The organism is Nitrosomonas cryotolerans ATCC 49181 (assembly GCF_900143275.1).
Classification (GTDB): Bacteria; Pseudomonadota; Gammaproteobacteria; order Burkholderiales; family Nitrosomonadaceae; genus Nitrosomonas; species Nitrosomonas cryotolerans.
Genome location: NZ_FSRO01000001.1, coordinates 865,071 through 922,741, shown reverse-complemented (window position 1 = coordinate 922,741; position 57,671 = coordinate 865,071). Strand labels below are relative to the sequence as shown.

General features: G+C 44.7%; 56 protein-coding genes (2 of these 56 cut by a window edge). 16 read left to right on the top strand and 40 right to left on the bottom strand.

Going from position 1 to position 57,671, the window contains the following annotated elements:
• Positions 1 to 793, top strand: partial view of a tRNA uridine-5-carboxymethylaminomethyl(34) synthesis GTPase MnmE gene (mnmE, locus tag BUQ89_RS04095; RefSeq protein ID WP_051537480.1) — the 3' portion only. Its footprint begins 584 nt before the window's first position; only the last 793 of its 1,377 coding nucleotides appear in the window; its start codon lies off the left edge, out of view; its stop codon occupies positions 791 to 793.
• Positions 794 to 1,019: 226 nt separating this feature from the next.
• Here mnmE and BUQ89_RS04090 read toward each other — a convergent pair whose 3' ends face one another.
• The 6 genes from BUQ89_RS04090 to BUQ89_RS04065 form a co-directional block, all read right to left on the bottom strand.
• On the bottom strand, positions 1,020 to 2,534 hold the full coding sequence (locus tag BUQ89_RS04090) for a tyrosinase family protein (RefSeq protein ID WP_051537479.1): 1,515 nt from the start codon (positions 2,532 to 2,534) through the stop codon (positions 1,020 to 1,022).
• Positions 2,535 to 2,671: 137 nt separating this feature from the next.
• Positions 2,672 to 4,738: a multicopper oxidase family protein gene (locus BUQ89_RS04085; RefSeq protein ID WP_051537478.1), complete on the bottom strand. Its 2,067-nt coding sequence runs from the start codon at positions 4,736 to 4,738 to the stop codon at positions 2,672 to 2,674.
• Between the two features lie 271 nt (positions 4,739 to 5,009).
• Entirely contained in the window at positions 5,010 to 8,168 is a 3,159-nt protein-coding gene (locus BUQ89_RS04080; protein WP_218146718.1) for a type I restriction endonuclease subunit R, read from the bottom strand.
• Between the two features lie 16 nt (positions 8,169 to 8,184).
• Entirely contained in the window at positions 8,185 to 8,502 is a 318-nt protein-coding gene (locus BUQ89_RS13185; protein WP_051537477.1) for a hypothetical protein, read from the bottom strand.
• On the bottom strand, positions 8,499 to 9,863 hold the full coding sequence (locus BUQ89_RS04070; protein ID WP_036572418.1) for a restriction endonuclease subunit S: 1,365 nt from the start codon (positions 9,861 to 9,863) through the stop codon (positions 8,499 to 8,501). Before BUQ89_RS04070 ends, BUQ89_RS13185 begins: the two co-directional genes overlap by 4 nt.
• Positions 9,853 to 11,571, bottom strand: a complete 1,719-nt coding sequence (locus tag BUQ89_RS04065; RefSeq protein WP_028460674.1) for a class I SAM-dependent DNA methyltransferase — start codon at positions 11,569 to 11,571, stop codon at positions 9,853 to 9,855. The genes BUQ89_RS04070 and BUQ89_RS04065 overlap by 11 nt, the downstream gene beginning before the upstream one ends.
• 1 nt (position 11,572) lies before the next feature.
• Between BUQ89_RS04065 and BUQ89_RS13685 the strand changes: the two genes are divergently transcribed.
• A complete protein-coding gene (locus BUQ89_RS13685) occupies positions 11,573 to 11,725 on the top strand; it encodes a hypothetical protein (protein ID WP_178377640.1) in 153 nt (50 codons plus the stop codon).
• Here BUQ89_RS13685 and BUQ89_RS04060 read toward each other — a convergent pair.
• From BUQ89_RS04060 to BUQ89_RS04030, 8 genes are all read right to left on the bottom strand, one after another.
• The gene (locus BUQ89_RS04060; RefSeq protein WP_028460673.1) at positions 11,722 to 12,600 is read right to left on the bottom strand and encodes a WYL domain-containing transcriptional regulator; all 879 of its coding nucleotides are present in this window, start codon (positions 12,598 to 12,600) and stop codon (positions 11,722 to 11,724) included. The genes BUQ89_RS13685 and BUQ89_RS04060 overlap by 4 nt on opposite strands.
• A 594-nt stretch (positions 12,601 to 13,194) precedes the next feature.
• Positions 13,195 to 13,422, bottom strand: coding sequence for a hypothetical protein (locus BUQ89_RS13470; protein ID WP_143071199.1), 228 nt, complete (start codon positions 13,420 to 13,422; stop codon positions 13,195 to 13,197).
• On the bottom strand, positions 13,412 to 14,143 hold the full coding sequence (gene cas5e, locus BUQ89_RS04055; RefSeq protein ID WP_028460672.1) for a type I-E CRISPR-associated protein Cas5/CasD: 732 nt from the start codon (positions 14,141 to 14,143) through the stop codon (positions 13,412 to 13,414). Before cas5e ends, BUQ89_RS13470 begins: the two co-directional genes overlap by 11 nt.
• Entirely contained in the window at positions 14,136 to 15,314 is a 1,179-nt protein-coding gene (gene cas7e, locus BUQ89_RS04050; protein WP_051537476.1) for a type I-E CRISPR-associated protein Cas7/Cse4/CasC, read from the bottom strand. The genes cas5e and cas7e overlap by 8 nt, the downstream gene beginning before the upstream one ends.
• 34 nt (positions 15,315 to 15,348) lie before the next feature.
• On the bottom strand, positions 15,349 to 15,999 hold the full coding sequence (cas6e, locus tag BUQ89_RS04045; protein WP_028460671.1) for a type I-E CRISPR-associated protein Cas6/Cse3/CasE: 651 nt from the start codon (positions 15,997 to 15,999) through the stop codon (positions 15,349 to 15,351).
• Positions 15,992 to 16,549 (bottom strand): type I-E CRISPR-associated protein Cse2/CasB, encoded by a 558-nt coding sequence (gene casB / locus BUQ89_RS04040; protein WP_036572415.1) that lies wholly within the window; start codon positions 16,547 to 16,549, stop codon positions 15,992 to 15,994. The genes cas6e and casB overlap by 8 nt, the downstream gene beginning before the upstream one ends.
• The gene (gene casA, locus BUQ89_RS04035; protein WP_028460669.1) at positions 16,546 to 18,078 is read right to left on the bottom strand and encodes a type I-E CRISPR-associated protein Cse1/CasA; all 1,533 of its coding nucleotides are present in this window, start codon (positions 18,076 to 18,078) and stop codon (positions 16,546 to 16,548) included. Before casA ends, casB begins: the two co-directional genes overlap by 4 nt.
• Complete coding sequence (locus BUQ89_RS04030) at positions 18,069 to 18,311, bottom strand: hypothetical protein (protein ID WP_028460668.1); 243 nt, start codon at positions 18,309 to 18,311, stop codon at positions 18,069 to 18,071. Before BUQ89_RS04030 ends, casA begins: the two co-directional genes overlap by 10 nt.
• A gap of 80 nt (positions 18,312 to 18,391) precedes the next feature.
• On the opposite strand from BUQ89_RS04030, the gene BUQ89_RS13680 reads away from it, so the two are divergent.
• Both BUQ89_RS13680 and BUQ89_RS04020 read left to right on the top strand, forming a co-directional pair.
• Positions 18,392 to 18,547, top strand: a complete 156-nt coding sequence (locus BUQ89_RS13680; RefSeq protein ID WP_177183563.1) for a hypothetical protein — start codon at positions 18,392 to 18,394, stop codon at positions 18,545 to 18,547.
• Between the two features lie 313 nt (positions 18,548 to 18,860).
• Positions 18,861 to 19,799: a mechanosensitive ion channel domain-containing protein gene (locus BUQ89_RS04020; RefSeq protein WP_143071198.1), complete on the top strand. Its 939-nt coding sequence runs from the start codon at positions 18,861 to 18,863 to the stop codon at positions 19,797 to 19,799.
• 43 nt (positions 19,800 to 19,842) lie between these two features.
• Here the strand turns inward: BUQ89_RS04020 and corA are convergent, their stop codons facing one another.
• Positions 19,843 to 20,955 carry a magnesium/cobalt transporter CorA gene (corA, locus tag BUQ89_RS04015; protein WP_051537475.1) on the bottom strand — a complete coding sequence of 371 codons (1,113 nt, stop codon included), beginning with the start codon at positions 20,953 to 20,955 and terminating at the stop codon, positions 19,843 to 19,845.
• A gap of 121 nt (positions 20,956 to 21,076) precedes the next feature.
• Between corA and BUQ89_RS04010 the strand changes: the two genes are divergently transcribed.
• Positions 21,077 to 24,514 carry a mechanosensitive ion channel domain-containing protein gene (locus BUQ89_RS04010; RefSeq protein ID WP_028460665.1) on the top strand — a complete coding sequence of 1,146 codons (3,438 nt, stop codon included), beginning with the start codon at positions 21,077 to 21,079 and terminating at the stop codon, positions 24,512 to 24,514.
• Positions 24,515 to 24,783: 269 nt separating this feature from the next.
• On the opposite strand, the gene rnk is transcribed toward BUQ89_RS04010, so the two are convergent.
• The 4 genes from rnk to cysK all read right to left on the bottom strand — a co-directional run bounded on the left by rnk (position 24,784) and on the right by cysK (position 28,223).
• Positions 24,784 to 25,191: a nucleoside diphosphate kinase regulator gene (gene rnk, locus BUQ89_RS04005; RefSeq protein WP_036572411.1), complete on the bottom strand. Its 408-nt coding sequence runs from the start codon at positions 25,189 to 25,191 to the stop codon at positions 24,784 to 24,786.
• Positions 25,192 to 25,776: 585 nt separating this feature from the next.
• Positions 25,777 to 26,190 carry a GlcG/HbpS family heme-binding protein gene (locus BUQ89_RS04000; RefSeq protein ID WP_028460663.1) on the bottom strand — a complete coding sequence of 138 codons (414 nt, stop codon included), beginning with the start codon at positions 26,188 to 26,190 and terminating at the stop codon, positions 25,777 to 25,779.
• Between the two features lie 102 nt (positions 26,191 to 26,292).
• The gene (gene epsC, locus BUQ89_RS03995; protein WP_245812891.1) at positions 26,293 to 27,189 is read right to left on the bottom strand and encodes a serine O-acetyltransferase EpsC; all 897 of its coding nucleotides are present in this window, start codon (positions 27,187 to 27,189) and stop codon (positions 26,293 to 26,295) included.
• A gap of 56 nt (positions 27,190 to 27,245) precedes the next feature.
• Positions 27,246 to 28,223 (bottom strand): cysteine synthase A, encoded by a 978-nt coding sequence (gene cysK / locus BUQ89_RS03990; protein ID WP_028460661.1) that lies wholly within the window; start codon positions 28,221 to 28,223, stop codon positions 27,246 to 27,248.
• Positions 28,224 to 28,834: 611 nt separating this feature from the next.
• On the opposite strand from cysK, the gene glk reads away from it, so the two are divergent.
• Complete coding sequence (gene glk, locus BUQ89_RS03985) at positions 28,835 to 29,842, top strand: glucokinase (RefSeq protein WP_028460660.1); 1,008 nt, start codon at positions 28,835 to 28,837, stop codon at positions 29,840 to 29,842.
• A 40-nt stretch (positions 29,843 to 29,882) separates the two neighbouring features.
• Here the strand turns inward: glk and BUQ89_RS03980 are convergent, their stop codons facing one another.
• Complete coding sequence (locus tag BUQ89_RS03980) at positions 29,883 to 31,121, bottom strand: NnrS family protein (RefSeq protein ID WP_028460659.1); 1,239 nt, start codon at positions 31,119 to 31,121, stop codon at positions 29,883 to 29,885.
• Positions 31,122 to 31,318: 197 nt separating this feature from the next.
• Here BUQ89_RS03980 and BUQ89_RS03975 point away from each other — a divergent pair, with 197 nt between their 5' ends.
• From BUQ89_RS03975 to scpB, 6 genes are all read left to right on the top strand, one after another.
• Positions 31,319 to 32,161 (top strand): 3',5'-nucleoside bisphosphate phosphatase, encoded by an 843-nt coding sequence (locus BUQ89_RS03975; protein ID WP_028460658.1) that lies wholly within the window; start codon positions 31,319 to 31,321, stop codon positions 32,159 to 32,161.
• Between the two features lie 69 nt (positions 32,162 to 32,230).
• On the top strand, positions 32,231 to 32,863 hold the full coding sequence (locus BUQ89_RS03970) for an L-threonylcarbamoyladenylate synthase (RefSeq protein ID WP_028460657.1): 633 nt from the start codon (positions 32,231 to 32,233) through the stop codon (positions 32,861 to 32,863).
• Positions 32,856 to 33,521 (top strand): site-2 protease family protein, encoded by a 666-nt coding sequence (locus tag BUQ89_RS03965; RefSeq protein ID WP_028460656.1) that lies wholly within the window; start codon positions 32,856 to 32,858, stop codon positions 33,519 to 33,521. The genes BUQ89_RS03970 and BUQ89_RS03965 overlap by 8 nt, the downstream gene beginning before the upstream one ends.
• Before the next feature lie 26 nt (positions 33,522 to 33,547).
• Positions 33,548 to 34,750 (top strand): tryptophan--tRNA ligase, encoded by a 1,203-nt coding sequence (locus BUQ89_RS03960; protein ID WP_028460655.1) that lies wholly within the window; start codon positions 33,548 to 33,550, stop codon positions 34,748 to 34,750.
• 59 nt (positions 34,751 to 34,809) lie between these two features.
• Entirely contained in the window at positions 34,810 to 35,622 is an 813-nt protein-coding gene (locus tag BUQ89_RS03955) for a segregation and condensation protein A (RefSeq protein ID WP_028460654.1), read from the top strand.
• Positions 35,588 to 36,208: an SMC-Scp complex subunit ScpB gene (gene scpB, locus BUQ89_RS03950; RefSeq protein WP_028460653.1), complete on the top strand. Its 621-nt coding sequence runs from the start codon at positions 35,588 to 35,590 to the stop codon at positions 36,206 to 36,208. The genes BUQ89_RS03955 and scpB overlap by 35 nt, the downstream gene beginning before the upstream one ends.
• A 24-nt stretch (positions 36,209 to 36,232) precedes the next feature.
• On the opposite strand, the gene BUQ89_RS03945 is transcribed toward scpB, so the two are convergent.
• Complete coding sequence (locus BUQ89_RS03945) at positions 36,233 to 37,060, bottom strand: inositol monophosphatase family protein (RefSeq protein ID WP_028460652.1); 828 nt, start codon at positions 37,058 to 37,060, stop codon at positions 36,233 to 36,235.
• 44 nt (positions 37,061 to 37,104) lie between these two features.
• On the opposite strand from BUQ89_RS03945, the gene BUQ89_RS03940 reads away from it, so the two are divergent.
• A complete protein-coding gene (locus tag BUQ89_RS03940) occupies positions 37,105 to 37,830 on the top strand; it encodes an RNA methyltransferase (RefSeq protein ID WP_028460651.1) in 726 nt (241 codons plus the stop codon).
• Between the two features lie 53 nt (positions 37,831 to 37,883).
• Here the strand turns inward: BUQ89_RS03940 and argB are convergent, their stop codons facing one another.
• The 3 genes from argB to BUQ89_RS03925 all read right to left on the bottom strand — a co-directional run bounded on the left by argB (position 37,884) and on the right by BUQ89_RS03925 (position 39,751).
• Positions 37,884 to 38,771 carry an acetylglutamate kinase gene (gene argB / locus BUQ89_RS03935; RefSeq protein WP_028460650.1) on the bottom strand — a complete coding sequence of 296 codons (888 nt, stop codon included), beginning with the start codon at positions 38,769 to 38,771 and terminating at the stop codon, positions 37,884 to 37,886.
• Between the two features lie 95 nt (positions 38,772 to 38,866).
• Positions 38,867 to 39,364 carry a chemotaxis protein CheW gene (locus BUQ89_RS03930; RefSeq protein WP_245812889.1) on the bottom strand — a complete coding sequence of 166 codons (498 nt, stop codon included), beginning with the start codon at positions 39,362 to 39,364 and terminating at the stop codon, positions 38,867 to 38,869.
• 21 nt (positions 39,365 to 39,385) lie between these two features.
• The gene (locus tag BUQ89_RS03925; protein WP_028460648.1) at positions 39,386 to 39,751 is read right to left on the bottom strand and encodes a response regulator; all 366 of its coding nucleotides are present in this window, start codon (positions 39,749 to 39,751) and stop codon (positions 39,386 to 39,388) included.
• 165 nt (positions 39,752 to 39,916) lie between these two features.
• On the opposite strand from BUQ89_RS03925, the gene BUQ89_RS03920 reads away from it, so the two are divergent.
• Together BUQ89_RS03920 and BUQ89_RS03915 are read left to right on the top strand one after the other, a co-directional pair.
• Positions 39,917 to 40,504, top strand: coding sequence for a BON domain-containing protein (locus tag BUQ89_RS03920; protein WP_028460647.1), 588 nt, complete (start codon positions 39,917 to 39,919; stop codon positions 40,502 to 40,504).
• A gap of 72 nt (positions 40,505 to 40,576) precedes the next feature.
• Positions 40,577 to 41,944 (top strand): FAD-binding oxidoreductase, encoded by a 1,368-nt coding sequence (locus tag BUQ89_RS03915; protein WP_028460646.1) that lies wholly within the window; start codon positions 40,577 to 40,579, stop codon positions 41,942 to 41,944.
• A 74-nt stretch (positions 41,945 to 42,018) separates the two neighbouring features.
• On the opposite strand, the gene BUQ89_RS14115 is transcribed toward BUQ89_RS03915, so the two are convergent.
• From BUQ89_RS14115 to coxB, 9 genes are all read right to left on the bottom strand, one after another.
• Entirely contained in the window at positions 42,019 to 42,204 is a 186-nt protein-coding gene (locus BUQ89_RS14115) for a zinc ribbon domain-containing protein (RefSeq protein WP_281250619.1), read from the bottom strand.
• 92 nt (positions 42,205 to 42,296) lie between these two features.
• Entirely contained in the window at positions 42,297 to 43,190 is an 894-nt protein-coding gene (gene cyoE, locus BUQ89_RS03905) for a heme o synthase (protein ID WP_028460645.1), read from the bottom strand.
• 194 nt (positions 43,191 to 43,384) lie between these two features.
• Positions 43,385 to 43,966 carry an SCO family protein gene (locus tag BUQ89_RS03900; protein WP_028460644.1) on the bottom strand — a complete coding sequence of 194 codons (582 nt, stop codon included), beginning with the start codon at positions 43,964 to 43,966 and terminating at the stop codon, positions 43,385 to 43,387.
• Positions 43,929 to 44,657, bottom strand: a complete 729-nt coding sequence (locus BUQ89_RS03895) for an SURF1 family protein (protein WP_028460643.1) — start codon at positions 44,655 to 44,657, stop codon at positions 43,929 to 43,931. The genes BUQ89_RS03900 and BUQ89_RS03895 overlap by 38 nt, the downstream gene beginning before the upstream one ends.
• 230 nt (positions 44,658 to 44,887) lie before the next feature.
• The gene (locus tag BUQ89_RS03890; protein WP_028460642.1) at positions 44,888 to 45,742 is read right to left on the bottom strand and encodes a cytochrome c oxidase subunit 3; all 855 of its coding nucleotides are present in this window, start codon (positions 45,740 to 45,742) and stop codon (positions 44,888 to 44,890) included.
• A 32-nt stretch (positions 45,743 to 45,774) separates the two neighbouring features.
• Positions 45,775 to 45,987, bottom strand: a complete 213-nt coding sequence (locus BUQ89_RS03885) for a DUF2970 domain-containing protein (protein WP_028460641.1) — start codon at positions 45,985 to 45,987, stop codon at positions 45,775 to 45,777.
• Positions 45,988 to 45,997: 10 nt separating this feature from the next.
• Positions 45,998 to 46,546 (bottom strand): cytochrome c oxidase assembly protein, encoded by a 549-nt coding sequence (locus BUQ89_RS03880; RefSeq protein WP_028460640.1) that lies wholly within the window; start codon positions 46,544 to 46,546, stop codon positions 45,998 to 46,000.
• A gap of 119 nt (positions 46,547 to 46,665) precedes the next feature.
• On the bottom strand, positions 46,666 to 48,252 hold the full coding sequence (ctaD, locus tag BUQ89_RS03875; protein WP_028460639.1) for a cytochrome c oxidase subunit I: 1,587 nt from the start codon (positions 48,250 to 48,252) through the stop codon (positions 46,666 to 46,668).
• Between the two features lie 106 nt (positions 48,253 to 48,358).
• A complete protein-coding gene (gene coxB / locus BUQ89_RS03870; RefSeq protein ID WP_051537473.1) occupies positions 48,359 to 49,192 on the bottom strand; it encodes a cytochrome c oxidase subunit II in 834 nt (277 codons plus the stop codon).
• A 964-nt stretch (positions 49,193 to 50,156) separates the two neighbouring features.
• Here coxB and BUQ89_RS03860 point away from each other — a divergent pair.
• Positions 50,157 to 50,855 carry a Bax inhibitor-1/YccA family protein gene (locus BUQ89_RS03860; RefSeq protein ID WP_028460637.1) on the top strand — a complete coding sequence of 233 codons (699 nt, stop codon included), beginning with the start codon at positions 50,157 to 50,159 and terminating at the stop codon, positions 50,853 to 50,855.
• Positions 50,856 to 51,052: 197 nt separating this feature from the next.
• Here the strand turns inward: BUQ89_RS03860 and BUQ89_RS03855 are convergent, their stop codons facing one another.
• The 7 genes from BUQ89_RS03855 to BUQ89_RS03825 form a co-directional block, all read right to left on the bottom strand.
• The gene (locus tag BUQ89_RS03855) at positions 51,053 to 51,481 is read right to left on the bottom strand and encodes a YdbL family probable chaperone protein (protein WP_028460636.1); all 429 of its coding nucleotides are present in this window, start codon (positions 51,479 to 51,481) and stop codon (positions 51,053 to 51,055) included.
• A 39-nt stretch (positions 51,482 to 51,520) separates the two neighbouring features.
• The gene (locus BUQ89_RS13460) at positions 51,521 to 51,706 is read right to left on the bottom strand and encodes a hypothetical protein (RefSeq protein WP_028460635.1); all 186 of its coding nucleotides are present in this window, start codon (positions 51,704 to 51,706) and stop codon (positions 51,521 to 51,523) included.
• Between the two features lie 8 nt (positions 51,707 to 51,714).
• Positions 51,715 to 53,772: a hypothetical protein gene (locus BUQ89_RS03845; RefSeq protein WP_051537472.1), complete on the bottom strand. Its 2,058-nt coding sequence runs from the start codon at positions 53,770 to 53,772 to the stop codon at positions 51,715 to 51,717.
• Between the two features lie 39 nt (positions 53,773 to 53,811).
• Positions 53,812 to 54,699 carry a cysteine synthase CysM gene (cysM, locus tag BUQ89_RS03840; RefSeq protein WP_028460633.1) on the bottom strand — a complete coding sequence of 296 codons (888 nt, stop codon included), beginning with the start codon at positions 54,697 to 54,699 and terminating at the stop codon, positions 53,812 to 53,814.
• A gap of 409 nt (positions 54,700 to 55,108) precedes the next feature.
• Positions 55,109 to 55,402, bottom strand: a complete 294-nt coding sequence (locus BUQ89_RS03835; protein ID WP_028460632.1) for a ComEA family DNA-binding protein — start codon at positions 55,400 to 55,402, stop codon at positions 55,109 to 55,111.
• Positions 55,403 to 55,589: 187 nt separating this feature from the next.
• Positions 55,590 to 57,242 carry an MFS transporter gene (locus tag BUQ89_RS03830; RefSeq protein ID WP_028460631.1) on the bottom strand — a complete coding sequence of 551 codons (1,653 nt, stop codon included), beginning with the start codon at positions 57,240 to 57,242 and terminating at the stop codon, positions 55,590 to 55,592.
• A 169-nt stretch (positions 57,243 to 57,411) separates the two neighbouring features.
• Positions 57,412 to 57,671: the 3' end of a Do family serine endopeptidase gene (locus BUQ89_RS03825; RefSeq protein WP_028460630.1), read on the bottom strand. The gene runs 880 nt beyond the window's last position; only the last 260 of its 1,140 coding nucleotides appear in the window; its start codon lies beyond the right edge, outside the window; its stop codon occupies positions 57,412 to 57,414.

The following is a 57,671-nucleotide window of genomic DNA, read 5'->3' as shown; positions in this document are numbered from 1 at the left end:
GGGTCATCAGCTTGCAGTCATTCAGGACCAACTGGAACAGGTGCTGATAGCCTCACGTCAGGGTAGCCTGCTACAAGAAGGGATTAAAGTCGTACTGGTCGGCCAGCCCAACGTTGGCAAATCCAGCCTGATGAATCAACTGGCCGAAGAGGAAATCGCTATCGTCACCGAAATCCCCGGCACAACGCGCGATACGATTCAACAAACCATCAAGATAGAAGGCGTACCCATACATATCATCGATACAGCCGGACTAAGAAAAACCGATGATATTGTAGAAAAAAAAGGCATCGAACGAACACAAGCTGCGATTCAAAAAGCGGACATGCTGCTACTGTTACTTGACAGTAACGCGACGGACAACAGCAGTAATCATGAAATCCTGAATAACCTGCCGGCTTCTTTGCCACGGCTCATCATTTATAACAAAATAGATTTGCTCAATATCGATCCCGGTATTGAAAACAAAGCGGACCAGGTGATTATTCATCTATCCGCTAAAACCGGCGCGGGCATCACACTGTTGCGCCAGAAGTTATTAGAAATGGCGGGCTGGCAATCCAATAATGCGGGCGAAGGTTTATTCATGGCTCGCCAGCGGCACTTACAAGCACTCATGGCGGCAAAAACACATCTAGAAAACGCCCGGCTTCTGATGGAAAATAATTATCAGCTGGAGCTGCTGGCAGAAGAACTCCGCTGTTCACAAACAGCGCTCGCCACTATCATGGGAGAATTCACCGCAGATGATTTATTAGGTGAAATATTCTCCCATTTCTGCATCGGGAAATAAAAACATCAAACGCCGCAAGAAAGCCAAACGAAATCAGGTAACCACGATCCGGTTTCAATCTCAACTTGTGCAAAGAAGGTTTCGACATATTCTTGCGCCAGTTAATACAGGGGCTGTCTCTTGCGGTTGGTGTCGAAGTGTTTCCCCTCCTTCGTCCGTTATAAAACGGAGTAGAAAAAGGGGGCTTTTTCGTGCATTCGAGTATGTGCTATTTACGTCGGGCGGCTTATTCAAACATTTGAAGGCTGACGCTTATACGCGGTTCGCCTGCCTGGCTTAAAGGGAAGGCGGAGCGATTGCCAGAGCGATCGATCATTTCAATCCGTGCGGCAAGACGGCGACCCGTGATTTCCTTTCGGTCAATTTCAAAGACACCCACGAAAATATTGGCCTTGCGGCATGTGTCGCAATGCTGGGGCGTGCTTGACTGGAAAACTGCCAGGTGACGAATAGGCTCGTCATTTGCGGTTAGCACCAGGTCAAAACTGCCAGGTATTTTGAGGCGATCCACACCGCAAACCTTGACCAGCAAGGCGTCCGTATCGGGGACAGATACTCCGAGCTTTGCGATTGCCCCGGCTACAAGAGGTGCCTTTGCTTCCGGTAAGACTTCATTTGCAGGATGCATATAGTCAACATCCAGCGCGCGAAGGTCGATAGTTTCGTTAGCACCGGCCTTAAAGGGCTTAAGTTCGTTGGCGACCGGATCAGTCAACCAGAAAGCATCACCAAGCAACGTGGTTTTGAAATCCTCCAGCGTTGTTGCATTGTACAACTGCTGCCAGCGCCACCAGAGTCGTTCCCAATTACTGTGGAAAAACCAGAAAATCGGATCAAATGATGCAATGTCCTGATCGGTCATTGTTGGGCCGCATGAATTATGCCCCGCATCGTGTGCTGCGATAATTCCAGAATGTCGTGGCTGTCCGTCAACCCATGGATTGTCTGCATTCCAGCCATTAAAATCTTCCCAACGGGACGATCCCAATGCCTTTCTAATCGTCCCTGACACATCGTATCTATTAAGGTTATCAATAATTACTTCGGGGGAGTATCGCCTGGTGTCAGTATCCGCCTCCACAGCTGTACGTCCATCCAGCGCAACCAGTTTGCGTGGAATGGTGTATTTATCAAAAGGTGCCTGGCTCAAGACCTCGGGCAAGGTGTCATCGGTAATATCCCAATAAGGGAGTGTCACATCCTCACATCCCGCAACGGAACGAAGGGCATCCTCGAATTGGATCATATAAATCCGATGCCAGGGGTTGTAGGCATTTTCGTGATGACGGCAATAGACGTTCGGCATCGGAAGCCAGTGCAAGCCAGCTATGGCAAAATAACTTTGTGGGTGATCCGGGTCCCTGTCCATAATGCCTTGGAATGCCTTGCGAAGCTGGGTAATTTCCGGACCATTCGGGTCCATTTCCGCAAGATTGCGACGTATGCGCTTTGCAGGTGATGCGGCCTTTAACAGCCTGCTCTGTAGTGCTACGCCACGCGGATAGCCATCGCGCATCCAGTTATAGAATGTATCGACCTGTTCTGCTGGCCACCGGCGCCCCTGTGATGGCGGTGGCATTGTGCCTTCACGGACATGAAAATAAATTCGCTGGGCATTAAGCCTGACGCCGTCATAGGTGCGAAGATCAATCCCCCGCGCTTCCATACAGCCTTGATCCTGGGGCGTGAAAAGAAAGCGAATATCGCCAAGATAGGTTGGATGCTCGATCGGGTGAGTCATAGTTGGAAGTTCCTTAATATTTTATATTTATCTTGTGTATGTTACGGTCAATGTCGGACATGTACCCGGCAGAACAGGCAAGTTGGCGCATAAGCGAAACTCGCGACCGAAGCCCGGTTAAGTCGCCTCTTCCCGGATTAATGATGTCCGTAAAGTGGCTTGCCCTGGACGCTGATCGGCACAATCCGCACATTTTGCATCATGCCTTGATCTTCATGATCGAGGATATGGCAGTGCAGTACGAATTCACCAACATAACGCTGATATTTGGTCCGGATGCGGATTCGATATGGCGTTTGGTCTGGATCGGCTTGTTTTGCAACAAAAAGCGTATCTTTCCAGGCGCCTTTCAGACCGGCATACATAGACGTGTTGCCAGGGGCATTTGTGCTGACGTCATTGCCATCCCGATCAAGAATTTCAATGACCTGGAAGGGATTCACGTGGATATGAAACGGATGGTCTGCCAGAAATGTCTTGAGTTCCCAATCCTGTACAGTGCCAAGGGGCAGGTTGCGATCTATCCGGTCTGGATCATAAGGCGCGGCATTAATGAGCTTTCCATTTTCATCCAGATTTCCGACCTGAAAAATGGCAGGCGACGATTGGGTGGCAATATTAAAACCCAAGGTCTGAGTGCCGTCAGGCTGGGTTGTTTCGAGCGATGGATGCGGTTCAAAAGACTCCAGGCCAAGATGGGATTGAAGATCTGCTACGACTCTGTCCTTCACATCATCAGGCATATGCACTCGAGCGGCCTCAATGAGCGTGTGACGCACATAGTTGGTGATGGTGTTGGCATTTATGTCCAGCCCTTTCGCGACAGTCACGAAACCCAGCAATGCTCTGCTTTTATCTTCATCAGCAACCGTTTCGTTTTCGGGTGCTTCGGCATCGACAAGGCAATAGATGCCAGGTTCGGGAAAGACAACGAGAAGATCTTCGCGATAGCCTGGATGCAGTTCAGACGTAGTCTGCTCTCTCAAGGCACCACGGGTAAGCCCGTCTGTGGCCATGGAAAACTGTTCCAGCGGGGCCCCAGAACAGATATTTCTGACAAGCGCTTCCCGTTTCTTCGCACTACCTGCGGTATAAGCGGCGGCACTTGCAAGTTTGGCATTGTCGCCTGTAAATTTATAAAACCGGAATTTGATCGAGTCCCGAATGCCCGCATGAATCAGACGCCAACGCTCGAGTTGTCCGGATCTTGATCCGTCAAAAAGCGGAAGGACACGGCCATTAATCGTGGTATGGCGCCCTGAGCGCTCCCAAGTGCCAGGACCAAATTGATCGTAATTGGAAATGGTGCCGACATCGTCTGTGTCGCAGATCCAATAGCCGTTGAGGGCCACTTTGATAGCGCCATTTTCATCGCGGCAGGCATAGGGCGTTTGTTGCAACAGAACGACACGTTCACGAAAGGGTTTGCCGCTCCTGTCGCGCAACAGGGTATCCACATCGCCGGTCCGATCCTGTTGTGGCAGACGATCGCCATGAATGATCAGAGCGCCTGCCATGCCGCTTCCGACCTGCAATGCAGTCGAACCATGTAAATGGGGATGGTACCAAAAGGTCCCGGCGGGATGGTCCTGAGGCAGATTGAATTCGTAATTGAAGCTTGTCTCAGGCGGGACCCGTAACAGCACATTATCGGAATTGCCCGAAGGGCTGATCCATAATCCATGCGTGTGCATATTAGTGGTGTTGAAGCAATGTGGAATATTGACATCAGTGACATCAGTGACATCAGTGCAGGATGGATCATTAGTTGGTAAATCATTGAATAGATTAAGCCGGAACGTTTCACCCGGTTTCAGATTGATAGTCGGGGCGACAAAAGGAACCGATGGATCGACACCTTCTCCCTGATAGGCGCGCAAATTAACCTTGTTGTATTTACCGCTATAGGGATTAAATATTTTTCCGTTCACCATGCGAATATGAGCCGTCCACTCCACCTCACCCTCACGGGCAAAAATTTCGTCTGGCAAAGCAGCCGTGCCCATTCTTTTTGGACTTTCTTTTGCTCCAAACGCTTTCAGAATTGCTGAAGGCGGGTTATCGATCGGAACATTGGAATAGTCTTCTGCAACGACCATCGGTGCGCACAAAAGCAGAACACCCAATGCACCATAATAGCCAAGCTTCGTTGCCCAGGGCAGGATAGAACGTAAAATTCGGTGTTGCAGATCAACATGCTTCATTTCGACAAGTACCCTATTTTTGATTGTTATCGGTAGATAAGAGAAATAAACGTCTTTTTTATGGCAGTAAAATATACGTTAAGCCATTTATGCAGTCAAACTCGCGGCTGAATGAACAAAAATGTCATGTTTCGTGCTGGGCACCACACTTTTGCGATCATTTCAGCATATCGGTATGCCTGAATTACCATTGGACTTGAGTAATGGAGTTTCCCGCTCGTGGGTCAGTCGGTACAAGCCGTTCTTTCTCAGACCTGTAAATTCGGCACAGTCAGCCACTCCACTGGCTCGATAGCACTTCAGCCTGCTGGAGAATCAGCTCTATGGCTTCCGGGGCCTTGTCCGGCGGATATTTGTACCGTTGCAACGTCCGCCGTACCAGAATCCGCAGTCTGGCGCGCACGCTTTCCCTCACCTGCCAATCTACAGTGGTGGATTTACGCAGTTTTTCGGTAATTTCAACGGCGATTTTCTTCAGGGTCTCGTCGCCCAACTCACGCACAGCGCTTTCATTGTTGGCCAGCGCATCGTAGAAGGCGACTTCATCCGGATTCAAGCCCAGGGCAGTATCGCGCGCCAGTTCGGCCTGAAACTGCTTAGCCATGGCAATCAGTTCCTCGATCACCTGCGCGGTTTCAATGCCGCGGTTGTTGTACTTGCGCAGAGTTTCCTGCAGCCGATCACCGTATTTCTTCTCCTGCACCACGTTGTTACGGGTACGCGCCTTAATGCTGTCTTTCAGCAGCTTCTCCAACAACTCCACCGCGAAGTTCTTGTAGGGCATTTGCCGTACATCTTCCAAAAATTCATCTGACAGCAAGCCAATGTTGGGTTTGTCCAGTCCGCACAAGGCAAACACATCAGTCACGCCTTTGGCTACCACGGCGCTATCCAGAATCTGCTTGAGGACGGCGTCTTTTCCATCCTGGGTCTGCTTCTTGTCCACGCTGGTATGCTTGGTGATCGCGGCTTTCACCGCCGACAAGAACGCCACTTCTTTGTGATAGGCACGCGCTTCATCCAATGTACTACAGAGTGAATACGCCTTATTCATCGCCAACACAGCATCAAGAAAACGCTGCTTGCCATCTGCCAACCCCAGTACATAATTAGCGGTGGGGATCAGCAACCTGGTAGCCCCATGTTCAAAGCGACTGTAGTCAAAGCCCTTGCCTTTGGGCCCAGGCGCAAACATGCCGTGGATGACATCCAGCTTTTCCAACATGACAGCGAAGGCTTCCCCGACGCTGTGGGTCGGCTCACCCCTACCCTTGGCATCGCTGTAGGTTTTCAGGGCCTGCTTCAGCTCGTTGGCGATGCCGATATAGTCCACCACCAGACCGCCGGGCTTGTTCTTGAACACCCGGTTAACGCGGGCAATGGCCTGCATCAAGTTATGGCCCTTCATGGGCTTATCCACATACATGGTATGGCAGCAAGGAGCATCAAAGCCGGTCAGCCACATGTCGCGCACAATCACCAGCTTGAGCGGATCGCTACTGTCTTTGAAGCGCTTTTCCAGCCGCTTCTTGGTCTGCTTGCTGTAGATATGCGGTTGCAACAGCGGCTTGTCAGAGGCCGAGCCGGTTATCACCACCTTGATCACGCCTTTCTCTGGCTCCGGGTCGTCCCATTCCGGGCGCAGGGTGACAATTTCGTTGTACAGCTGCACACAGATATCCCGGCTCATAGCCACAATCATGGCCTTACCATCCATGGATCTGGAGCGGGTTTCAAAATGATCCACCAGATCGGCAGCCACCTGCTTCAAACGCGGACTTGAGCCGACCAACTTCTCCAGCCGGCTCCATTCACCTTTGGTTTTCTCGCGCTGGCTGATGTCTTCTTCGTCCTCAACGACTTCCTCAACTTCATTGGACAACGACTCGATCAGGTCATGATTAAGATCCAGCCTGGCCAGCCGCGATTCATAATAGATAGGCACAGTCGCACCATCGTCCACCGCATCCTGAATGTCGTAAATAGACACATAATCGCCAAACACGGCGCGGGTATCTTTGTCTTCGTTGGCAATCGGCGTACCGGTAAAACCGATAAAGGCGGCATTGGGCAAAGCATCGCGCATATGCCTGGCATAGCCGAATTTATAGCTGCCATCGGTTTTAAGTGTGGCTTTCAAGCCATATTGGCTGCGGTGTGCCTCATCAGAAATCACCACAATATTGTGCCGATCGTTCAGAATCGGGTGGCCGGACTCATCACCTAGCAACGCGAATTTTTGCACGGTGGTAAAAATAATACCGCCGGATTCGCGCTCAGCCAGCAATTGACGTAACTTATCGCGGTCTTCGGCTTGCACCGGCGTTTGTTTTAAAAGCGCTTTGGCTGCGCTGAAGGTCGCGAACAGCTGGCCGTCCAGGTCGTTGCGGTCGGTCACCACGAGCAAAGTCGGGTTGTTCATTTCTGGTTGCTGTAATAATTTACCCGCATAACAGCACATGGAAATACTCTTGCCGGAGCCTTGGGTATGCCAGACCACACCCGCCTTCTTGCTGCCCGGCACCACTTCATCGCCATAGGTAGCGCGCTTTTCCTCAACCCTATTGCCCTCAGGCATCTGAGCGGCGATCACGGTGGCTTTCACCGCCTCGCGCACTGCGTGAAACTGGTGATAACCGGCTATTTTCTTGATCAGATGATCGGCATCGGTTCCGAAAATAACGAAGTAGCGAATGTAATCAAGTAACAATTCCCGGTCAAAGAAGCCCCGCACCATGGTTTCCAACTGCCATTCCAGCAGCGGCTTGTCATCCTCGTGCTTAAGAGTACGCCAGGGCATAAAGCGCTCCTGGTTGGCGGTCAGCGAGCCGATACGGGCATTGAAGCCATCACTAATCACCAGGACTTCGTTATAGACAAACAGATCGGACACTTCGTCTTTGTAGGTCTGAAGCTGGTTGAAGGCATCCCAGATATCGGCGTTCTTGGCGGTAGGGTTTTTCAGCTCTAATACCGCCAATGGCAGACCATTGATAAAACAGATCACATCCGGGCGGCGCGGTTGCTTGCTGCCTTCGATAGTGAACTGGTTGATGACCCGAAAGCGGTTGGCCGCGAGATGTTCAAAATCAATCAGAAAAGCCCGGTCGTGCACCACCTTGTCATCCCGCTTGTATTCAACGGGCACCCCCTCCAGTAATAGCCGATGAAAAGCGCGATTGCTGGTCACGATATCCAAACTCTCCGGCTTGCGCACCAGTGCAACTGCTTGATCAACCGCGCTGGCGGGCAAGTGCGGATTAATGCGGCCGATGGCGGTCTCAAGATCGGCTAATAACAACACCTGACGGTAGTCTTTACGTTCCGGGGTGGGGCCATCATAGGCGATATCCGGCCCATAACCTATCTCCCAGCCATTCTCAGAAAACCACTCCAGACAGAGCTGTTCCAGTCGATCTTCGGTCATCATCTTGCATCAATCCCTTTTATTTATTCCAGGCACTGGCCACTAAACGATCGGTTTGATTGTAGATACTGACCTGATCGATGTAATGATGAAAATCCTTGTTTTCTACTGCGATACGGTTGGCTGACTGCCAGTCAACATTGGGGCGTTCTTTAGCAGGAATAAGAATCTGGCTGATGGCTGGCACGGGGTTGCGCTGCCAATAATAGACCCGAGGCCTGGGTTTATCGCGAGTCGCCACATTCGGACATTGCTTTTTAGCCAACTCACGGGCGGTAAACTTACGCTCAGGATACACTTGCAGCGTTTGGATAATCATTTGTACACGCGTGGTCATGCTTCAGCCTCCTCGGCCTCAGTTACGCTAGAAATAGCCAACTCGCCGGAGAGGAGCTTGGGGAGAAGTGTGTCTCGTATCTGAGAAAGAGATTTGGATTCATCCCCGTGTTTCCTAGCAAGCCTCAAGTACAGCTGTGCAATTCTGTCGAATGCATCTACAACATCTTTTGGATAGATGATCCACGGCAATTCCGCCAAAGCCTTGGCATTAGCTCTTTGGCGCCCACTTGTGCCGGTCATCGACTGAATCGCGTATTGCCTGAAGTTGGCATCACGAGCCACGAAATAGCCAATAGATTCTGGGTAGCCTTTCTGAGGTCTCATTACAATGTATTCCGTAGATCCCCAACCAACTTGACCTTCATACAGAAAATCAACGTAAGCTGTTTTTCCGTTTTCAAGACAGGGGGTAATTCTGGCTAGTAAAGTGTCCCCATTAATAAATTTGGTTCCACTGCTCATCCCTCGATAAACAATCTCTTCCGCGAGATGACCTGAAGTCGGCACATTCTTCATGTCCAGATACGGGGCTAAAGTGCCTTTTTTTAGTATCCGTCGCGGATTGAATTCAATAAGGTCAGCCAATGGCCTAACGCTCCATCCCTCCGGAATCTCGCCCAGTTCGCTGTCCTGCATGGCAGAGGGGAACAACTCAGCGGTAGCTTTCAGCTCGGCATATTGTTCCGGTTGCTCGGCTTGCAGACGACTCAAATGATCCTCATCCTTGCCAGAGATCGCCTGCATAGCAGCTAACAAGGCGTCTTGTTCACTGCCACCGGCTTGCAGTGCCGCCATCTTTGCTTTGACCGGCTCGAAGTCGACAAACCAGCTTTTGAAAATCGTCTGCGCCATTTGTTCGAGGGTTTGGTTGATCTGTGAGTTCAGATAAATCTTATCCTCAAGCGAAACAAGAAATTGATTTATAAGACTGGCTGCGTCTTGATCAACACTTGCTACTTCAAAATTATTTAAGGTGTCTCGGCCTACATTCGGAAATGTGGAACCGGTCACAGCTTGTAGCAGCCGATCTAAATTTTGCTCTATGATTGCACGCAGATATGGAGTTGGGTAGCCGTTTTTCCCTCTGATTGCTCCAATACCTCTGCCAATTGCATATCTCTGATCTGCATAATTCATTCGCCCAGTGGTTGAGCCACGAACGCAAAAGAGAAGATCTCCTTTCTCTGCAAACCTCCTACCATTTTCAGTATATTGAACTGGTTCGGGGTGACGCCGGGTGAACTCAGTTGGTCCGTTTAGAAGTGGACAGCCGCTCCCTGAATTATTTACTTCATCACCTTTGGGTGACTGCCCCATAATTACTTCTGCAATTTCACCTAGGCGAGTATTAAACTTCATACCCAATCCCCCCAAGGTTCCGCTTGATCTCTGCTTCCAGTCGCTTACTCTCGGCAAACTGCTCCTGTAACTGTCCGGTCAATCGCGCCATTTTTTCGACAAAGGGCTCGCCGTCCTCGATCTGCTCCTCTGCACCCACATAGCGCCCGGGGGTCAACACGAAATCGTGTTTCTTGATCTCATCCAGGCTGGCGAATTTGCAGAAGCCGGCGATATCTTTGTAGCCATCACCTTGTTGCCACGCATGGAAAGTGTCAGTCACTTTGGCAATGTCATCAAAGGTGAAGTCGCGCAGCACCCGGTCGCGCATGTAGCCCAGATTGCGGGCATCAATAAACAGGATTTGCCCTTTTCTATCGCTGAAGGCAGCGCCGGTCGCGTTACTTCTTACACCTTTATCCTTGGTTAAAAACCAGATACAAGCCGGAATCTGGGTATTGGTGAATAACTGCCCTGGCAGCGCCACCATGCATTCCACCAGGTCTTCCTCAATCAGGCGCTTGCGGATTTCGCCTTCGTTATTGGTGTTGGAGCTCATGGAGCCGTTGGCCAACAGCAACGCCATGGAGCCGGTCGGGGCTAAGTGGTGCAGCATGTGTTGCATCCAGCCAAAGTTGGCATTGCCTTTGGGCGGAGTGCCGTATTGCCAGCGCACGTCTTCCGCCAGGGACTCGCTCCACCAATCTTTGATGTTGAACGGCGGATTGGCCATGACAAAGTCGGCGCGCAAGTCCGGGTGCTGATCGTCGAGAAAGGTGTCGGCGTTTTTCTTGCCGAAGTTAAAGTCGATGCCGCGAATAGCCATATTCATGGCGGCCAGCTTCCAGGTGGTGGGATTAGATTCTTGTCCGTAGACCGAGATGTGCTTTTTCTGCTCGGCGGCGTCATAGTGTTGTTCGCTGGCGTGTTGCTCGATGAACTTGTCGCTGGAGACGAAGAAACCGCCCGATCCCATGGCCGGGTCATATACCCGACCGGAGTAAGGCTGCAGCATTTCCACAATCAAGGTAACAATGCTTTTCGGCGTGTAGTATTGGCCGCCCTGCTTGCCTTCGGCCAAGGCGAACTGACCGAGGAAATACTCGTATACATGGCCGAGGATGTCTTTGCTGTGCAGGTTGAGTGGCTGGCCTTTATATTCCGGGTTGGAGAAGGAGGTATCGGAAAAAGAGTTGATCAGACCAATCAGTTTGTCGTTGTCCAGCTGGTACTGGCTGATACGGTTCAAAATACCCTTGAGTCTGGCGTTGCTCTTTTCGATTTCTTCCAGCGCGTTATCGATCAGCCATGAGACAGAGCGCAGCTTGACAGCATTACCCTGATCATCCGTCCACAGCACCGAACCGGTTGGTAAGGTGGCCTTTTCCTTTAAGGTACTCCAGCGAGCCGTCTTGGGTACCCAAAACACGTTGGCTTCACGATAATAATCGAGAAGCTCCAGCTCATCGGCCAACGCCTGCTGGTAGTCGCCATCACTGTCGAAATCGTCGCGCGGCAGGTAATAGATGTTGTCGGCCTCTCCAGTCTGGAACATCTTCAGCAGTTGTCGTTGACGTTCTTCAAAGGCATCGGACACATATTTCAGGAAAATCAAACCCAGCACCACATGCTTGTAGTTGGCGGCGTCCAGGTTAGCCCGCAGCTTATCGGCCGCTTTCCAGAGTTTGTCATCCAGTTCCTTGAGGAACGATTGTTCAGTGTTATTCATTATGACCTCGTGCTGTTATCGGCTGGCTGGCTGGCTGGCTGGCTGGCTGGCTGGCTGGCTGGCTGGCTGGCTGGCTGGCTGGCTGGCTGGCAGTATTATTCATGGGCGCTTCGCCTGGGGCAACAAAGCCCGGTGTCAGCGTCATATTCGTTAAAGGGCAAGGGTGTTGTGACAGATTGTGTTGCTATTGCTGAGCCACAGGTGGTATTCATGAGCAGGCAGGTGGTGATCGGGGCTGAGATCCACCTGCCAGTGGTGCAATAGGTAGCCTGCCCGAGCGACGCGGATTTTGAGCCGACGCACAGGCTGGTTGTTTTCTCGGGACATGTTGAAATCAAGCGCGACAGCCTCGGGGTGGCGATGCCCCGGATGCGGAACCAGCTCCAGGGTAAGCCAATGGTTCCACTCCGTGTCAGCAACCTGCTGTTCATGTGCCACCACGGGTGTATCGTTAATATGGCTATTAGTGACGCGGGTACAGACAAAATCCCGGAACTGATTTTGTTTGCGGCAGAAACCACGCACGTGCCAGCGCTGGCCGTTGTTGATGATACTGTGCGGCACGATCACTCGCTCGCTTTGTCCCGAATTCAGAGGTAAGTAAGCCAGCCGCACCGCCTGGCCCTGATTGATAGCCCTGGACAAGGTGGCCAGCACGCCTTGTGATGATGCAATCAGATCGGGTACATCCTCGCAGAAACCGGATTCGACCTGCGGCATCGTTAACCCGTCGTCAAAGCCATGGGCCAGCGTGTTCAGAACCGCTCGGCTGTCGTGATGAAACAAGGGTTGGAAGCAATCTGTGCGGTAGTAGCGCTTGTTTCCGTGGCGCAGCACCAGGTTATTCGGCGCCCGCTCGCGGTACAGGGCAAAATCTCGCGCACCAGAGGCGACCGCCGTGCCGAAGTGCGCCATCAACTCACCTCGCCCCACAGCGCCGTGGTATTGCAGGCAAAAATCAATAAACGCCAGACGTTCACGCTGGGCGTGAGACTGATATTCGAGCGTTAAAGCAGTGTGTTGCGGCACTTTCAGACTTCTTATTACCAAATATGATTGGGCACCTTATTACATATACCGTTATCGCGCAATCATTTTGATCTGTCCTGTTACTCTTTCACAGGTAAACAGTTTTGCCGTATTCCAGATACCGGTGTTGACGCGGAAAAGCCTTGATGAGAAAAGAATCCGCAGAAAAACCAGGCACAAGAAACATCCCCACAAGCGTGGGGAAGACAGTCCATGCGATCAATATAGCGGTTGTGATATAGAAACACCCCCACAGATGTGAGGAAGATCAAGCAAGATTAAGCTATTACAGCCCAATCGGGTGAAACACCCCCACAGACATGGGGAAGGCGCTGCATATTAGATAACGGCAAATATTTCCAAAAAAATACCCACACACGCATGGGGAAAACGAAAATCATTTAGTCGACTGGATGGCCTCTTAAGAAACAACCCCACGGGTGTGAGGAAGACTGATCCCGACAACACCTCCGCAAAATAGAATTAGAAACACCTCCACAGGCGTGGGGAAAACCGAGATGTTGCATCTGAAATTGTACAGCAACAAGACCCTTTCACAAACATGGAGAAGACACTTCAAGACAGAGACGCGGATCAGTAGCCGTAGAAATAACAGTGTATGGAGAAACGCCCCACGGGCGTGGGGAAGACACGGGCAAGTCGTGTTCGTGGAAGCGTCGCCTGGAAACAACCCCACGGGCGTGAGGAAGACAACAGATTGATAAATCGATATTTATCTTTGACCCGTGGCAAGCTATCGCGCGTTACCTTGATCAGCAATCGATTACCGGATACCTTCAATGACGTCGTTTCATCTGGCATTAATCAAACTCACCTGACGATCGCTGTAGCATTTTTCTATTCCAAACTGCAGCGGAACATCGTTGATAGTAAAAACTGCATCCGCTTGATCTTTATCGAGCGCACCCTGCAACACTCGAAAATCCTCGATACGGTTTTTCTCTTTCGCAATCGCATGTCCTTGTTCCAACGCTGCTGTTTCAGCAGCAAAGGTTCCACGATAAATAAAATCAGTTGGAACACAACTTTTACGCCCGAGATAAATATCCCATACGGGATTCTGCAAAGCTTGTGCTATCGCCTCAGCTTGATCAGCCGGCACTTCCAGCGCCACAGCAAAAGCGGCATCCTGTAAATAATAACGATAAGTCATTTTGGCACCGCCTCCCACCGCCTTTTTTCCCTCATAAGTTCTGGGAATCAATAAGCTCGCCCACGGATCCCGATCGTCATAACCACTGCCAACCATGTGGAAGTCGCGCAATAAAGGCTCCCGATCCTGTTTGATAACCCCATTCGCGCGTTGTTTACTGCGTACAAAAGAAACCACCGTGAGTGTGAGTGCGGCGAACCTGGATAGAAACATTCGTTGCTCACCACCTGCACCCAATGCAGCACATACCAGACCCAGCACACCCGATTTAGTCGGAAAAGTCAGTGTATCCCGCCGTCCAAACCTGGAATCAAACCCCCATGACTGTAACGGTGCCTCCAGCCATAATAATAGATAAGAATTATGCATTGACCTGCTCTCTGACAGACTCACCCGCGGCATGCCGTTTGAGTGCTGTAATCAAATCATCAATATTAAAATGATCATCCCGTCCATAGGTATATTCCGCTTGCTTGCCAAACAAGCTGCCATGCAGTTTTTCTTGTTTCGCTAAATAATTCATCATGGTGTCAATGCTGGGTTCGATAAAGCCCTCGTTCTTAGCCTTGATTGCTGTCTCAAATGGAATCTGCAGACGCTGGCCTTTGCGCACCAGCACCTTGGCAAATTCCCAAGGTGAGGCGCCTGACTGCGTGGATTGACGCGCGGCAGGTACGGCAACAAACAGCGCCTTGGTGAATTTTTCGACGACTTCAGGTACATTTTGCCCCGCCAGTGTTTGATAAAGCTGACCCAGATCCAGACTCACATAGCGGTAATAAGTAGCCGAATTAAATTCCAGAATACCCATGTGTGCAGAGCCCGGCTCGGTGGCGAGGTCATCCAGCGCAGTAAAAAACTCAATCTCATTGCTGACTCTGTGAGTGGAAATCGCATGGGAGAATGACGCGGCAGCCTCGATACTCAAGTCAGCCGCCTGAGCAACCATACGTCCAAAAAGCGCAATATCGGCTGCATCAATCGCTTTAGATACGTTCTTAATTAATCCGGAAATTTCTTTCGCCTGTTGTTTCTGCTCTTTTTTGGTGATGACTTCATTCTGGTTAAATCCTTTTTCTGCAAAAGCATTCACAATACTGGCAACCTCATTCGGACTTAAGAAAAGCAAGGTATCCGATTTCTCGGAATCGGCTTCTGTTTTCATTTCTTCTGCTTCGCTTTCAGCAGCACTTTCTTTATCCTTTTTTGGTTTCTTGGGTTCTTTTTTCTTGATAAAAGCGCCTTCAATCTTATCGCCACAGGCCTGTGCTTGTTCAGCTGTTGCACCTTGTGCAACACATGCATCAGAAATGAGTTTACCGATAAACTTGGTCCGAGTACCGTAAGTTCCGCCCAGCTCATGCATTGCCATACGTACAGGGCGTTTCCATGCCTGTGAGCTGACGCGAGCGCGTTGTACCCCACCAATGATGGCAGTTTTAGGTGCACCCACATCATCACGATTGAGGCAAGTAACCGGAAAAGATTGCAAGATGTGAAATTCAATACGCAAATTCTTGAGTGGGTTATCAATGTTCATTTTTATGATTTTTCCAATTAACGAAATTAAAAGATTAAGCCGCAGTTAAAGGGATTATTTGTAATAACCCAAAACCGAATGCCCTGCCACGTCCTATACCCTGGGTAAAACTTCGCATAAAATGACCATGGTCGATGACTGTCAACTGACCTTTGAGCACAGCACTGCCGTGGGTAACGCGCTTTCCTGATTTTTCAAAAGTCTGAACACTGATTCGTTCGGTTTGCAGGCTATCAGGATTGACACTGAACCCCCAGGATTTCAGCGCGTGTTCTTTAAACCATTCCTCAATGCATTCCCGTCCGCGAATTGGCACAACTTTGCCCGTCTTATTGTCACGCTTACTGGGATTCACAGTAATCTGGAAGGCATAGTGTGCATGTGTTAGAAAACCAGAGTAAATAGGTTTGCTCTGTACTTCACCAAACTGCGGTGTCTGATGTGGCCTGCGATTAGACAACAACAGGATTTTCCGTGTATTAAAATCACCGCCTTTATCTGCATAAATAATGCCACTGGGAATGCTGGTTCGCTTTTCAACATCTGAACGCACATCTTCAAACAGACCATATACGACTTTATGCAGGGCGTAAGCATCCTTAACTTTAAGGGTTTTGATGTCAGTACGACTTAATCGCAATACACTGGCATAAGCCAGAATATCGTTTAAGTGATCTTCACTCATCCTGATTTCCTTCGACAGATTTACTGTAAAATCCTTGTGCCCAGGCTGTTTTAATGCCCGCCTGCCTTTCATTCAAGCTAAACAGCAATAAATCATTCAACAAACTGGAATAATCCAGAATAATATTACTCCTAGACTCAATCAGACTAAACAATGCGCGTAAAATACGACAAACTTCAGGTACCGAGTCGCAGGCTAACAAGCGGCGTAATTTGATTTTGGCCTGGGCGCTCGCGTTGCCGTCCTCATAGCACCGCGCAATCGCTTGTCCGATTTTAACGACACCATTCTGATCAATTTTTGCTCGGGCAATCGCAGCTGCAATACTCGCATAAGGTAAACGCTGATTTTCTTTCTCCAGATTAATTTGAAAACCTGCCAGTATTTCCCAACTTTGGTATTCCGTGGCCGGATTGTCAGCGCGTTTGAGTGCAGCGCGCAACCCACTGTCAATCTGACAACAATGGATGATGTAATCAACAAATGCTTCCTGTTTCTTACGAGAAGAATCCATCTTTTCTTTTGTTTCGTGTCCGATATCATTGTTCATGATGGCTTCCTGGTAAGATTTTCATAATAATGACTTAAATTGGGACGATTTTTTACCCAGGCATCCAGCTGACGGGCCGTATCTTTTGCACAATAATTATCGTATGCTTTATAGGCGGATTGCTTAAAAATCCGACGCATACGCCGCGTTTTATTTGCGTTATCGCATGCTTCCAGCAGATCCTGAAAAAATTGTTCGCATAGCTGCCAGAAAAGATTACTCGCCAGCTGCGCCTGCTCCCTGACCTTCGCTTTATTCTCCTGGCCCTGGCTTTTAAAATAATTACAGGTTGTGCCATAAACAGTTTTAGAAAGAAAATCTAACTGACTCATTTCCACTGAAAGATTTCCAAACCAGGCACTCTCTTTGCCCGTGATCAAATCAGGAGCGGGTAAAACAACGTAAGACTCAATGAAATCATCATTCTGTTTTACGGATTGATCTCCACTTGATCCCCTGACCTTTAAGCCGCCTGACCAGATCCCTACCGGTTTTTCCCACCGCTTTATTCTTTCAAAACCTAATCTAATTTGTTGGCAATCAAAGTCTGCCTCATTTCTAACGGCTAAAAATGAAAGTAAAGCAGTCAATTCACGCCAAGGTTTTTTCTCCACATCTAGCCAAAGAACCTTCCGAGTAGCATCATCTTTTTGACTCAAACTAATACTGGGTTCAATCCATCCTTCTTTATGGCTGGGATATTGAATGCCTTCAAGATAAAAAATACCCCCCTCTTTTAAGAATACAAATCTGGACATTGCAAGCAAACATCCCATGTAGGATTTTTTTAACCGCCGAGCAACCTCACAATCTTCTCCAGAAGGCATTTCTTCCCACGGCGGTTGACCTAATTCATTTTCCCAAATTCCGGTCTCTTTAATTTTCTCTAGCGTCATTAAATTCAGCCAGATTGTCTCTTGTACCGAGTCGCCGATGAGATACGAATGCAGATAACCGACATAATTTCCCAGACTAGGCGCAGATTTAGCGGAAATGCTTTTACCCTGATAATTTGGCGTAAGCGGGGGAATATTTTTATGCACACGTTTGCCCCCAAATGCAAAATTCATCATCGTGATAATAAAAATTGCTTTTTCGGCATCACTCAGCTTTCTTTCGATCTGATATTGGGTCAAAACCGTATTGTTATCCGATAACACATCTGGATAAAAACCAGCTCCAAACGATTTAGGTTTCTCGTCTCTGATCAAATGATCCAAAACCGGCATCTGCAAGAATGGTTTTGTGCCGTATAAGTAAAACCGATCATGCCAGCGATCGAGATATTGCAGACAGCTGTCAGCCAAACCTGCCGACTGGATTTGGGTCCAGTCATTATCATCCTCTGGTGTATGCGCTGCCTGGGCAACAGCTAATAGAAATTTAGTCAGCGCAATTTTCTGCACTGAGTTACCCCCCAATGCGCGATATTTTGAATGGCTAAATAATTGTTTTAGGCTCACTCTCCCCGCATCCACAATAGGAATCCAAGGTTCATCAATCAAGTTAAAACGGTTTTCTACGGCCATCTCTTTCGCTCCTCATTTCTTATCAGCTTGTGGTAACCCATCTGCGGATCATAGTTGATATCATAGTGGCCGTTAACCGCGTTATGATTGAGTAATTTAATTACGCCACTTTCGTCAACTAATACCACCCGCAACAAACTACTTTCATCATACCCAGGCTTTCTCAGGTAGAAATAATCAGCCAGCCATTCAATCTGGCTTTTACTAACAACGTCGGGTGCCAGATAATCCACAATCCTTAATGTGAAGTAACACCGCAAAACTGGACAAGTTGTTAAGCTCTGATATGAAATAAATAGAGAGAGACATAATCATGAGCAAGAAACGCATGCAATATTCAACAGAATTCAAAGTCAAAATAGCCTTGGCAGCGATACGTGGAGAGGAAGCGGTACCACTTCACTCGCTTTCAACACCTGCTGATAAAACAAAAACGCAGCAGCATCATGTGCTAATATTACTTTTTTAGTTGACCACCATAAGCTTTATTTTCGCACAAAGATGAATTTCCAGCCTGCGCCCGTAATCATCGCCATATCCATCTATTCCCTGTAAAATATAGCACCTACGTGCAAGATTCAGAATAAGCAGATAGTTCCCGTGTGAGTGCCCCTATTCATGGCATTGTGGTCAATACAGTCAATATAAATAGCGATCGGAACGATTACAACCCAATACGGTATTTCATCGTCCGTATCAGACTTTTCTGCAGCAGCGTCTTTGCCAGCCATCGCATGAAACCGGTTAATTTCAATGGGATTACGTAAACTTTCTGATTTTTCGTGATAGGGCACCATTTAGAACCGCAAGCGGGCCATCTGAATCTTTATATACTTGATCCCAATTTCGTTGCCATCCAAAATAAGCAAGCCATGTATTCTTTACCCATGAGTTTAACGCTCCCCCCATCATTGCTCATTTTTATGGACAGTCAATTATCACAAAGCTGTATATTAATCATACTGTTATTATTTATTCGATTCGTCCTCATTTATCTCATCAAACGTAATAGTGCAATTTTGACTGAGAGACAACGGCAGTGGGTTGCGCGCGCTAAAAATTTCACCTGGTTAATCATCCTCGTCGGATTATTCAGTATCTGGTGGCCCGAATTAAGCAATTTCGCACTCTCAATTGCAGCGGTTGCTGTCGCATTGGTTATCGCAACAAAAGAACTCATACTGTGCTTTAGCGGCGCATTGATGCGTGCGGGTTCGGGCGCCTTTTCTATCGGAGACTGGGTCGAAGTCGGCCCACATAGAGGGGAGGTTATTGATTACAATATATTTTCTACAATACTACAGGAATTGGATAAGACGCCAAATCATTATGAATTTACAGGCAAAACGATTTTGATTCCCAATAGCCTGTTTTTATCAGAATCAGTCAAGAATTTAAATTTCTCTAAACGGTATGTATTTCATCGTTTTGATATTGTTATTGAACCGGGCATACATGTCTTGGATCTACATGACTGGATTGTTGAGGAAATCAATGCATTTTCCGCCGAATTCTATGAAGTCGCCAAACGTTATAATGCTTTTATAGAAAAACGAACCGGCGTGGATATCCCCAGTGCGGAGCCACGCGTCATTATCAGCACCAATGAACTGGCCAAACGCGTCATCACAGTCATCGTTTTTTGCCCTTCTGAGAAGGCGACACCATTAGAACAGCATATCACCCTTGGGGTACTGGAACAGATCTACCGACGATATTGATCAGCAACCAGGATGCCTGTTTTACCCTGCGGATGCCTTATCTTTAAAGCCATTTTTTTCTTTTAAAAACAATCAATAAAGCAATACTGATACAGATAAACAACACCCATAAAAGCGGATAGCTCCAACGCCACTTTAATTCCGGCATATATTCAAAATTCATGCCATAAATACCCGTAATAAAAGTCAGCGGAATAAAAATCGATGCAAATATAGTCAGAATTTTCATGGTTTCATTCATTTTATTACTGATGCTGGAGAGATAAATATCCTGCAGGGCCGCAATTCTTTCCCGATAGGAATCCAGAGAATCCGTGACTCGTAACACATGATCATAAACATCGCCGTAATAACGCAAGGTTTTTTCTTGCAACAATACGGTATCTGTACGCTGGATTATTGCCAGCAGGTCACGCAGCGGAGAAATACTGCGTTTCATGGTAATCAGCTCACGACGAAGCTGCTGAATATCCCGCAATATTCTCGTATTCGCATCGAGTAACAAATCATCTTCTAGTGAATCGATTATTTCATCCAGGCTATCTTCCACCACGAAATATTCATCAACAATCGTGTCGAGTATGACGTAAGCCAGATAATCACTGCCAAATTGTCGTAAACGGGCTTTTCCATTTTGCAGATGAGCGTAAATGGGTTTAAAGGTATCATCCGCCTTTTCCTTAAAGGTCACTACATAATTCGCCAGCAGCAAAATACTAATTTGCTCGTACTGCAAATGAAAGTGTTGCTGACGATCCAGGCTGATCCCCTTGGCCACCAGATAGAGGTAATCTTCGTATTCTTCTAATTTCGGACGCTGATGAGTACTGAGAATATCTTCCAGTACCAAGGGATGAATATTTAATTCCTGACCGATCTCTTCGATGACACTCGTGTCATTTAACCCGTCAACATTAACCCAGGTAATGAGTGCTTTATTTTGTAGCTGCCGGAGTTCTCCTATGGCGCGGATATCGTGTCTTATCAGCTTATCTGTACTATACTGAATGACCGAGATACTGCGTTCGGCAGCGTGTTTTTCGCCGATATGTATTAGTGAACCTGGTGGTAATCCTGATTTATCAGCCGAACGGCTCCGCGTTATTTTATCTGCTCGCTGCTGCAAATCATGTCCTTTCGAAAAGGTAACACTCATAATAGAATTCCTATCGATAACAGATAGATCAGTTATCTTAAATATTGTATTGACCTACTGGCAGATTAATTTAGCAATATCAGTTATTCTGCTCCATTCTAAACTACATGAATTATTTGATATGAATGTTGTAGCACGTTGGGTAGTCGGTTTTCTGTTATTTCTTTTTTTGCCAACCTGCTCATTGTTTGCTCAAGTTGCCAAACCGGCTGTCAAGCCAACTAATCAAACAGCACAAACGGAACATGCGGAACAAACAGAGGCATCCCTGACAATCATTCGCGATAAAATTGAGGTTATTAGTAAAAAGGCCAACCTTGAAGAAACACTAAAACAGCGAATCCTGAATGCCTACCATGCTACTGAAACCAATCTCGAAGAGCAATTAATCCTGGAACAACAGATTCAGATCATACAGAGTCAGTTAAAGAATCTACCAATTGAAACCAAGCAACTGGAAAAACGAATCCACGAAACAGAAAAGCAATTTAAAACTGAGCTAGAAGAAAATTTCTCCCTAGATCCCAGTGGCAACCTGGAACAACGCCTGGTTATTGAAAAATCCAATTTAAATGAGCTCAAGTCTTCTATTAACCGGCTGGAAGTTCAGATCGACGAGCAACTCAAACGGCCCCAGCAAATCAGAGAACAGATCGCCGAAGCTAAAACGACGCAAGCCAATATTCAGCAGGAGCAGGTCGCGCTGAGCAAGCTGGTGCTCAGTAAGCAGGAAATTAATGCACGCCAAGCACAATTGGATAGCCGCGCCAACAAATTGACTGTGACCTTAAACAAGCTCGAGCTGGAAAATATTGCTTATCCACTCAGTCTGGACGCCAAAAAGCTTGAATTACAGCTGCTAAATTTACAAAGTAAACAGCTATCCAATTTGGTCAAACAAATCGATGATTTTCTGATTGAACAACGGCAACGAGAAATTGAAAAAGAACAGGCGATTCTAATCCAAGCACAAAGAGAAACAGCTGGAAAACATCCCGTCATACAGAAAACTGCCCGAAAAAATATTCGTTATAACCAGTTATTACAGGAAATTAATAAGAAACTAGAGCAGTATCTTGATCAGAAAAATAGAATTGATGCCCGTTATAAACAATTGGAAAAAGATTTTCAAAGTGCCGAGCAAAAAATTAATTTAGCCGGGCTCAGCCCGTCCCTGGGTAATCTGTTACGCGAACAGCGCCGTAATCTACCTTTGACTAAAAACAGTCAACATTTATTCGACAATATTCAGGAAGAAATTGCCTTAGCCAGTCTGGAACAGTTCCAACTGGATGAAGAAAAAAGGGTTTTAGTCGATATCGATCAGGCTATTCCGGCCAGAATGGCGTCGTATGTTTCAAATCATCTTGATGCAGCCGAGAAATTAAAAGTGAGTGATGAATTACGCACATTACTCAACAATGAAAGAGAGCTGGTTCTAAAGCTCGTTTCAGTCTATTCAACCTATTCCAGAGCTCTCGACGATGTCAACTATTCCCTGCAGCAACTCGTTGAATTGGGAGAAAAATTCAATCACTATCTTAATGAACGCTTATTATGGGTACCCAGCGCACCCGTCATTGATAAACACTATGTACTGGAAATCATCGAGTCTATCCTATGGCTCAGCAATCCATCACACTGGCATCAACTGGTAACCGATATCAAAGATAGTATCTCTGTCAGCCCGCTACTCGCATTCCTGGGTTTTATTCTCATTTCTTCACAACTATGGTTCAAACAAACAATCAACACCCATTTAAAAAAATTATTGGAAAAAGCGAATAAACCCTATGCGGATCGCTTCGAATTTACCTTTTATGGTTTGGGTTATATTTTCTTATTAGTATTACCGCTATTTATGCTGCTGGTCTGGCCAGGATGGCTATTACTCCTCAATACACAAGCAGCAGATTTCAGCCACGCGGTAGCAGATGGTATGCTAATGGCAGCCATTCCATTTTTGATTATCCAATTTTTCTACCGATTATTTAGGCCGGGTGGATTTGTACAAACTCTATTTGGCTGGCAAGAGCACAGTATCCAGTTATTACGCGGACAATTACAATGGATACGTCTGGTTATCGTCCCTACTATGTTTCTAATCGGCATGTTTGCAGACGGAACTTACTCCGAACACAGTTATACATTAGGCAGAACAGCATTAATCATTGCCTTACTGGCCCTCGCATATTTATTCCATCGTTTCGCTCACCCTCTCACAGGATTGGGGAAAGATTTTTATCAGGAAAATCCAAATAGCTGGATATACCGTTTACGCTATATCTGGTATGCCATTCTGGTATTGGCCCCACTCATCATCATCGGCTTTGCTATTGCAGGCTATTACCAGAGCGCACTAGAGTTGCAGCATAAGCTGGTAATTCTACTCCGGTTAATATTTTTTACTGTGTTGTTACATGAGATTGGCCTGCGTTGGTTGGTACTGGCTAACCGACAATTGGCGTTACAAAATGCCCGGCAAAAACGCAAATTGCAGGAGCAGGCAGAAACCAAGACAGGTACCAGCACGATTAATCCGGAAGAAGAGCTCTTATTGGATATCCCCAAAATTAATGAGCAAAGCGAGAAATTACTCGGTGCCATGACCATTGCTATCCTGGTTATGGGCTGTTGGCTGGTTTTACGTGACATCATGCCCGCCTTCTCAATTTTCGACCAAGTCGTGTTGTGGCAGCATATCGCCGTAATAGAGGGACAGGAAACACTGCAACCCATTACGTTGGTCAATGTATTCTTCTGCCTGCTTTATCTAGTCTTGACGCTGATTTTTGTTAATAACTTCCCCAGCCTCATCGATTTATTCTTTGTTGGCAGATACAGCATGACTTCCGGCAGTCGTTATGCGTTTATCCATCTGACCCGCTACGCGGTCATTACGATTACTTTCATTGCGGTCGTAAATGAGCTAGGGGGGAGATGGTCTGAAGTGCAATGGCTCGTTGCTGCCATCAGCGTAGGTCTGGGTTTTGGCTTGCAGGAAATTTTTGCCAATATGGTATCCGGAATCATTTTATTATTCGAACGACCTATCCGGGTGGGTGATACCGTAACAGTCGGGGATGTTACCGGCAAAGTGAGCCGTATTCAAATTCGTGCAACAACCCTCACCGATTGGGATCAGAGGGAACTGGTAGTGCCTAATAAAATTTTTATCACGGACAAGCTCATCAACTGGACCTTGACTGATCCGGTCACTCGAGTGGTCATACCTGTCAGGATCGCCTATGGTTCCGATGAAGAACTAGCGCTGCGTATTTTCAAGCAGGTTATTGAAGAATCACCATTGGTGTTGGAAGATCCGGAACCATCCGTATTTTTTATCGGTTTTGGCGAAAGCTCACTGGACTTTACACTACGCGTGTTTGTGCGTGACATGGACGACAGACTCCCCGTAATCGACGATATACATCGACGAATCCGGCGCGCCTTTAAAGCGAATAATATTAAAATTCCTTTTCCACAACGGGATCTGAATATTCGCCCATCCGAATTTTACAACACGCCAATTTTGAATCAGAGCGGACGCATAGATTAATCAATGTATTCCCTTATTTATCACTATGGTTATAGTTAGCACATTCATGCTTGATTCCTTGTCATACGTGGCTATAAGCTGAGTTATATGATTATTCGAAGAAAAACAACGATTAGGTCGATTTCACCAGCGACAAAAAAGTCATTTACTATTCCGGATAATCTCAGCAGATACGATTGCCTGAAATTATCCGTTTATTCTCAATATCTACAAATATCAGCGCGGTGGCTGATCACGGTTAAACACATTCAAACCGATATAAATATACTTCAACGGTGATATTCGCCTGATCGTTCCGGTTGATAAATCACTTCTTCAATCTTAACCTTCAGCGTACCTCCGCCCGGTTTAGGCCACTCAATTTCAGCTCCCTGTGATAAACCCAGGAGTGCGCTACCAACTGGCGCAAAAACCGATATTGTTTTACCACTCGCATCAACATCTTTAGGATAGACCAAGGTAAAACAAAATTCCTCATTCGAGGATGAAACTTTAAATTTCACAGTAGAATTCATGGTAACAACAGTGGGCGGCACATCTTTTGAATCAACAAGTTCTGCACGCCCTAGCTCTGCTTCCAATTCGGCTTTTCCAGGAAATGAATTTTCAGAAAAAGAACTCAATAACCCTTCGAGTCTCTCAAAATCTATTTCTGATATGATAATTTTTGGTTTCATACTTACTATATTCCTCTACAATTAAGTCATTAAAAATCCCAGAAAGGAGCCTGCCTGACAGAATAAAAACAATAAAAAAATAATAGGCCTTTAATCAGTCGATCGCCCCTTTGCCTTAGACAATTTTGCTGATACCATTTGCTGCAAAGCCAGCTTTATGATCATAATCATCGTCTACCACACAGGCCCCCTGCTTTAGCTATATCCGGCATACCTGCAATACATGCAGAAAATAAAAATACACTCGATTTTATGACATTATTAAATACCTAAATAATATTGGCGGGATTCAAATTCTGCTTCGAAAACTTTAGCTATTTATCTGAATATTCTTTAATCGTGCAGAATCACTTGCGCTCGATTTCCTATCTGGCCCCTATCGGAGAATTCCAACATCAGATATCAGATAAGGGCTCAAATATGATGCATGCGCAGAAAAAATGTTGATCCTACCGTATTAGCCGTCTAATTTTTAACAACTGTTATCCGGAATAATACAATCATCGTAATGACGGTTATACTATGAGTATTCTATCTATTAAGGTGTCTTGTAGGCGTAAAACAACGATCAGCATTACCAGAAAATCAGCTACCAGATATCCATGTTTCTATACCCGCTTGCGCAATCTGTGCATCCTGATGTGACCTGACTCCACTCACACCAATTGCACCGACAAATTTTCCGTCTATTACGATGGGCAAACCACCTTCAATTGGCAGTGATCCTGGCAAACCCAGATAACGCAGACTCCCTGCCGCAATATTTTCTTCCCATATTTTAGTAGGACGACGAAAGGCAATTGCGGCACGTGCTTTCTCGATTGCAACTTCAATACTACCAAACTGAGCATTATCAAAACGTTGCAAATAAAGCAAATGTCCCCCGTCATCAACGATAGCGATGACAACAGGCCAATCATTTTGGTTCGCCTCCGTTTCCGCACCACTCGCAATACGCTTTGCGTCATCCAGTGTTAATACTGCTTTAGTCATTATCATATGTGACCCCTAAAATTAGTTATTCCAGTCTTCCGTTTTATTCTCCTGTGGCAAAAAATAAAACCTGTCAATATTTGTCCCGCCGCCCAATCCCACTTTAAGCTAAATACCAGCCCCGCCCTCAAACATCTCATGGCGCATTTGTGCCTGGGTAATATTACTGCCAGGCGGCACACTGCGTGTCAGCCAGACATTACCGCCAATTGTTGAACCACGTCCAATGGTAATGCGTCCCAATATGGTCGCACCAGCATAAATCACGACATCATCTTCGACTATAGGATGGCGTAAATTACCTTTTACCAAGGCACCACTTTCATCTACCGGAAAGCGCTTAGCCCCTAAGGTTACCGCTTGATACACTCTAACATTCTGGCCAATAATGGCGGTTTCACCAATGACCACACCTGTACCATGGTCGATAAAAAAACTGCCTGCAATTTGTGCGCCCGGGTGAATTTCTATACCGGTAATCGAATGTGCAATTTCGGAAACCATGCGCGCAATTAATGGTACGCCCAGGCAATGTAATTCATGCGCAAGCCGGTAATGGGTAATCGCCATGATTCCTGGATAGCAAACCAATACTTCATCAACATTACGCGCAGCGGGATCACCTTCATAAGCTGCGACAATATCACTTTCCAGTAGGGTATATATGTCAGGTAAACGTCTGGCAAATGCCTGCGTAATCGCAACAGATCGCTCACGATCCTCATTACTCAGCACAGCTGAACCTGAGTTATAATGCAACTCATGTTGAATCTGCACCATGAGTTCCCGCAGTGTTATGTTTAAAGTATGTCCGACATAATGATCCACACCTTCATCAGCAAGATCAGATGAACCCAGGCGATTCGGAAATAAAGCCGCACTTAAACCCTCAGCAACACCCATTAGTATCCGCCGCGAGGGTAGCTTGGGGGGTCTGTTATGTCGCTGTCGGCTTTCCAGTGAGGCAACACGTAAAGCGCGCAACTTAACGACAATATTGTCCACTTCTAAATGCGTGCTCCTTAGTAAAAGATCACCTATTTTTTTAGTATTCGCCACACTTATGCGACCAGGTTATGTGCATCAAACATACCGTCAAACAGAATACTGCTCAGGTAACGCTCTCCTGAGTCTGGCAGAATAACCACGATATTTTTGCCTGCATATTCTGCCCGTTGCGCATAACGCACCGCTACCGCCACAGCAGCACCACATGAAATACCAGAAAGAATGCCTTCTTCACGTGCCAGGCGACGTGCATAGCAGATCGCATCTTCGTTACTTACCTGTTCAATTTCATCTACCAGCGAAAGATCTAAAGTATCCGGCACAAAACCGGCGCCAATTCCCTGAATCTTATGCGGACCGGGTGTTAATGGTTGCCCAGCACGCTGTTGTGTCAAAACAGGACTTCCAGTTGGTTCAACAGCAACCGACAAAATCGCCTTACCTTTGGTTTTCTTGATATAACGAGAAACGCCCGTGATAGTGCCACCGGTGCCCACACCTGAAACCAAAATATCAATAGCACCATCCGTATCGTTCCAAATCTCCTGACCAGTTGTCTGCTCATGAATCGCTGGATTGGCTGGATTCTTAAACTGCTGGAGCAATACATACCGGTCCGGATTTGAAGCAACAATTTCATCGGCTTTTGCCAATGCACCACTCATACCACGCGCACCTTCTGTCAACACCAACTTGGCACCAAAAGCCATCAAAATCTTCCGTCGCTCCAGACTCATTGTTTCCGGCATGGTTAAAGTCAATGGAAACCCTCGCGCAGCCGCAACAAAAGCCAGGGCTATTCCAGTATTACCACTCGTTGCCTCTAGCAATTCTTTTCCGGGTCCCAGCAACCCCCTGCGTTCTGCATCGTCAATCATCGCAACACCAATGCGGCATTTAACTGAATACGCAGGATTACGGCCTTCGATTTTTCCCAACACAACTCCCGGTGCACCATCAGTAATACGATTAAGCCGAACCAAGGGGGTATGTCCGATAGACAGCGCATTATCTTTAAACCAATTTGACATCAAACTTCCTTTATTTTATTTGCTATACAGCGATGGGGATTTCATCATCATTTTTTCTTAATCAAATGATGAAAAACAACGCTCTTCTCCAGATACACTGGTTTTAATTTTTACAGTCATCATTGCACATTTCACTACAGTAGATTCATCTCTCTATTAAAAGTATATACCTGGTTATGACAGAAATTGACACAACAATCACAACACACTAATTAATATAAAGATATCGCAAGAGGAATAGCGTATCATTTACTCTCGCGATTTGCATGGAATCTTATGGCTAGTAGAGGCACTCAAACTGCTATGGCGCTTTGACATCCTCCCCCGCCTAAAGAAAGGAGATTCCTGCTGCCTCTACCTCGGAATGGAGTAGATGATTTCGGTGAGTTCCTGTTGTTGACGACATTGCTCCATCGTTCGCTTGACAGGCGAGTTGGGCATGTCCTGCCCTTAAAATATTAAAATGAAGTTATCGTCCGCCCTCAAAAATCTATTCTGGATTATAACTATAGCGATGAATCTGGTATTGTGCATCATCCCCATCAGATTACTGTCGATGAATCCTGGCCTGCTCCAGCCATGCCCTGTCACTGCACGATAATCGATACACAATGAGTAGCCGGCTTATTTACGGTGACATTGGCGGCACCAAAACGCTATTAGGAGCCGCCATCTTACACAATGGAAAAATACAACAACACCTGGAACGGCGGTACGACAGCGCCGCCTATCATTCTTTTCTCATTATGCTCAAAGATTTTTTGGGCACGATCGAGGCAAACGGAATAACCGGCCATTCAACTGCGGCCTGCTTTGCAATAGCAGGACCAGTGATAGCGCAACAAGCAAAACTAACCAACCTACCCTGGCACATCCATGCTAAAGATATTGCCGCAGCCTGTTCTATCACTAAAGTAAAACTCATTAATGATTTTGAAGCAGCCGCGCTGGCCGTAGAAATATTATCCAGTAGCGATCTGGTAACATTGCAGACAGGAAAAGCAGAAGCACAAGCGATGCGTGTCGTACTCGGTGCAGGCACAGGCATGGGTGTAGCATGGCTGACCTGGCAGAGCGGACATTATGTGTCACTGTCTACTGAAGCAGGACATATCGATTTTGCACCCGTTAATCGATTGCAATTTGGATTATTCGAATATCTACAGAAAAAATTTGGCCATGTATCCATCGAGCGCATCCTTTCAGGATCGGGCCTGACATATATTTTTAATTTTCTGCAAATGGGCCTCCAAGAGGAACCCCGATTACCAAAGATCACCCTTAATGAAGGTGACGCGCCAATAATTACTGCACTGGCGCTTAAGCAAAAACATCCAATCGCCATTCAAACACTGGATTTGTTCAATGAAATCTATGGTGCTTACGCAGGCAATCTGGCCTTAGCCGGGCTTTGTCGTAATGGCGTCTATATTGCGGGTGGCATTGCGCCCAGCATCATTGGCTCCTTACGCAACGGCAGATTTATACGTGCATTCCGAGATAAAGGCCGGTTTTCCATAATGATGAATAAAATTCCGGTACAGGTCATTATCAATACCCAAGTCAGCTTACTGGGTGCTCAACAGGAAGTGCTGCGTTTGCAAGCAGGTATACGCTAAAAATACCCCTTATAAACATACCCTTTATTTTACCTTTTATTTAGCCCGGTTTCCCATCAATTCTCGGTTGCCAGTAAATTGGCACATAACGCATAGCCCAGATTATAAAACAGGCCAGCCAGATTAATCCTGCCAGCAAATACAGCATCCCTGTCATCTGCGTCGCAGCAGGTACCATATCGGCTAATATCCTAAAGAAAGCCGTCGTTTGAAAGCCGATAAATAATAACCAGGTAAAATTATCCAATACCAATGGTCGCCCCGAATGACCCAACGTAACACGTGAAGCCATACCCAATACCATGCTCGCAAAATATCCGATAACCAGCGCATGTAACGGAGCGAACCCAAACAACATCGATTCCCCTCCCGTGATCATGAGTACCCAACTCTGCGTACTAAACAAAAGCATCGACAAACCTAGCCAGGCAAATGAAATATGTAACACCGCCAGTAAACTGACACGAAAACTGCGCAAAAAGCCCCAAACAAATGACAGGTATAACGCGCAAACAGCCAACGGAAGATCAACCAACCACAGATATGAGAATAACCCCCACAGCTGTAATAATCCATGCATCACCGTACAGAAAAGCATGAACCAAAGTATCCAGTATGGCCTGACCAACACATAATTTTCTAATACCCGACTCGAAAAAAACGGAATCATTCGGTGTGATACCGTCAGTACAATGGGTAACAAGAAAAACCAGATACCCGCATTTCGGGAGAAATCCAGCATCAACCAGTTCTCCGTTAGCAACCAGTTTAAATAGGCAGCGACACCTAGCCAACCCAATAAAAACGCAAGACTCGTCACCACTGCATGGCGTTTATCCTGAGCCTGTGCATGAATCAATACGTGCAGTAAAGCGTAAGTAGCCACACTCCAACCTGCCAGCATGACTGCTACGCCTGCTACTACAAACGATCTACCGGCTATCAGGCCCAAATAAAACAATACAACACCTATGGTCATTAACAGGCAGGTCGTAAGAAAATAACGAGGCCTGATTTTTTCACCATTCATCCAGTTCGGATAAGTCGTAAACAAAAAGCCAAAAATAAAGAAAGGGAAAAAGCCATATATCATCAGAAAAGCATGTGCCCATATGGGTGCCACACTCCACGATGGTGCAATAGCGATAACGCCATATCGTCCCGCCAGATCAAACACCCACCAAAGCAGTGTCGCCACTCCCTGTAACGCCCCAACCAAAAATAAACTGCGATGCGGTGCAGCAGCAAAATGCTGCCAGATAGTTGACTGTTTATTCATCCCCATTCCTTACGGATAACGTTTTGCCTACACACTGAGAATCAATATAGCATATCGGCCGATTTATTGAACCACTTCAAACCTGATAGTCGCCGATTTAAGTATATCGCTTTCATTATTCAGTCCAATGATTTTTATTCACACTACTTATTTGTTATGATGTGTTTCTTATATGCATCACATGAATCATTTACTGCATGCTCAACATTGATCTACATTGTCACTCTACCATTTCCGATGGCCAATTGACGCCAACTCAGCTAGTGGAACGCGCAGCTATGCGAGGCGTGAGTATACTTGCGCTTACTGATCACGATGATATCGCAGGGCTAGATGAAGCACGTCGTGTCGCCGTCACAAAAAACATTCTATTTATTAACGGAGTAGAGATTTCTGTCAGCTGGCGCGGTCGAACCCTGCACATTGTAGGCTTGGATATTGATCCCGAATACTCACCTCTAAAACAGGGATTGGCATCTATTCGTGACGGCCGAACAGACCGTGCCCTAGGCATTGCAAGGCAGCTTGATAAAGTTGGCATTCATGGCAGTCTGGAAGGGGCTTACAAGTATGCAGGTGAAAGACGGCTCATTGGTCGCACTCATTTTGCCCGTTTTTTAGTCGAGCAAGGCCATGCTAAAGACGTAAAATCTGTATTTAAAAAATATCTGGTAGAAGGCAAACCTGGCTATATCTCACATCAATGGACTTTGTTAAGTGAGGCCGTTAGCTGGATAGCTGATAGTGGCGGCACGGCTGTTATTGCCCATCCAGCGCGCTATAAACTGGGGAAAAACTTACTCAACGAATTATTGCATGAGTTTCGTAATCTGGGTGGAGCCGCAATTGAGGTGATTACGGCCAGCCACTCTCCGGAGCAAGTATTACTATTTGCGCAGCATGCACAGCGTATGGGCTTTCTGGCATCATGCGGCTCGGATTTTCATGGACCCGATGAAAGTTATTATGATCTTGGCCAATTACCCGAATTACCCGCCGGTTGTACTCCAATATGGCATAACTGGCAGGCCATTAATTGAACTGGGTTTCTCTTAAACCGACTCATGCTGTAATTCAATATCAATTTAAAATTAGGTAACGGTGTTCCCGTGGCTCAATTCTTTTCTATTCATTCACATAATCCACATTCGCGTTTAATACGACAGGCAGTCACTATTCTGCGCGATGAGGGCGTTATTATTTATCCAACGGATTCCTGCTATGCGCTGGGTTGTCAAGTTGGAAATAAAAACGCCATGACGCGCATACGCGCAATTCGACAAGTAGACGAGAAACACCATTTCACGCTGGTATGCAGAGATCTAGCTGAAATTTCACACTATGCCAAAGTGGATAATCGTCAGTATCGCCTACTTAAAGCCAACACACCGGGCAGCTATACCTTCATACTTCAGGCCAGCCGTGAGGTGCCGCGCCGCCTACAGCATCCCAAGCGTTATACCATCGGAATACGCGTCCCTGATCATCCTGTAGTACAAGCATTACTGGCTGAGCTAAACGAACCCTTACTCAGCTCCACGCTCATATTACCAGATGATACTTTCCCGCTTAATGACTCGCAGGAAATTCGGGACCGTATGGAACATCAGGTTGAACTCATTATGGATGCCGGTTCTTGCGGCATAGAAATGACCAGCGTTATCGACTTGACTGGCGACGTACCTGAACTCATACGTTCAGGTAAAGGCAGTCTTGCCCCATTTGGAATCGATCATGGATAGTATCATTCAAGGTATTGCAATTTATGCATTACCCGTCATTTTTGCCATTACTCTGCATGAAGCCGCACACGGTTATGTTGCTAAATACTTTGGCGATTTTACAGCCTATAATGCAGGGCGTATTAGCCTGAATCCCATCAAGCATGTTGATCCGATTGGAACCATTGTTGTCCCCCTAACCTTATTTATTCTTAGCAAGCTCACCGTTGGAGCGGGCTTTCTATTTGGCTGGGCCAAACCCGTACCGGTTAACTTTGGTAACTTGCGTCAACCCAAACGCGATATGCTTTGGGTCGCAGCCGCTGGGCCGGGTGCAAATCTGGTGATGACCTTCTTCTGGGCTTTTATTATCAAACTCGGTCTGATAATGTCTGACAGTAGTTTTGCAACTCCCATGATATTAATGGGTAAAGCCGGTATCGAAATTAATGTCATACTGATGGTGCTCAATCTATTGCCGTTACCCCCGCTAGATGGTGGCCGCATGGCTGTCAGCTTATTGCCCCAACGTATAGCTTATCAATTTTCCCGAATCGAACCTTATGGTTTTATGATCTTACTGTTACTGCTATTCAGCGGAGTACTCGGTGCCATTATCTGGCCTATTATCACGACAATCAAACTGATCATGGTTTCTATTTTCGGGTTATATATCTAACAACGTCTTTATTTAGGACAGGTAATATGTTTGCTGATCGCGTTTTATCGGGTATGCGTCCTACTGGCAATCTCCACTTAGGGCACTACCACGGTGTATTAAAAAATTGGGTAGCATTACAAAAACAATATGAATGCCTGTTTTTTGTCGCAGATTGGCATGCACTGACCACACACTACGATACGCCAGAAGCCATTGAGCAAAGTGTCTGGAACATGGTAATAGACTGGCTTGCTGCTGGTGTAGATCCTTCTCAAGCGATCTTGTTTATTCAATCAAAGATACCCGCACATGCGGAACTATACACACTGCTATCCATGATGACACCGCTTGGCTGGCTGGAGCGAGTACCCACCTACAAAGATCAACAAGAAAAACTCACCGAAAAAGATTTGACAACGTATGGGTTCCTTGGCTATCCGCTGCTGCAAAGCGCTGATATACTCGCCTATCGCGCTAATCGCGTACCAGTAGGTGAAGATCAGATCCCACATCTTGAGTTTACACGTAATATTGCACGTCGTTTTAATCATCTATATGGCAAGAAAGCAGGATTCGAAGACAAAGCGGTGCTCGCGATAAAAAAACTCGGCTCCAAAAAATCCAGATTGTATAATGAATTACGTAATCGTTATCAGGAACAAGGCGATGAAAGCGCATTAGCCGCAGCAAAGTCATTACTTGATGAACAACAAAACCTGAATATGGGTGATCTGGAACGGTTATTTGGTTATCTCGAAGGCGGCGGAAAAATGATCCTTGCCGAACCTGAAACCATGCTCACACCCGCTTCCAGAATGCCTGGACTGGATGGTCAAAAAATGTCTAAGTCCTATGATAACACCATTAGCTTACGCGAGGATCCGGTCAGTGTTAATAAAAAGATACGAACAATGCCAACCGATCCGGCTCGAGTTCGACGGAGTGACCCAGGCGATCCAGCCAAATGCCCAGTATGGCAGTTTCATTTAATTTATTCTGACGACCAGGTCAAAGAGTGGGTCCAGCAGGGATGTAAAAGTGCCGGGATCGGCTGCCTGGAATGCAAGCAGCCAGTTATTGATGCCATTCTAGCAGAACAAAAACCGATGCATGAACGCGCTAAAATGTATGAAGAAGATCCTACTCTGGTAAGAAATATTATTGCTGTTGGTTGTGAAAAAGCAAACAGGCTTGCAGAAGAAACCATGCGCGATGTCAGAGAGGCGATGGGATTAAATTATTCCTGATATCGACCCCTCAAGCAAAACCAGAAATCCGGAAAATTTTTATTCCCCAGTGTGAACCCATGAATCTGTCAGTTGATTCGGCTGAAAAGCTTCCTGTTGCAAAGATCTGTGGTGAACCATTAATGGAAATCCCGCAAGATTTGTATATTCCGCCCGATGCGCTCAAAGTATTTCTCGATACTTTCCAGGGTCCGCTGGATTTACTACTCTATCTCATTCGCAAACATAATTTAGAAATTTTAGATATACCCATGGCCGAGCTCACCCGGCAATATATGGCCTATGTTGAGATCATGCGAATTAATCAATTGGAACTGGCTGCAGAATATCTTCTCATGACAGCGCTCTTAATTGAAATCAAATCACGCATGCTATTGCCTAATCCTGTTACTAAAACAGAAGATGAAAGGGATCCTCGAGTCGATCTGATCAGGCGTTTACTCGAATACGAAAAAATAAAACTGGCAGCATTACGACTGAATGAATTGCCTCAAATCGAACGTGATTTCTCAGCCGTTCAAGTATGGATTAAATCAGAATCCATTGTACAACTCCCTCATATCGATATAAATGATTTACAGAATGCCTGGATCACATTGATGGCGCGTGCAAAAATCAATCGTCATCATCAGATTAATCGTGAAGCACTGTCAGTTCGTACCTATATGAGCCGGATCTTACGTCACTTGCATGAACATACGCAGGTAGTAGCATTTCATGAATTATTCAGCCCAGCTGTCAATACAGCAGAAGCCGTCGTCACCTTTCTCGCTTTACTCGAGCTTGCTAAGGAAGCATTGGTAGAAATAACACAATCCGAAGTTTTTGGAATCATTTATGTTAAATCAATTGATATCACCAAATCAGACTGACTCGCTCACCTCGGTAGAAATAAAACGAATCCTGGAAGCCGCATTACTGACGATTCACGAACCATTGCCGTTAGCCGAGCTGAAAAAACTATTTAATAATACATTGGATGCAAAAATCATTCATCAGTTACTGGAAGAATTGCGTGAAAAGTGGACAGAAAGTGGGATTGAATTAGTCAATGTAGCGGGCGGGTGGCGCTTCCAAACCAAAACAGAAATGCAGCAATATCTTGATCGACTCGGATCTTCTTCTCCTCCGCGTTATTCGCGCGCAGTATTAGAAACACTGGCTATTATCGTTTATCGTCAACCAGTTACACGCGGAGACATTGAGAAAATACGGGGAGTCAGTGTTTCCGGACCCATACTCAAAACACTCATGACACGTGGCTGGGTTGATATCATCGGACACCGCAACATTCCGGGAAAACCTGCACTATACGCGACCACACCGTGTTTCCTTAATGATCTCAGCTTATCTTCACTAGAAGACCTGCCTCCTTTGGAAGAGCCTGAATCACACGTGGACTCAAATGAGAACAAACGCCCTTTACCTGCCATAGAGCTAACACCCCCGGGCAAATAAGTAGCGGAAACCGGCTATCAAGTATTACGTGGCGGCTGGTTTCTGTGCCTCGATTAACTCATCAGTCAAGTGGGGCGCAATAACCTGTAGTAACTGCGCAAAAACCTTAGGGTTACCTGCCACAATCTGACCACTTTGAATCTGTGTATCATTACCCTGCAGATCCCCGACCAGTCCACCTGCTTCAGTAATTAATAAGCAACCTGCCGCAATATCCCAAGGCGACAATCCGATTTCCCAGAAACCATCATAGCGGCCAGCAGCGACATAAGCCAAATCCAATGCAGCAGAACCTGGGCGACGAATTCCGACCGTTCTGGGGATCAAATCCTTGAACATGGCAAGATAGGCATCCAGATGAGAAAATTCTCTAAATGGAAAACCAGTGCCTAGCAAACAATCAGCGAGTCGAGTACGTTTACTTACCCGCAACCGGTGATTATTCAGATATGCACCATGCCCACGACTGGCGACAAACAATTCATTATTCGTCGGATTATAGATGACGGCCTGATTCAGAATACCTTTGTGTGTCAATGCAATGGATACGGCATACTGAGGAAAACCGTGCAGAAAATTAGTGGTGCCATCAAGCGGATCGATAATCCACTGATATTCAGATTGACTTAAGTCGCCTCGTGCGCCGCTCTCTTCTGCTAAAATGGAGTGATTCGGATACGCATCCAGCAGGATCTTGATAATAGCATCCTCTGCTGCGCCATCTACCTCACTGACAAAATCACTGTGTGACTTTTTTGAGACATGCAGCAAATCAAGATTCTTTGATGCCTGATTGATAATATTGCCAGCACGGCGCGCGGCTTTTACCGCTGTGTTAAGCATTGGGTGCATTTTTTTAGATTCTAGATTAGATTAGATAAAGTTATAATTTTAATATGAATCCTTCCTCTCCGCTTGAGAATGTCCGCATCGTACTCAGCCACACGAGCCATCCCGGCAACATTGGGGCAACCGCACGCGCCATGAAAACAATGGGCCTGACTTCACTTTATCTCATAAATCCTAAGCAATTTCCTGATAAAGAAGCGGAAATCCGAGCAGTTAATGCACGCGATATACTGAACAGGATCACAATCTGTACTCATTTAGATCAAGCCTTGGATAATACAGTACTGGCAGCCGCGATGACAGCGCGTCCGCGCGGACTTTCCCATGCCATGTTCAATTCACGCCAAGGTGCACAGGAACTATTAAATTACGCTCAGAAACACCCGGTTGCTCTGGTTTTCGGCGCGGAAACTTCTGGTCTTACCACAGCAGAGGTCAATAAATGTCAAATCATTGTACATATCCCGACTAACCCTGATTACTCCTCTCTCAATCTTGCGAGCGCAGTACAGGTCATGGCATATGAATTACGTATGGCACTACTCGGAATCGAGCCTCCCCCGCAGGCACCCGGTACACCGGCCAGCTTCAACGAGATTGAATTATTCTACCATCACCTGGAACAGGCGATGATTACAAGCGATTTCCTTGACCCAGAAAAACCCAGGCGATTAATGCAGCGCATACGTCGCTTGTACGCGCGCGCCCGATTAGAAAAAGAAGAAGTAAGTATCCTGCGCGGTATATTGAGCGCATTAGAAAAAAAAATATAAATATACTGAATCGGTTCTTTGTCTTATTTCAGAATAAAAATTGGCTATCCTATTTATTTTTCTCGGATCAGGGTACCGACACCCTGGTCTGTTAATATTTCCAACAGCAAAGCATGCTCAACCCGCCCATCAATAATATGACAGGACTTCACTCCTTTTTTCACGGCATCCAACGCAGATCCAATCTTGGGTAACATTCCGCCAGAGATCGTCCCGTCCGCAAATAACTCATCCACCCTTTCTGCCGTCAATCCAGTCAATAAATTTCCGTTCTTATCCAAAACACCCGGCGTATTTGTCAGTAGAATTAATTTCTCTGCGTGTAAAATTTCAGCTAATTTTCCTGCAACCAGGTCCGCATTAATATTGTACGACTCACCGTTTTCACCGACTCCAATAGGCGCAATCACCGGAATAAAGTTTTGTGTATCAAGTAATGCAATTAATGAGGGATCAATACGCTCAATCTCACCCACCTGGCCAATATTAAGCCATTCGCCCGCTTTCTGGCTATCTTCCATCAGCAATTTCTTTGCACGAATAAAAGCACCATCTTTGCCCGTCAAACCGACCGCCAGGCCGCCGTGGCTATTGATGAGATTAACAATCTCTTTATTGACCAAGCCTCCCAGCACCATCTCGACCACATCCATTGTTTCTGCGTCAGTAACACGCATACCTTGAATGAATTCGCCCTGCTTTCCTACTCGTTTCAGCATGTCATCAATCTGTGGGCCACCACCGTGGATAATCACAGGATTCATTCCAACCAGTTTTAGCAGCACCACATCTCGGGCAAACCCTTGCTTAAGGTTTTTTTCAACCATGGCATTACCACCATATTTAATCACAATGGTCTTACCATGAAAACGCTGGATATAAGGCAGCGCTTCAGCCAAAATTTTGGCCTTATCTTTTCCGGTGGAAGGGAGAGTCAACATACTTTTATTAAACAATTAATGGTCTGTTTCTACAAAAAACAACATTTCTTAGATTATTTCTTCCTGACAGATTCGGATAAAAAACTTTTCATTATTTATAAGGCAATCTGTAGAAATTTTCTATCTTCCATCAATTCTTGCAGGCTCAATTCACGCCAGATCCGTCCTGTCTTATCCCTATAATGACCAGCCATACCTATGCGATCCTCGCCACTTATATCTTTTATCAATTCAAAATCAGATAAACTTCTAATGCCTAACATGCTACTGACCAATAATCCACTATTAATGCCAAAACGAGGTGAAACTAGCAATATACGCATCTTCAAACTTAACGGAGCAGGAACACCGCCGTAATACACGCGCAAATCAGTAATACCGTATAAATTCCCACGTACATTAGCCATACCCAAAAACCAAGGCTGCGTCAACGATACTGGCATGAGTCTCGGCATTTGTAATACTTCATTTACCTCATTCATATGTATCAGCCAACGATCTTTTCCCAAGGCCACCCCCAACATAGTGGTAGCAGGTGCAGCCACCGTTGCATTCTTTAATTGCTCAGAAAGAGCTAGCTGATATGCCCTCATGCTTATTGGTTCAACCATGCCTTAGTTTAGTTTTATTATTTTCTGTAATAATTCCTCAACAACAATAGGTTTAATGATATAGTCCTTGGCCCCCTGTCGCAATCCCCAGATCTTATCAGTTTCTTGGCCTTTAGTGGTACAGATAATAATTGGAATATGTTGAGTCGTTTTATCTCTTGCAATTATTCGAGTTGCTTGAAATCCGTTTAGCCCGGGCATAACTACGTCCATTAAAATGAGATCTGGCATCATTTCCCTGGTTTTTGCCACACCCTCTTCCCCACTTCCAGCAACGCCTATCTGATAACCATTTCTGGTCAGGATATTAGATAGTATATGTCGTTCTGTTGGCGAATCGTCTACTATCAGAATTTTTCTAATTATCAGCATCTTTAATTCACAAATAACCTAGCGGGTTTATTATCAGCCTACCACATAAGCCTTATTTTTGGTTTCACCTATTGCAAGCATCTAAACTAGCCAGTGTGCGATATCCTGCCATTTTACTGTATTATCAAACGTAAAATTGATCCATTCTTGAGAGCATCATAAATGAAAAATCTGAATATAAATTATTTATTTCTTACTGTCTTATTCAGTCCCGCTCTTATTGGCTGTGTACCGCTCGTCGCAATCGGCGTTGGCGTCGGCGCTAGTACTGGTGCTGTTATATCCGAGGATCGGCGTAGCGGTGGCATATTTATAGAAGACGAATCTATTGAATTAAAGAGTGCCCGACGCATTAATCAACAACTAGGAGATAGCGTCCATATTAATGTCACTAGTTTTAATCGTATAGTATTGTTAACGGGAGAAGTGCCCAATGAAACAATGAAACAGCAGGCAGAGAAATTAGTAATGAGCATCGAAAATGTACGCAATATTGTTAATGAGATTAGCATTTCCAGTAAAAGCTCATTAGCTTCGCGCAGTAATGATGCTTTGATCACATCCAAGATTAAGGCCCGATTCCTAAGCGCTCAGAAGTTTCAGATTAACCATATAAAAGTAGTCACTGAAAATCAGACCGTTTATTTACTCGGAAGAGTTAAACGACAGGAAGCCGAAAGTGCCGCAGAAATCGCCAGCTCCACAACAGGTGTACTTAAAGTCGTTAAAGTATTTGAATATTTAAATTAATACTGAACACGATTTAATATCAATCACCGGTTGCTTTCATTATTCTTATTATTTATTAACCTTCCAACCAAGATGCTGCCATCCAAACTTCTCTCATCTCTTCAAGCAGTATTTCCTACCGATCGGCTGTATATTGATCCGGTTGACTGCTATACATATGCCTATGACAACAGTCGGAAAATCTATCCACCTGACGCTGTTATTTTCCCATTGACCTCCGCCGAAATACAAACAGCAATATTGCTCTGTAATCAACACAACATCCCACTTATTCCACGAGGTCGAGGGACAGGCACAGCTGGGGGAAGTTTACCTGAGCTGGGCGGTATCGCATTATCGCTTGAGCGGATGTTGAATATTATCACGGTTGATCCGGCCAACCGTGTCATTGTCGCTGAACCGGGCGTAACAAATCAATCTATTCAGGATGCAGCCAAGCCACATGGTTTTTTTTGGCCGCCAGATCCCTCCAGTGCGATGTATTGTAGTCTCGGTGGCAATATCGCCACTTCAGCAGGTGGTCCTCACGCTGTCAAATATGGCACAACGCGTGATCATGTATTGGGGTTAAAAGCCGTCACAGGAGCAGGCGATATTATCAAAACGGGTTGTTATACGACTAAAGGTGTCGTCGGTTATGATCTGACTCGCTTGCTCATTGGGTCAGAGGGAACACTTGCGGTCATTACAGAAGCTACTCTCAAATTAACCTCGCTGCCTGATGCTATTGCCGGTATTACGGCCCATTATCGTGATATCGCAAGCTGTGCTGCCGCAATCGTTAAAATCATGTCACTATCTCAAATTCCCAGCGCACTTGAATTTATGGATGCCGGTTCGTTAGCACTGATACGAGGGCGCTTTCCTAACATGTTACCCGCACATTCCCGTGCCATGCTTATGATCGAGGTTGATGGCTCATCCTATGATATTCCGAATCTCATTACTACAGTAATGGACGCGTGCCATACGGATGGGCTGTTACAGGTAGAGAACACGCGTGACACAGCTCATCTGTGGAAAACACGCAAGGCTTTATCACCGCTGCTTCGCGACATTGCACCAAAAAAAATAAATGAAGATATCGTTGTCCCCATTAACTCGCTTCCGGAATTATTGGATGGGCTCACTCAACTAAGTGATCGATATCAACTCGCTAATGTTAACTTTGGTCATGCCGGCAATGGCAATATTCACGTCAATTTATTAATTAATCCAGACGATCCGGGGGAAGTAAGCAGAGCCGAAGAATGTTTAAACGAAATTTTTGATCTTACGATAAAACTGAAAGGCACATTATCCGGCGAACACGGAATTGGTAGTGAAAAGCGGGCTTATATCAATAAAGAAATTGACCCTGTTACATTGAATCTAATGAAACAGATTAAGCGATTATTTGATCCCAATAACATCCTGAATCCCGGAAAATTATTTCCTTGACCGCTCCCCCTCGTTTACGAAGAGAATCCCCAATTCAACGAATCCAACCCGGCGCACCTAAATACAAATAAGACTTACGGATTTTCTCCAAGGGCTGACACTGCTAGTCCAGCGGCCAAAACATTACGTGCTGCGTTGATATCTCGATCATGGATTGATTCGCATTCCGGAAAAGTCCATTCGTACACATTCAAAGACATCTTATTTACCGTATGCCCACATTCCGAGTAGCGTTTGCTACTTGGATACCATCGCTCAATACCCCCGCAAGCTCTCGCCCGTAGAAAGAATGGTGGAATGCGGCAACTTGTTTACAGGGTCATAATCGCTTGATCGCATTCCACCGCATTACTTAGAAATAAAAATAATGATCAATTAATAATGCAACAAATAGTAACGCTAAATATAAAATCGAAAAGCGGAAGGCCTTCCGTGCCAACTGATCGCTATAATTACGATAAATTTCTATAGCATAGTACATAAAGACAGCATCTAAAATTACAGCGCTGGCTAAATAAATCAGGCCACTCATTTGCGTGATGTATGGTAGTACAGTCACAATACATAATATTACGGTGTACAGTAAAACGTGTAAACGCGTAAATTGATCACCGTGTGTAACCGGAAGCATCGGCATACCAATCTCTGCATACTCTTTCTTTCGATAAAGTGCGAGCGCCCAGAAATGAGGTGGGGTCCATGCGAAGATTATCAAAAACAGAAGTAAAGCATCGGCTGTGATCTCACCTGTAACCGCTGTCCAGCCCAATACGGGAGGCATGGCACCTGATGCGCCACCAATGACAATATTCTGAGGTGTTAAGGGTTTTAGAATAATGGTATAAATGATCGCATAGCCAACAAACGTTGCCAGTGTCAGCCACATGGTTAGTGGATTCACCCATTGGTGAAGTATAAACAAGCCTGAACCGCCAACCAAACCTAAGAAAAACAACGTTTCTAGTGTGCTGACTTGTCCCTGTGGTAACGGTCTACCACGTGTACGCGCCATAACAGCATCAAATTTATATTCCACTAAGCAATTCAAGGCAGCTGCTGCACCTGCCACTAAAGCAATCCCTAATGTACCGAATATTAACGCATCTAACGGAACTGCACCCGGAACAGCAAGAAACATACCGATAAATGCCGTAAACACAATCAGTGACACAACCCGTGGTTTCGTCAACCGATAGAATTGCTGTATCCGCGATGCCGTCGTCTGCCATGCTATACTCGTTGCCATTTCACTCATCTCCAATTTTATTACGAATCGAATGCTCAATTCATCATGTAATAGAACGTGACTAACTATTCTCTTTTATGCCTTAATCAGGATACTAAAATTTCCTAATATCCATTTTGTACAATCTTATAAAATTACACTGTACAAACCCTGACTACTCATTTCCAGCTGTATAAAAACTTTGCTAAAAAGCTTCAATGTTCTAGTTGCGATACATGTAGCAGTCGCTTAATATCCTTGCCCATTTTTGTCGGATCGGCACCTTCAGGATAACGCATCATTAAATTTCCCAATGGGTCAATCAGATAAATATATTTTCTTTGTAACTCTCTCGGTGGAATGGCATCAAGCAGATCACTATCTTTTGTGTTAACAAAAAATGTGCCTTCATATTTTTCAGCTAATTCCGTCTCAGGAGAAATATCGTCATCGATGAGCCAAAGTCGTTCAACACGATGCTTCTCCTTATTCTGAACCAGGCGAACCTGACGCATGTGGTAAAGTTTCGTTTGACAAGCCTCATCACAATTTCCTGAATCCACTGTCATCATTATCCATTTACCACGCAGATCACGCATTCTAAATATCGTATTATCTTTCTGATTAACACCTGAGCCTGATAATTTATTAACCGCTATCAGCTCTCCATAATTAATACTTCCTGGCCGAAATTCAAAAAAATACAATAGGTATGAAACCACGACAGGCGCACACATTAACAATATCAATATTAATAACTTACGTCTGTTTGTTTTCTGAACGACTTCGTTTGACATTCAACACCAAAAAAATAACGATTATTGTCCCCGCCAAAGAAAACCATTGGATCGCATAACCTAAATTTCTATCAGATCCTGAACCTGGTCTTTCCCATTGACGAACTAAACCATCTTCTGACTCATTTTTCTGCAACACCAAAACTGGTTGCAAAACAAGTCCAGTAATTTCTTCGTACCGCTTTAAATCAAAATTTCCCCATACTACATTCCTTCCAACCGGCTCAGATAGCTGCAACATTCTTTGTATTGGGGAAACAACAATCCCTGTAACAGTGACTTCTCCCTCCATCACAGGCAATTCAGGCAGCCGGGTTCGATCTGGGCCTGTAGCTATCCAACCTCTATTAATCAATACATGTGTGGAGCTATCAACTAGTCTAATTGGAGTAAGCACATGATAACCAGCTATCCCTTTAAACGTTTTATTGTCTAGCAAAATTGTATGCTTTGGAACGTATTCGCCACGCACCTCTACCATACGGTATTGAAAATCCTTTAGTTTGACGAGTGAGTCAGGAAGTGTAACTATCGGTTCCTTAGACAACTGATCCAATTGCTCTTGCCGCATTTTTTTCTCGTCAGCACGAGATAACTGCCAATTCCCAAGCTGAATAAACAAGACAAAAAATATCATGGTAACAATAACCGACCATAACTTTGGCTTAATGCTGTATCCCAGTATAGTCATTGTTTTTTACACATAGTATTTACATATTATCTTTCTGTCTATTCACGATAATATCGTGTCAGTGCGAAACAATCAGTTTATTAATTGATGGAGAACACTCAGATCTTATTATTGCCTTGTTTACTACATGCCATCAGAGAATTCCAAGCTTTTATAAAACAGCTGTCATAAATTAAAAATGATATATAAAAGCCGGAATTCACGTTTTCAGAATCAGTGCTACAGGTTATTTATAATAAATATACAAATATAAATAATCCGAGCCAGACAACGTCAACAAAGTGCCAGTACCATGCAACGCCCTCAAATCCAAAATGATTTTCAGGTGTAAAATGTCCCGCAGCTGAACGGAAAAATATTACTATCAGCATGATCGTGCCTAGTGTTACATGGAATCCATGAAAACCCGTCAGCATAAAAAATGAAGATCCGTATGCGCCTGACGTCATTTTAAGATTAAGATCATTGTATGCATGCACATATTCATATCCTTGCAAGCATAGAAATAACACGCCCAAGAATATGGTTGCCAACAACCACATCTTCAACGCACCGCGTCTATTTTCTTTTAACGCCCAATGCGCCAACGTACAAGTCACGCCCGAAGTAAGCAACAATAAAGTGTTGATGGCTGGCAGACCCCATGCACCCATTGGAGTAAATGGATCAGTTTTGCCAGGTCCCGATGTAGGCCACCCACCTTCATAGGCAGACCAGATTGGACCAAGCATTTGACTTTCTTCTGCAAGCCAAGGCACTGATAGCACACGCATATAAAACAGCGCGCCAAAAAATGAAGCAAAAAACATGACCTCAGAAAAAATAAACCAACTCATGCCCCAGCGAAATGATTTATCGACACCGCCACTATATTTCCCGCTTTCGCTTTCGCGTGCTACCACACCAAACCAACCAAAGAGCATATAAATAAGAATGGCAAAGCCGAAGGCTAACAACCCATAGCCAAGCTCCATCTTATTCATAGTTAGTGCTGCGCCGAATCCCATAAAAAATATTGCTGTAGATCCAACGATAGGCCATCCCGACGGAGACGGTACGTAATAGTGACCAGATTCCTGACTCATTCTCATCCTCCTACATATGATTTATTCAATTTTTAACTTACAACCAACTTAACCAGAAGCAATACACCCGTTACAAAAAGAGCTCCCCCTATCAGACCACCGATGATCACCTGTACAGGCCTGAGTGTTTCGGCATCAAATTCAAGATCACTCTTTCTGCGTATTCCCATAAACCCCCACATGACTGCTTTAGCTATTTGAAACACCGTTCCAGTTGATTGCTGTTTCTCAGTATATTTATTCAAAACCGTCTCCTTAATTATTATTCATAGCATTACTGCTACCAGGTAGCTCAAAAAAGGTATACGAAATCGTTACTGTATGCATATCAGCCGGCAAACCTGGCTCAATAATAAATTGCACAGGCATTTGTCTGGTTTCATTTGGTTTGAGCGTTTGCTTTGTGAAGCAAAAACACTCAAATTTCCTCAGATGTCTCTCTAGCAATTGCGGGCTATAGCTGGGTATCGCTTGCCCATTAATCTCTCGATTTGAGGTGTTTTTGATTTCATACATCACATCTACCGGCTCACCCGGATGAATACGCATACTGGATTGTAATGGTTTGAACTGCCAAGGAAGACCTCTCACATTGGCATCAAATTCAACCGTTAACCAGCGACTGGTATCCACCTGGGTTTCCTTCCCCGGTATGTCCGCCTGAAGTAAATTATTAATTCCGGTCACTTCACAAAACTTCTCGTAAAATGGTACGAGCGCAAAACCAAACCCAAACATAACCAATGTGAAAATCAACAACTTTTTCAACATCGTGACATTCGCCTTCGATTTACTATTTACCATTGCTTTAAAATAACCACCAAATAAGTTACAACAACCGTTATGAACAGATAGATTGCTGTTCTAACCTTTTTTCGCTTCAAATCTGTATCATCATGTGACATACGTTTCTCTCTTTCCGTCTATTTAACGACAGGGGGAGTCTCAAAACTATGATATGGAGCAGGGGTAGGCAATGCAGTCCACTCCAGCGTTGTTGCGCCGTCCCATGGCATTTCCGGGGCTTTTTCTTTACTACGAATGCATTTAATCATAATGTAGAGGAAAAGAAGCTGAGTTAAGCCAAACCCAAACGCACCAATACTCGAAATCATATTAAAATCAGCAAACTGTATCGCATAATCAGGAATTCTGCGAGGCATGCCCGCCAAACCTAGAAAATGCTGCACAAAGAAGGTTAAGTTAAAGAAGAACATGGATAACCAGAAGTGCCATTTACCCAATGTTTCATCATACATATGTCCAGTCCATTTAGGTATCCAGTAATAAGCACCGGCAAACAATGCAAACAATGCACCAGACACCAATACATAATGAAAATGTGCAATTACATAATAAGTATCCTGAACCTGAATATCTATAGGAACGATCGCGCAAATCACGCCACTGAATCCACCAATCACGAATAAAAATACAAATCCTATGGAAAACAGCATCGGAGTTTCAAATGTCATAGAACCGCGCCACATGGTAGCCGTCCAGTTAAACACTTTCACACCTGTAGGTACAGCGATCAACATTGTCGCGTACATAAAGAATAACTGCCCTACTGCTGGCATACCTGCCGTAAACATGTGATGCGCCCAAACAAAGCAAGACAATATTGCAATTGATGCCGTCGCGTATACCATTGAAGAATAGCCAAACAATGGCTTGCGAGAAAATGTTGGAATAATCTCGGAGACAATACCAAATGCAGGCAAAATCATAATATAGACCTCTGGATGACCAAAAAACCAGAAGACATGCTGAAATAAAACAGGATCTCCACCACCGGCAGCATTAAAAAAGCTGGTACCGAAATGACGATCGGTCAACAACATTGTTACCGCTCCAGCCAAAACCGGCATAACCAGAACCAGCAGGTACGCAGTAATTAACCATGTCCAAACGAACATCGGCATTTTCATTAATGTCATGCCCGGTGCACGCATATTCAATATGGTCGTAATAATATTAATGGAACCCATAATTGAGGAAGCCCCCAAAATATGAATTGCAAAAATCATCATATCAACACCAAGACCACCTTGAGCAGACAGAGGCGGATAAAATGTCCAACCACCTGCCGCAGCACCGCCAGGCACCAGGAATGAAGTCAGCAACAAAGAAGCGGCTACTGGTAATAGCCAGAAGCTCCAGTTGTTCATCCGGGCAAAGGCCATATCCGGTGCACCAATCATCAGAGGCACTTGCCAGTTCGCAAAACCAACAAAGGCCGGCATAATGGCACCAAATACCATTATCAATCCATGCAATGTTGTAAACTGATTAAATAACTCCGGCTCCAGTATCTGTATTCCAGGCTGAAACAATTCAGCCCGAATACCCATTGCTAAAAACCCACCAATCAAAAACATAGTAAAACTAAACCACAGATACATCGTGCCGATGTCTTTATGGTTGGTTGTTGTTACCCAGCGCATTATGCCACCAGGATGATGGTCATCATGTCCGTGACCATGTACGTCACCATGTACTGCTGCCATATTAATCTCCTTATTACTTATTTCCGAATTCGTTAACGCTTGAAAGCAAGGCGCTTATTCCATGCTGCACGCTATGCGCAGAGAAAAATCTAACGCCTGACAAGGCTTAAACTTTATTGGCTTCAGTCGCAATTGATTCATCATCCACTGCAGCTGATTTTTTCAATTGTTCACCTACCCATTGAGCATAGTCTTCGGCCTCCATAACCTCTACCACGATCGGCATGAATCCATGATCCTTACCACACAATTCAGCACACTGCCCACGGTAAATACCGGGATTATCAGCTGTAAACCAGCCATCTCGAATAAAACCAGGGATCGCATCCTGCTTAATTCCAAACGCAGGTACCCACCATGCATGAAGCACATCATTCGCTGTAATAATTACCCGTATTTTCTTACCTACAGGCACCACTACATGATTGTCCACTTCTAATAAGTAATTTTCGCCTTTAGGTTCCTTGTTTTCTATCTGCGCTTTAGGTGTGGTTAACTTGCTATAGAAGCTGATTCCCTCGCCTTCGCCCTGCAAGTAATCATAACCCCACATCCATTGATAGCCCGTCGCCTTGATCGTAATATCTGGACTTGAAGTATCCTTCATAGCAAGAACTGTTTTGGTTGCCGGCCAAGCCATTGCAAGAAGAATGACACAAGGAATCACTGTCCAGATCACCTCAACCGTTGTGCTGTGATGGAAGTTTGCAGCTTTATAACCTAAAGATTTGCGGTGCTTAAGTATGGAATAAAACATCACACCGAATACACCAACAAAAATAATCAAACAAACCCACAACAACAGCATATGTTGATCATATATATCTTGAGCGATAACACTTTGCGGCTCAGGTAAATTATATTTAGACCCGACCGCCATACTCGAGTAAAAAGCGAGAGCGGAAACCCCCGCTAGGGCTACTGCTGATTTACTGCTCATATTTCCCCCACAGTGATTACTAATTTTACCGATTCCGAATACGAACTATACCCATACAAATCTGAACAATTATTATCACTCAATCAGCTTGTGAAACAGTCCATATATTGAAATCTTATCTTATATAAAAATAACCATATCATGATTGACGATAATTACTTTTACTTGGCCGAACTTCCTATATATTTACAACTTATATTTTTAATTATTGGTAACTTCTATACTCTAATAATTAGAGCCGAAATTTTAGCATGACTCAATCACTCTCACAAGGGAAATTGATGATTTTTATAGCAATATCCCCTATTTGGAATAGTGGTATTAGCGTATTTTCGATTTCAAATATACCCCCATCAGCAAAATGGAATGCGATTGCTTACTCACAACAATTTATTTATTGCGGCCAGTCTGATTTAGCGATTAATCAATCTATCAATACACATAAATTTATTACCATTGATTTATGTACAAACAAAATTCGAACTAGCCATGATCAGGCGCATGCGTTCTAGCACCAGGTCGTATGGACAAAGGATCTTTAAAGGATCGCTAATATAATCCAGTCGCTCACCAAGGGTTTCCATGGACCAAAATAATCTAATGGAGAAAATATTGCAGACAAACGATTCTCCTTCCACTTCACGAATGGGAAAACCACGGATTCCAAAATCTACGCAAAACGCTAATTTATCTAACAGAAATCCCGCCAAGGATCCTTCTTCTGAGAGAAACTCTGACAGCAATAGCATCCAAAAAGATGCCGTATCAAGCCAGCTATTCTGCCACGATTCAATCGGAAGGCAGTAACACAGAAACCAAGCATTATTTTATCTTCTAAGCGCACATTTCCAACCTGGATAACCAAGACCATTTATCTGATTTTAGATTAAAAATGCAATTGCAACTTTTAAAAAATATGGGTAGTCTAATGAGTTATATTTTTTAGGTACAAAGGGGGGTTTATATGCAATCTAATCTACGATATACAACATCTGCAACACAAACAGGAAAGCTTGACGCTGAGCGCAATAAAGTATTACGTAACACCTATTGGATGTTAGGCCTGACCATGATTCCAACCGTTGTTGGTGCGGCCATTGGAACCAATATGAATTTCTCATTTCTCGCTCAATCTCCAATCATCGGATCCCTAGTAATGTTAGCTGTCATGATCGGTTTGATGTTTGCCGTCAGCGCAACACGTAATAGCATTTGGGGTATCGTGTTACTCTTTGCATTCACTTTTGTGGCAGGCTGGTGGCTCGGTCCCATGCTGCAATATGCCTTACACTTTAAGAATGGCGCACAACTGATAGGCATTGCTGCGGCTGGAACTGGTGTAATTTTCTTTACGCTTGCAACGATTGCAACCGTAACAAAGAAAGATTTTGGCTTTATGCGCAACTTCCTTATGGTAGGACTTGTCCTCATAATAATTGCATCGTTAGCTAATCTGTTTTTTGCTATACCCGCCCTCTCGCTTGCTATCTCAGCGGTTGCTGTATTACTGTTCTCCGGCTTTATTCTGTTTGATGTCAGTCGAATCGTTAATGGCGGAGAAACCAATTACGTCATGGCGACCTTAGGTATTTACCTTAGCATTTATAATTTATTCATTAGCTTATTGCAGTTATTGCTTGCGTTCTCGGGTGAACGAGATTAGGAATTGATTCAAAAAAGGAGGCTGGCATAGCCTCCTTGCACGACAACCTAAATTTAAAAAGCATAAATAAATAGAAAGATTTTGATATCAGATATTTTTAAAAATTACGATCAAATCTCAAGGAACCCGTTGCTGTTAAAAATAAAATAGTCAGCACCTTCATAAGCTAGCATCTCATCTTTCTCAACGTTAGGAATTCACCTGTGTTTTACCCAAGAACCGTTTGCCGTCTGGTACCACCATCCTGGCTTGGCTAATTTAATCCAGCGTTGACTAAAAGTAGCACGAATATCACTCTCCCATTCGGGATGGTTATTAGCACGAGCAATCTCACGATAAAGAGCATTTCTATCCTGGTTCTCTGCTGCAATCAAGGAATTTACTAACTGCCTCGTTGCTAATGGCACCGCATTAGCGTCATGCATTGCTATCAGTCCATCTCGGGTAAGGCCGACCGCACCACTGCTATAATATGCTGCTAACTGATTATGCCGATTCTGCATACTCTGTTTAAGACTGGTAATAGCAGGAGTATTAATCTCAATATTTGCAGCCGCATAACTTAAAGCAGGTAATACCAAAAATAATATCACCCACACTAACAAACGAAAAATGGGGTTACTCAATGTTGTCACCTCAATAATGTAATAATTTGATCAAGAATCTTAAGGTACGACTTTATCTGTTTCTCGCACAGCCTCCGTGCCTTCCAGTTGCCACACTTCTTCAATAATTCTGTCAGCTGCCTTTTCAGCGGCAGCAGCAGGAAAATAGATATTAATGGTGACACACGCTGACAAAATCAAGCCAATCAATGCCAACAAACTGATACAGAAAAAATTACTCTTCATCTTGTACTCTATTGAATAATAGGATCATTTCCCTGAGTAACTCGTTTTAAACGGTTAACCAACTCGTGCCAACTTACATCCTGATTATAGCCCATCACAGTAATAGCTGGCACACCACCACCTTTCACAATGACATAACCATCTGATTCAGATTCGATTCCACCCATACGGCAAACATTATTGCGTAATGAACAACGCCATCCTATTTTTGAGTAGCCAAATTCTTTAAAAAATCGCAGAAAACTACGCTGAATGATAGCTGCTGCCCTCATTCCACCCAATGCCGAGATATTTTGTATTGCGGCTTGACTGATTCGGCGTGGATAGCTCCCAGGACTACTCAGCAAATTCGCATCGAACTTTGTAGGCCGCCAGCTGGCCAGCTCAAGATTATGCATATCCATATCAATACGTCCCTGCATACTTCCAAATGAGAATGTTCGTGTCAGCAGATCAAGATCCAAATTACGCATTTCCAAGTCTACTTTAAGATGTGGAGTAAGACCTAGCGGTTCGAATAATATTAGATTTTTTGCCACCATGGTTCCGTCGAAAACATTAAATAATAGCGTACCATCAACAGCAATCGTTGCCCCGTCATAATTCACCCAGGGAATCACTCCCGATAACGTACCGTGCATTTTCTGGATTTGCAGTGCTGCTGTTAGTTTCTCCATGGACACAGGAAAAAGCTCGCCGCTAAATTGCCATTGCCAGCCATGATCCCGGTACGAAGCACTGAATTCTTCCAGCTTCAATGCACCATCGAGCACAGGCAAAACAAGTTCTGATAAACTGAAATTAAAATTATTAATTTTTAGTGGAACGTGCACATTACCTAATGGTATACGTAATATTTCGCCATTCAGAATACTAATATCTGCTGTTGTCATACTTTCCCGCTTCCACGGGATATGCGCATTTATTTCCTCAAATGCAAACCGCGACCGCTTATCTATTACTGAAGCATTATTAAGATCTAAAATTAATGATTCGCTTTGACCATTACGATAACGCCAATCAAGAGCGCCATAACCTGATACTTCCATTTCTGAGAAGACGGTGTTTTCTAGAAAAGGCTTCAATATTCGATCAAACAAATTTGATAATTCTAAATTGTCTGTACGCAACTCAAAATCGCGTAGCCTATTGTCAGATCGCACCATAACACCCGAAAAATCAAATTGACCAATATCTTCAAATACAAGTTTTCCCTTGTGTATCTGAACATTTTTTTCATCTACAGTGCCATTCAAGCTTAGACGCTGCCCACTACCTATAAGATAAATCGGCTGCCAGAATATTTCGCCACCTAGCCAGTTAATATCACTTTGCCATTCCCATTGTTTATTTCGAGCGGCGCGTGTCGCTATTACAGTCATTGCCATATTCACGTTCTCACCTGCATGCAACCCGGAGCGGTCACTAAAGGCGAGCGCATTTACGGACAAATCTAATAAAATTTTGTTTAAACCCTGCGCATTTCCATGTAGCGTCACCACTCCATTTATTCTTCCCTCACTAAAAAGAGGCAAAGTCTCTTTATTCGGAAGCCATTGTGCAACATATTGAGATTGGCCATTAATAATGGTTAATGAGCTGCGCCAGATACGTTCGTCCCAACGCATAGAAAACCGCCAATGTTCATTTACAACAGGATTAATATCAATTTCTATCGTTTTTTCTTGCGGAATAAATCGGAAAGCAGTTGATAATACAACCAAATCGGATAAATATAATTTTCCACGGGTACAATCAATAAGATGGCTGGTTAGGTGAAACTGATAACAGGAAAGAGTCAAATTATGCCAGACCTTTCCTTGTACCATTACCTTACCAATACGAACTTCCAGCCGAGATAGTTGTGAACCGGAAAGATGTACTCGAATCATCTTTGCACTCAGCACAGGACTGTGTACATCATCAAGCGTAAATGTAAGTTCGGGATACGCCGCGTAAACAGAAGAACTGGACAACAATATCATGAGTGCTATGGCAGCAAGCAGATCTCGTATTACCAATCCAGATAAATGCTTGGTCAGCATTATTCCTGCAAGATATTGCATAGAAATAATATGATTTCTATCTCATATAGTTTATTTTATTCAGGCAGGAAAAACTCCTGTAGAAAGATAACGATCGCCACGATCACACACTATAAAGACAATCACAGCCTTTTCTACATGGGCGGAAATCTTAAGCGCTGCAGCCAGCGCACCACCGGACGAGATCCCGGCAAAGATTCCTTCTTCGCGCGCCAATCGCCGAGTTAAATCCTCCGCTTCGGCTTGAGACACCAACATAATATTATCCACTCGCTCAGCGTGATATATCTTGGGCAAATAAGCTGGCGACCATTTACGAATACCTGGAATCTGTGCCCCTTCCTCTGGTTGTACACCAACAATCTGAATAGCCGCATTCTGTTCTTTAAGAAACCGGGCACACCCCATAATAGTTCCTGTTGTTCCCATGCTACTTACAAAATGAGTTATCTTTCCTGCGGTATCTCGCCAGATTTCAGGCGCAGTCCCCTCATAATGCGCTAAGGGGTTATCTGAATTTGAGAATTGGTCCAGGATGATTCCCTTTCCTTCATTGCATAAATTCTCGGCAATATCGCGCGCGCGCTCCATACCTCCATCGCTTGGCGTCAGTATAATCTCTGCTCCATATGCGCGCATAGATTGCCGCCGCTCTATGCTCAAATTCTCCGGCATAATCAGCGTCATATGATAGCCCATCATTGCCGCTGTCATCGCTAGAGCAATACCCGTATTGCCACTGGTAGCCTCAATGAGTGTATCACCAGGTTTGATAACGCCGCGCTGCTGTGCATGTAAAATCATTGACAGCGCCGGACGATCCTTTACTGATCCGGCTGGATTGTTCCCTTCAAGCTTGGCAAGGATAATATTACTGGTTTTACCAGGGAGACGTTTGAGTCTCACTAAAGGCGTATTACCTACAAAGTTTTCAATCGTCTTGTGCATGGTTTATACAATTCATAACTAGCAGTCTCAGATTATCGCACATGCTATCAGAATCGCAGCACAGCATACGGCAAAGTGATCACAAAATACTACTGCTTCATTTTTCATGACTTCTACTTCTACTTCTTAAAATTTAATACACCTGAAACATTATTCCAGAATAATTCCACAATAAAGATAGACATAAAGCAGAAAATTGGGACTGGATTTCTCGGTTCATTATTCCTTTCGAGAGCTTTGCAAAACCCCAATAGTTTGAAAATTAACTCCTTATAATCAATAGCAGAAAGCTTCTGGCAAAGGCTTTTCAAAAGTCTCCTTTCATATTAATTACCTCGATAATAAAAAAACCCCGGATAAAATCCAGGGTTTTTTTATTATCGGAATTAAACGACTGCTTTATATTCTTCTACTGTGCAGCAACATTCTCTTCCGTTTTCGATATCGTATTATCACCAACGGTAATATTTTCTCCGAGCTGCTTGATAATACCAAAACCAATACCACTTACTTTAACCAGATCACTCTCAGATTCGAACAATCCATTCTTTTCACGATATTCTATAATAGCCTTAGCTTTAGCAGGACCAATTCCCTGAAGCGTTTCCAGCTCAGATTGGCTAGCCGTATTAATATCAACTGCCGCATAAACAGCACCTGTAAATCCAAATGACAAGAGCATAATCAAAAGTAGTTTCTTCACAATCTCTCCTTTTTTATTTAGCTTTTATAAAAATAATGCCTTTACATATAGTTATAACTGCGAAGTTATATACAAAGACAGAGAGTGATATCGGTACTTTTCAGAATCAATTGAGCTGAATTTAACAAATAGTGTTAGAAAATTTGGAATATCAAATAAGCTAATAACCGGCTAAATGTGGCTTAAATCAAGCATTACGAAAACGAGTATATCTAATAAACAGGATAGATAATAAGGGCAATACGAAACCAATAATCGTCACGGTAATCAATAAATTCCCAAGCTGGCTATAATCCGCTGGAACTGTAACCTGATCCGTAACGGGATCTTTTACCTCACGCGTAATGATAAAAAATTGGTTGATATACTTAGTGCCCAGCTGTGAGGCTGATAAGGCCAGATTAGTAAATGATGCCATCACTGCAAAAAAGGTCGCTTTCAATTTCTCTGGCGCCGAATTGGCAATCCATGCCAGCATCGGAATCATTGCAATCTGGCCTAGTGGTGATTCCAGTGCAGTATCAATCAGCGCAATAAAACGAGCATCTATAATGCCTCCGGTTAATGAAGCAGTCCATTCATGTAGACCAAAATACATACCCACGATTGGCAGAGAAAGTATGGTACCGACCACGGTAAGAAAGCCGATAATATAAGCAATGGAACGTTCTGCCATAAAACGACGAAAAATAAACATACCAAGCAATGTCAAGGTTGCACCAAGCAATGACAAAATCGCAAGAAATTGCTGATCAAAGCCTAAATCATCAATCATCCACCAGGTCGAACCAGCACCAGGACTCGGTATCGCACGAAACACAAATATGAGCAAGGCGGTTCCAACCAATACATCACGTGCATCAGAATCCAGCTCTCCGGTAAGCTGCCACATCAGAAACAACACAATAGTCATGGATATCAGAAATATAATTTCCTCTCCTCCCGCTATACGGCTTAGGCCAATACCCAATGACAGAATTGTAAAAGCCAATCCACCACCCAGAATCCACCAGTTCACCGATGGTGCATCGATATGCAATCCCAGCAATGCTAACGCTTCCTCATGACTATGCCCTTGTGTAATAAAGTGCTTCATATCGCGTCGGTGTAAATAAGCAGCAAAAACAACACCTAAAATTGAAACCAGCGGGATAATCAAAGCCAATTCATAAACTAGCAAATAAACAGCAGCCTTTTCAGCTTCTGGCAACATCCCTGCATCGCGTAGCAAGAAAACATTCGCTACTGAAACCAGAATACCACCGCTAATGATAGCAACACGCCCCAGCGTCTGCATCGTGACGTGCATTAATTTACGTTTATCAGCACTCAGTTTTTGACCGGATGCATCAACTCGTGGCACCGCTTCGACAGTCATAGCATCTGCAACAACATCCTGAAGCACATAACCAATTGGTGCCAGTAATGCCGCTGTCACATACCAGGTTTCTACGGATGCAACATCGAGCATTGCATCTGTATAGCCAAGTAATCCAATCATGATTAATAAGCTTAGCGTGATCAACCCTGCGCCTGCATATACAAGCAAACTTTTCCATCGCCATACCAGATCTACCAGATGGCCCAGCGGCATTTTCAAAGCCCACGGCAGCATCATCCAGAATCCGAGTGCTGCTAAAAATTCCGCCGAAAGGCCCAATCTTTCCTTGACATAAAAGGTACCGACAATGCTCGTCAAGCCAGAAATACCTGCGGCAGCATAAACCATAAGAGGCGGCAAGTAAGAAAGCCGCATTTCACGTCCTAGCGCAAGAATATTGATACTAAACCAGCGACCAAGGATAGCAAGAAGTCCAGCAGATGAAGGCGTAGTGGTCATAAGCGTAATTTCTATTAATTGTCTACCTGAGCGTGCGTAAACATCTTAAAATATTTCAGATAAAGCAGAGCAGACAAGTGTATCAAGGAACAGCGATATCTATTTCCTGATACACCATACTGTTACATATCGGAGCGTTTGAAATGGAATCGATTTATTATGACGGTGATTATAGCTGTTTGGGGCGTTTACCAACCTTCACTTGAATGGGCATTTCCTTCTTATTCCGTATAATCGCCAGCGAAATAGTCTCACCGGGTAAAAGCGCCGCAACTAAATTTAGCAAGTCAGCAGAATTCTTCACAGCTTTATCTTCCACAGCGATAAGAATATCCCCAGGCTTGACTCCTGCCTGATCTGCAGGGCCATCCTTAAGTACCCCTGCTATCAAAGCGCCCGTAGGACTTGTCAGTTTGAAAGATTCAGCTA

Coding starts and splice junctions, on each gene's coding strand:
- BUQ89_RS04090 (WP_051537479.1), bottom strand. CDS start 2,534: ATGACTCACCCGATCGAGCATCCAACCTATCTTGGCGATATTCGCTTT.
- BUQ89_RS04085 (WP_051537478.1), bottom strand. CDS start 4,738: ATGAAGCATGTTGATCTGCAACACCGAATTTTACGTTCTATCCTGCCC.
- BUQ89_RS04080 (WP_218146718.1), bottom strand. CDS start 8,168: ATGATGACCGAAGATCGACTGGAACAGCTCTGTCTGGAGTGGTTTTCT.
- BUQ89_RS13185 (WP_051537477.1), bottom strand. CDS start 8,502: ATGACCACGCGTGTACAAATGATTATCCAAACGCTGCAAGTGTATCCT.
- BUQ89_RS04070 (WP_036572418.1), bottom strand. CDS start 9,863: ATGAAGTTTAATACTCGCCTAGGTGAAATTGCAGAAGTAATTATGGGG.
- BUQ89_RS04065 (WP_028460674.1), bottom strand. CDS start 11,571: ATGAATAACACTGAACAATCGTTCCTCAAGGAACTGGATGACAAACTC.
- BUQ89_RS13685 (WP_178377640.1), top strand. CDS start 11,573: ATGACCTCGTGCTGTTATCGGCTGGCTGGCTGGCTGGCTGGCTGGCTG.
- BUQ89_RS13470 (WP_143071199.1), bottom strand. CDS start 13,422: ATGCCAGATGAAACGACGTCATTGAAGGTATCCGGTAATCGATTGCTG.
- cas5e (WP_028460672.1), bottom strand. CDS start 14,143: ATGCATAATTCTTATCTATTATTATGGCTGGAGGCACCGTTACAGTCA.
- cas7e (WP_051537476.1), bottom strand. CDS start 15,314: ATGAACATTGATAACCCACTCAAGAATTTGCGTATTGAATTTCACATC.
- cas6e (WP_028460671.1), bottom strand. CDS start 15,999: ATGAGTGAAGATCACTTAAACGATATTCTGGCTTATGCCAGTGTATTG.
- casB (WP_036572415.1), bottom strand. CDS start 16,549: ATGAACAATGATATCGGACACGAAACAAAAGAAAAGATGGATTCTTCT.
- casA (WP_028460669.1), bottom strand. CDS start 18,078: ATGGCCGTAGAAAACCGTTTTAACTTGATTGATGAACCTTGGATTCCT.
- BUQ89_RS13680 (WP_177183563.1), top strand. CDS start 18,392: ATGAGCAAGAAACGCATGCAATATTCAACAGAATTCAAAGTCAAAATA.
- corA (WP_051537475.1), bottom strand. CDS start 20,955: ATGAGTGTTACCTTTTCGAAAGGACATGATTTGCAGCAGCGAGCAGAT.
- BUQ89_RS04010 (WP_028460665.1), top strand. CDS start 21,077: ATGAATGTTGTAGCACGTTGGGTAGTCGGTTTTCTGTTATTTCTTTTT.
- rnk (WP_036572411.1), bottom strand. CDS start 25,191: ATGAAACCAAAAATTATCATATCAGAAATAGATTTTGAGAGACTCGAA.
- BUQ89_RS04000 (WP_028460663.1), bottom strand. CDS start 26,190: ATGATAATGACTAAAGCAGTATTAACACTGGATGACGCAAAGCGTATT.
- cysK (WP_028460661.1), bottom strand. CDS start 28,223: ATGTCAAATTGGTTTAAAGATAATGCGCTGTCTATCGGACATACCCCC.
- glk (WP_028460660.1), top strand. CDS start 28,835: ATGAGTAGCCGGCTTATTTACGGTGACATTGGCGGCACCAAAACGCTA.
- BUQ89_RS03980 (WP_028460659.1), bottom strand. CDS start 31,121: ATGAATAAACAGTCAACTATCTGGCAGCATTTTGCTGCTGCACCGCAT.
- BUQ89_RS03975 (WP_028460658.1), top strand. CDS start 31,319: ATGCTCAACATTGATCTACATTGTCACTCTACCATTTCCGATGGCCAA.
- BUQ89_RS03965 (WP_028460656.1), top strand. CDS start 32,856: ATGGATAGTATCATTCAAGGTATTGCAATTTATGCATTACCCGTCATT.
- BUQ89_RS03960 (WP_028460655.1), top strand. CDS start 33,548: ATGTTTGCTGATCGCGTTTTATCGGGTATGCGTCCTACTGGCAATCTC.
- BUQ89_RS03955 (WP_028460654.1), top strand. CDS start 34,810: ATGAATCTGTCAGTTGATTCGGCTGAAAAGCTTCCTGTTGCAAAGATC.
- scpB (WP_028460653.1), top strand. CDS start 35,588: ATGTTAAATCAATTGATATCACCAAATCAGACTGACTCGCTCACCTCG.
- BUQ89_RS03945 (WP_028460652.1), bottom strand. CDS start 37,060: ATGCACCCAATGCTTAACACAGCGGTAAAAGCCGCGCGCCGTGCTGGC.
- BUQ89_RS03940 (WP_028460651.1), top strand. CDS start 37,105: ATGAATCCTTCCTCTCCGCTTGAGAATGTCCGCATCGTACTCAGCCAC.
- argB (WP_028460650.1), bottom strand. CDS start 38,771: ATGTTGACTCTCCCTTCCACCGGAAAAGATAAGGCCAAAATTTTGGCT.
- BUQ89_RS03930 (WP_245812889.1), bottom strand. CDS start 39,364: ATGAGGGCATATCAGCTAGCTCTTTCTGAGCAATTAAAGAATGCAACG.
- BUQ89_RS03920 (WP_028460647.1), top strand. CDS start 39,917: ATGAAAAATCTGAATATAAATTATTTATTTCTTACTGTCTTATTCAGT.
- BUQ89_RS03915 (WP_028460646.1), top strand. CDS start 40,577: ATGCTGCCATCCAAACTTCTCTCATCTCTTCAAGCAGTATTTCCTACC.
- cyoE (WP_028460645.1), bottom strand. CDS start 43,190: ATGGCAACGAGTATAGCATGGCAGACGACGGCATCGCGGATACAGCAA.
- BUQ89_RS03900 (WP_028460644.1), bottom strand. CDS start 43,966: ATGTCAAACGAAGTCGTTCAGAAAACAAACAGACGTAAGTTATTAATA.
- BUQ89_RS03895 (WP_028460643.1), bottom strand. CDS start 44,657: ATGACTATACTGGGATACAGCATTAAGCCAAAGTTATGGTCGGTTATT.
- BUQ89_RS03890 (WP_028460642.1), bottom strand. CDS start 45,742: ATGAGTCAGGAATCTGGTCACTATTACGTACCGTCTCCGTCGGGATGG.
- BUQ89_RS03880 (WP_028460640.1), bottom strand. CDS start 46,546: ATGGTAAATAGTAAATCGAAGGCGAATGTCACGATGTTGAAAAAGTTG.
- ctaD (WP_028460639.1), bottom strand. CDS start 48,252: ATGGCAGCAGTACATGGTGACGTACATGGTCACGGACATGATGACCAT.
- coxB (WP_051537473.1), bottom strand. CDS start 49,192: ATGAGCAGTAAATCAGCAGTAGCCCTAGCGGGGGTTTCCGCTCTCGCT.
- BUQ89_RS03860 (WP_028460637.1), top strand. CDS start 50,157: ATGCAATCTAATCTACGATATACAACATCTGCAACACAAACAGGAAAG.
- BUQ89_RS13460 (WP_028460635.1), bottom strand. CDS start 51,706: ATGAAGAGTAATTTTTTCTGTATCAGTTTGTTGGCATTGATTGGCTTG.
- BUQ89_RS03845 (WP_051537472.1), bottom strand. CDS start 53,772: ATGCAATATCTTGCAGGAATAATGCTGACCAAGCATTTATCTGGATTG.
- cysM (WP_028460633.1), bottom strand. CDS start 54,699: ATGCACAAGACGATTGAAAACTTTGTAGGTAATACGCCTTTAGTGAGA.
- BUQ89_RS03830 (WP_028460631.1), bottom strand. CDS start 57,242: ATGACCACTACGCCTTCATCTGCTGGACTTCTTGCTATCCTTGGTCGC.